Source organism: Nonomuraea sp. K271 (assembly GCF_009908215.1).
Taxonomy (GTDB): Bacteria; Actinomycetota; Actinomycetes; order Streptosporangiales; family Streptosporangiaceae; genus Nonomuraea; species Nonomuraea longispora.
This window is the reverse complement of record NZ_JAAAHR010000074.1, coordinates 1-40,863: the sequence shown is the minus strand read 5'-3', so window position 1 is coordinate 40,863 and position 40,863 is coordinate 1. Positions and strand designations below refer to the sequence as shown.

Sequence of the window (40,863 nt, the reverse complement as noted above, 5' to 3'; positions counted from 1 at the left end):
GGGCGGAGGCGGGAAGGCGGGTGGGCGTTCATGGCGCGAGTTTTGGTGATGGCGCCTTGGCGGTGGGGTGGTGAACGTCGTTCTGTGGACGCCGTCGGGTTGTCCACAGGGACGCGGTTGGCCTCGAATGATGTCGCCGGGACGTGGGAGTGTGGCCGCAGAGAGGACGGCGTCAGAACTGAGGCTTGGAGTCACGCAGGTCGTTCAGTGACGGGGTGAGGGTTGGGTCGGCGCCTGGCTCGCCTGCGGCCCTGAACTTGGTACGGCGGGGGCGCAGCGGAGACGTCCAGATCCAGAGGGTGCTCAGGGCGATCCCTGCGGCGCAGATGAGGATGACAGACCGCAACCCGATCACCTCCGCGAGGAGACCGCCGACGAGACCCCCGAGTGCGAGCACACCCTGCACCGCGAACGTCATGGTGGCGTTGACCCGGCCGCGCAGCTCGGCGGTGGTGTCGCGCAGGGTGATCGCGCCCATGCAGGTGGCGAAGGCCACCACGATGGCCCCCGTGAGCGTGCCGGTCACGGCCAGGACCGACAGTTTCCACCACAGCGGGCCGGTCAGCAGGCCCACCGCGAGGATTTCCGAGGGGAAGAAGAGGGCGGCGGCGAACAGGATGCGGTTCTCGCCGTAACGCTTGGACAGGCGTGCCGTAAGCCAGGCGCCGAGGAGGCCGCCCGCGCCGCTCAACGCGATGAGGACACCGATCAGGCCTTTGGGGATGCCGAGGGTGTTCACCATGTACAACATGTAGACGGCCGTGAACGCCATGGCGAAGAAGTTGATCGTGACGCCCGCCCCGAGCAGCGCGCGCAGTACGGGATGGGTGATGCTGACCTTCAGCCCTTCCATGACGTCGCGCCACATCCCCCGGGAGGCGGCCGGTTCGTTCCGCTCCGGGGTGCGGATCGAGCGCAGCAGCAGGACCGAGGCCAGGAACGACAGCGCCTCAGCCAGTACGGCCAGCGGCGCCGTGAGCATCTGCACCAGGAGCCCGGCCAGACCTGGCCCGCTCACGGAGGCCACCGAGTACGACGCCTGCAGCCCGGCCATCGCCTCGGTGCGCTGCTCGGGCGGTACGACGGCCGCAAGGTGAGGGAAGTTCGCGGCTCTGAAGAACACGCCGGCCGTGCCGATCACGAGCGCCACAAAGATCAGCCAAGGGACGTTCAGCAGGCCGAGCAGCCAGGCCACGGGTACGGTGACCGCCGCCGCGCAGGAGACGAGCTCGCAAACGATCATCAAAGGGCGGTGCCGCGGGAGCCGGTCGGCGATCGCCCCTGACTGCAGCCCGAAGAGCAGGGCGGGTACGAAGGCGGCCGAGGTCAGCAGTCCCATCTGTGCAGGCGATGCGGCCAGCAGGGTCACCGCGGTCAGGGGAATGGCCAGCTTGGACACCTCCGACCCGGTGATCGATATCGTTCGGGCCGTCCAGAGCAGCCGGTAGTCGCGTTGTCTGCGAAGCGGGACGTCCTCGCGACGGGGAGCGGGAGGGGGCGACTCGCCGGAAGGAGGCTCGGGCTCGGTGGCCGGGTCGCTCGTGGCGGGTGACTCGCCGGAGCCGCCCGTGGCAGGGGATCTGTCGGCTGCACTCATGACGAGGGCGGTGTCATGCGTGGCGGGTGGTTCGGTGGCCGGTCGGCCGTCGGTGCGACGACTCCGCCAAGTCTGAAAGCTTCCCTTCATAGATGTGAAGGTAATCCTTCAGAGTTGTGAAGGCAACCTTTCAGACGTTCGGCCAGGCAGGGGTATCGTGAACGCATGACGCGGGAAACTGGCTGGGTCAGCGATCCGAAGGCGATGCGGGCGCTGGCCCACTCGGCGCGGCTGACGATCCTCGCGCACCTGGGAGACCAGGGCAGCGCCACCGCCACCGAGGTGGCCGAGAGCGCGGGCATCACGCCCAGCGCCGCCAGCTATCACCTGCGCATGCTCGCCAAGTACGGCTTCGTCGAGGACGCGCCTCCCCGGGGCGACGGCAGGGAGCGGTTGTGGAAGGTCGTGGACGCCCCGATCGGCGTGGGCATCAATCCCGGCGACCCGCCGGAGGTGCGTGAGGCGAAGAAGTCCCTGATCGCGGCGTTCAACAGCAAAGCCCAGGAAGAGGCGGAGCGGGCTTGGGCCCACCTCGACGGGGACACGGACGAGTGGCGCTTCGCCAGCGGTTTCAGCCGCACCAGGATCAGGGTCGGCGCCGAGGAACTCGCCCAGCTCAACCGGGACATCATGAAGCTGATCGAGCCGTACGTCGCCCGCTTCCGCAGCCAGGACGAAGCCCCGGACGGGGCCAGGATCGCCGAGGCGCAGATCAGCCTGTTCCCGGTCGCGAAGCGCGTGGTCCCCGGCCTGCCGACCGAGGACCACGACGCTCGTCCGCCGTCCGAGGACCACGACGCCGGCCCGCCGGCCGGGGGCCAGGTCGGGGAACAGGCCGGGGATCAGGCCGGGGACCACGACGCGTCCTGACCGCTCAGGCGACACCCGGCGAGGGCGCGACACCGGCGAAGGGCGACATCCGCATGCCTACGGCCGTTCAGGAGGCAAGCAGGTGGTGCCGGCAGGAGGCGGCGCAAGATACGTGAAGTACCGGTTGGCGTGGGCGATGGTGCACAGGTTGCCCGACAGGTGGAGCGCGTGCCCGTCCCCCCTCGTACCGGACCCGTGACCGAGCCGGGCACCCGCCTGGCGACCGTTTCGACGTCCCTGCGGTCCGCCCTGGCGCCCGCGCCGAGGGCCGGCGGCAGCCGATCGGCGGGCATCGGGGCCCCGGACGTTGCCGGTTGGGAAGTCGGGAGCCGCGGCGGAGATCCGCCGCCACCCGTGATGGTGGTGCCAGGTCTACCGCGCCGGCCGTGCGGAGCAGGCAGACTGCTCGGGTGAGCTTGATGCGCCGCATGGCCGCGCCCGTGGCAGGGCTGCTGCTGAACGCCTCTGCCGGCGTGGCGGCGTGGGTGCTGCTCGTGCTGCTGGCCGGGTGCGCGGCGCTGGTCCCGGTCCGCGGGCTCGGCGTGCGCCCGCTGGCCAGGGTGCGCTCCTGGGCGCACAGGCTGGCGGCGTTCCAGCTGGCCAGGGCGGACCGCGCGCTCGGCCACGAACCGGTGGCTCCCGAGGGCGCTCATGCCCGAGAGCCGCGGGAGAACGCCCACGCCCGCGAGACGGCCTGGCTCGCCCTGCAGGCCGTTACCGGCCCCGGCGGCGTGGTGCTCATCGTCGGGGTGCTGTCGGCCGAGGCCGTCATCTGGCACCTGCAGACGGCGCGGCCGAGCATCCAGCTCACGGTCGCCCTGTCGCTGGCGGTCGTCGCCATCGGCGCCGTCGCGGTGGCCGCCGTCCCGCTCCTGCACGGGACCCAGGCGCGGCTGACGGAGCTGCTCCTGCGCCCCGGTGACACGGATCGGGTCAGGCAACTGACCGAGTCGAGGGCGGCGGCGGTGAGCGCGCAGGCGGCCGAGCTGCGCAGGATCGAACGCGACCTGCACGACGGCGCGCAGGCCAGGCTGGTCTCCGTGCGCATGACCCTCGGCCTGGCCAGGCGTGCGAGCGACCCCGCCCAGGTACGCGAGCTGGTGGGGGAGGCGTGGGAGTCGGCCGGGCAGGCCCTGATCGACCTGCGCGACCTGGTCAACGGCATCCACCCTCCCGTGCTGGCGGACCGAGGGCTGGCCGGCGCCGTCGAGGCCGCCGCGCTGCACGTCCCCCTTACGGTGGACGTCGACGTCGATCTGCCCACCCGGCTGGAGGCGCCCGTCGAGTCCGCGGTCTACTTCGCCGCCGCCGAGGCCCTGACGAACGCGGCCAAGCACAGCCGCGCCCAGCGCGCCTGGGTGCGGTTGCGCCACTCGGAGGGCGTACTGCGGCTGGTGGTGGGCGACGACGGGCGGGGTGGCGCCGATCCCCGAGGCGCCGGCATCGACGGCATCAGGCGCCGGTTGTCGGTGTTCGACGGGACGCTCGACGTCCGCAGCCCGGCCGGCGGGCCGACCGAATTCATCGTGGAGATACCGTGCGCGTTGTCATCGCAGAAGATCTCGCCCTCCTGAGGGACGGGCTCGTCCGCCTGCTGTCGGCCTCCGGGTTCGAGGTGGTCGAGGCGGTCGACAACGGGCCGATGCTGCTCGGCGCGCTGACCCGGCACCGGCCGGACGTCGCGGTGATCGACGTACGCCTGCCGCCGACCCTGACCGACGAGGGGCTGCGCGTCGCGCTGGAGGCCCGCAGGCAGCGGCCGGGGCTGCCGGTGCTGATCCTGTCGCAGTACGTCGAGCAGCTCTACGCCCGCGAGCTGCTGTCCGACCAGGCGGGTGCGGTCGGCTACCTGCTGAAGGACCGGATCGGCGACGTGGACCAGTTCGTCGACGCGGTGCGCAGGGTGGCGGCCGGCGGCACCGCGATGGACTCCGAGGTGATCGGCCAGCTGCTCACCCGCAGGAGAAGCGACGAGCCGCTGGGCCGCCTGACGCCCAGGGAGCGCGAAGTGCTCGCGCTCATGGCCGAGGGCCTGTCGAACGCCGCGATCGCCGCTCGCCTGCTCGTCACGGACAAGGCGATCGCCAAGCACATCAACAACATCTTGACCAAGCTCGGCCTGCCGCCGAGCGACGACCACAACCGCCGGGTCATGGCGGTGCTGGCCTATCTGGAGGCGGAACCGGGCTGACCCGTGCCGTTTGACCACATGCGGTCAGCCAGAGGCGGCGTGGGAGGTAGACTTTCCGGTGGCCTGTGACACAGGCCGACTTCGCATGCCCCATCGCGGACCGCGCCATCGGTCCGGGCCAGGCGCCCGGCTGGAGCGGTTTCGGGGCATCAGGGCGGCAGACACGCGCTGCCGCGGCACAACCGAGAACCGCGTCCATCCACTGGACGCCCAGACCTGGAGGACCAGCACATGGCCCCCGTCGTCACCATGCGACAGCTGCTCGAGAGCGGCGTTCACTTCGGTCACCAGACCCGGCGCTGGAACCCGAAGATGAAGCGCTTCATCTTCACCGAGCGCAACGGCATTTACATCATCGACCTGCAGAAGTCGCTGTCCTACATCGACCGCGCCTACGACTTCGTGAAGGAGACCGTCGCCCACGGCGGCACGATCCTGTTCATCGGCACGAAGAAGCAGGCTCAGGAGGCCATCTCCGAGCAGGCGGCCAGGGTCGGCATGCCCTACGTCAACCAGCGCTGGCTGGGCGGCATGCTCACCAACTTCTCGACCGTGCACAAGAGGCTGCAGCGCCTGAAGGAGCTCGAGGAGCTCGACTTCGACAACGTCGCCGCCTCGGGGCTCACCAAGAAGGAGCTCCTCATGCGCCGGCGCGAGAAGGACAAGCTGGAGCGCACGCTCGGCGGCATCCGTGACATGGGCCGCGTGCCCAGCGCGGTGTGGGTCGTCGACACCAAGAAGGAGCACATCGCGATCAGCGAGGCCAAGAAGCTCGGCATCCCTGTGGTCGCGATCCTCGACACCAACTGCGACCCCGACGAGGTCGACTACCCGATCCCGGGCAACGACGACGCCATCCGCGCCGTCGGCCTGCTGACCCGGGTCGTCGCCGACGGTGTCGCCGCCGGTCTCATGGCCCGCTCGGGCGCCGCCCGCGGTGACGAGAAGCCGGCCGCCGCCGAGCCGCTGGCCGAGTGGGAGCGCGAGCTCATCGAGCAGGGCACCGGCGAGCGTCCGGCCGGCGAGACCGACGCCGCCGCCGCTCCCGAGGCCGCCCCCGAGGCTGCTCCCGCCGAGTCGGCTCCGGCCGAGGCCGCCGTGGAGTCGGCTCCGGCCGAGGCCGCCGCCGAGTCCGCTCCGGCCGAGGCTGCTCCGGTGGCCGAGCCCACCGCTGAGGACAAGCCCGAGCAGCAGTCCTGACGGCTGGTCGAAGGACGCGTCCCCGCTAAGGGGACGCGTCCAGGGCCCGCACAGGTGACCCGCACAGGTGATAGGCCGCGGCGAGGCTGGGCAGCATACCGGGCGAGGCAGCAGTAGGGCCGGGCCGGTGCGCCCCCCGAGCGAGGCAGAGCTCCTGTACGGCACGGGCCCGCCGTGCCGACCCCGGGGTGGGCCGCCGATCTCGGCGCCCACCCGATCCACGACGACGAACTTTCACAAGGAATAAGAGCAATGGCTTCCGTGAACATGGCCGACGTCAAGCGGCTTCGCGAGATCACCGCTGCCGGCATGATGGACTGCAAGAAGGCGCTGGAGGAGTCCGACGGCGACTTCGACCGCGCCATCGAGCTGCTGCGCCTCAAGGGCGCCAAGGACGTGGGCAAGCGCGAGGCCCGCACCGCCTCCAACGGCCTCGTCGCGCTCAAGCAGGACGGCGACTCCTCCGCCGCGCTCCTCGAGCTCAACTGCGAGACCGACTTCGTGGCGAAGGGCGAGCGTTTCCAGGAGCTGGCCGGCCAGGTCGTGGAGCACATCCTCGCGACCAGGCCCGCCGACGTGCCGGCGCTGCTCGAGTCCTCCTTCGACGGCAAGACCGTCAAGGAGCACCTCGACACCGCCAACGCCGCGCTCGGCGAGAAGATCGAGATCCGCAGGTTCGCGGTGCTGGAGGGCGGCTACGTAGGCGCCTACATGCACCGCACCGACCCGGCGCTGCCGCCCGCGGTCGGCGTGCTGGTCCAGCTCGACAAGCCCAATGCCGAGGTCGCCCGGGACATCGCGCAGCACGCGGCGGCGATGGCCCCGCAATACCTCAAGGCGGCCTCCGTGCCCGCCGAGGTCGTCGAGAAGGAGCGCAAGCTCTTCGAGGAGATGACCCGCGAGGAAGGCAAGCCCGAGGCCGCGATCGGCAAGATCGTGGAGGGTCGCGTCAACGGCTGGTACAAAGACTTCACCCTTCTCCAGCAGACCTTCGTCAAGGACGGCAAGAAGAGCGTGGGCAAGTACGCCGAGGAGAATGGCGTCGAGGTCCTCGGCTTTGTCCGTTTCAAGGTGGGTCAGGCTTAGGCTTAGGCAAGCCGCCAGCTCAACGAACCGCCGAACGAAGGAGGCCGCCGCCGTGCAGGACCACCGGGAGCCAGCCCACGAATCCACACGGACGGCGGCTTCCTCGTCTCCACACCCGTCAAGCCCACTGCGGTGGAAACGGGTGATGCTGAAGTTGTCAGGCGAGGCGTTCGCCGGCAGCGAGCCGCTGGGCATCGACCCGGTCATCGTCGACCACCTGGCCGACTCGATCACCGAGGCGGTCCAGGAAGGCGTGCAGGTCGCGGTGGTGGTCGGCGGCGGCAACATGTTCCGCGGCGCCGCCCTCTCGCAAGGAGGCATCGACCGGGCCAGGGCCGACTACATGGGCATGCTCGGCACGGTCATCAACTGCCTGGCGCTGCAGGACTTCCTCGAACGGCGGGGCGTGGAGACGCGCGTGCAGACGGCCATCACCATGCAGCAGGTGGCCGAGCCGTTCCTGCCGCGCCGCGCCATCAGACACCTCGAGAAGGGGCGCGTGGTCATCTTCGGCGCCGGGCTCGGGTCGCCCTTCTTCTCCACCGACACCGCGGCGTCCCAGCGGGCCCTCGAGATCGGCGCCGAGGCGCTGCTCAAGGGCACACAAGTGGACGGGATCTACGATTCCGACCCCCGCAAGAATCCGGACGCGGTCAGGTTCGACCACCTTGACTACGGAGAGGTGCTGCTCCGCGACCTCGCGGTCATGGACGCCACCGCGATCAGCCTGTGCAAGGACAACGATCTGCCCATCGTGGTCTTCGACCTCATGGGCGAGGGCAACATCCTGCGCGCCGTCCGCGGTGAGAAAATCGGCACGCTGGTCAGTCCCGCAGGCAAATGAGCGAGCGAGCCCGACACCGCCAGCTAGAAGACAGGGAGCCGCTGTGATCGACGAAACCCTCCTCGAAGCCGAGGACAAAATGGACAAGGCCGTGTCCGTCGCGAAGGAGGACTTCGCGAGCATCCGTACGGGCCGGGTCACCCCCTCGATGTTCAACAAGATCAACGCCGAATATTACGGCACGCCGACGCCCATCCAGCAGTTGGCTTCGTTCCACGTGCCCGAGGCTCGCATGGTGCTCATCCAGCCTTACGACAAGAGCTCCATGCCGGCGATCGAGCGGGCCATTCGCGACTCCGACCTCGGCGTCAACCCGACCGACGACGGTCAGGTGATCCGTGTGTCGTTCCCGGAGCTGTCCGAGGAGCGCCGCAAGGAGTACATCAAGGTCGCCAGGAACAAGGGCGAGCAGGCCAAGGTGTCGGTGCGCAACATCCGCCGGTCCGCCAAGGAGATCCTCGACAAGATGATGAAGGACGGCGACGCCGGCGAGGACGAGGTCAGGCGGGCCGAGAAGGAGCTCGACGACCTCACCCAGAAGCACGTCGCGAAGATCGACGAGCTGCTCAAGGTCAAGGAAGCCGAACTGCTCGAAGTGTGAGCGGCGCGCCCGGCGGTGGGCCGCCTCCGGCGGGCTCCTGCCACCCTGGGCGAAGGCAGCGGGCATGCACTCTGCGGCCCTCGCCCAGGCGGCGGGGGCCGCGGCTATGGAGAACTCTGTGGAAAGAAGTACGGCTGGCACCAGCTCGAGCGGCGGCAGCCGTACCGGCAGGAACCTGCCTGCCGCGATCGCGGTGGGCGTCGTGCTGGGCGCGCTGGTGCTCGGCACCCTCTACACGGTCAAGGAGCTGTTCCTGGTCGTGGTCGTCGGCGCCGTGGGCGTCGGCACGGTGGAGCTGACCAGGGCGTTCGCGACCCGTGACATCAAGGTGCCGGTGGCGCCCGTGCTCGCCGGGCTGGTGGCGATGCAGGTGGCCGCCTACTGGGGCGGTCCGGTCTGGTTACTGGCCGCGTTCGCCGGGTTCGCGCTCGTCCTGCTGATCTGGCGGATGTTCGGCGACGGAACCGACGGCTACGTACGCGACGCGTCCGCGTCGGTCCTCACGCTCTTCTACCCCTGCATGCTGGCCGCGTTCGTGCCGCTGCTGCTCAAGCCGGACGACGGCGACCACCGGGTGCTGATCTTCATCGCGGTGACCATAGCCAGCGACATCGGCGGCTACTTCGCCGGGGTGTTGTTCGGCCGCCACCAGATGACGGTGATCAGTCCGAAGAAGACCTGGGAGGGCTTCGCCGGGTCGATCGTGGCGTGCGTGGCGGTCGGCGGCTGGCTGGTGACGTGGCTGCTCGGCGGCGAGCTGTGGCAGGGCGCGCTGATCGGCGGGCTCGCGGCGGTGCTGGCGACCGCGGGCGACCTGATCGAGTCGATGATCAAGCGGGATCTCGGCATCAAGGACCTGGGCACGATCCTGCCCGGCCACGGCGGCCTGATGGACCGGCTCGACTCGCTGGTGACGGTGCTCGTTCCGGCCTGGCTGCTGATGACGGTGTTTTTCTAGCTCCAGGTTCCGCTAACGGTGCGCTTCCAGCGCCTCCGCTGTGACGGGGGTCAGCCAGAGCCACCGTACGGCCTCGCCCCCGAACGCGAACCCCGACATGTTCGGCATGTGAGGTGGGCTGTTCACCAGCAGCACCCCCGAATACTCCGGCCCGAGCGGGAACGTCGCGGGCTCGTGATACCACTTCGCGGTGTGCCCGTGGCCGAGCCACGTGACCGAGTGCCACGGATACTGCGACAACCACACCAGCAGCAGCGCCGCGTCCTTCGGGTCCTCGCGGGTGGCCACGGCCAGCTCGATCCTGGCGTACGCGCCGGGCTTGTCGATCCACTGCTCCACCGTGGGCATGCGCTGGCAGCTCATCCCGACCGTCGACAACACGGTGAAGTCGCGATCCTGGTGCGGCGGGCGTTCGGTGATGCCGACGGTCGGCAGCCGCTCGCCGCCGGCGTCCCAGTAACGGCCCGCCGGGCCGAGCGCGCGGTTCAGATGGCCCATCACGAACTGCTGGAACGACGGCCAGGCGCCCTCGCCGTGCCGCCAGCGCCAGTAGGACTCGGCGTTGGAGATGCGCGGACGCAGCCCTTCGAGCGCCTCCGACAGCGCCCAGGCGAACGGCGACTCGCCCACCGCGTCGCGCGCGTAGCCGGGCATGCTCCTGTTCATGTCGGCCCAGCCGGGAATGACCGCCAGCAGGTCGTCGTCCTCGTAGAGCGCCACGCCGTCGCCCTCCTCGAACCACAGCGTGCTGAGCTGCCCGAGCGGCCGGCGGCCCTGGGGGTGCAGCGTGCCGGCCCTCGGCATCAGGGGCGGCAGGCCGGCGTTGACCCTGGCCAGGTCGACCACGGGTGGGGCGGGGCGGTGGTTGGCCAGCCACACGGCGCCGTGCACCGTGCCGTCGGGCGAGCACAGGTAAGCTACCGAGGAGTCCTCATCACGCTCGACCACGAGCGTCCGGCTGCCGTACGGGTTGCCCACGGCGAGGACGACCTCGGTGCCACCCTCGCCAGATGCCGACCGGAAAATCGCCATACGAGATGACTGTAGATCGGGCGGCAACCGCGACGCGAGCCCAACCGGCACCAGGAATGCCACCTCCGATCCGAACGTTCACTACCCAGGCCGACAACCCCTCAAGCAAAGGCGTCACCGTGTCCCAGCCTCCAGGCCAGCTCACCTTCGTCGCGCCCCGGCGAGCCAAGCCCGCACGGCACCTGGCCGACCTGTCGATGGCCGATCGGAGGGCCGCGGTCACCGAGCTGGGCGAGAAGGCGTTCCGTGCCGACCAGCTCTCGCGCCACTACTTCGAGCGCCTTATCACCGACGTCGGCTCGATGACCGACCTGCCCGCCGCGTCCCGCGAGAGGTTGTCCGCGCTGCTGCCCGAGCTGCTCACGCCGGTCAGGGAGATGACCACCGACGGCGGCACGACCCGTAAGACGTTGTGGCGGCTGTTCGACGGCGCGCTCGTCGAGTCGGTGCTGATGCGCTATCCCGACCGGGTGACGATGTGCGTGTCGTCTCAGGCCGGTTGCGGGATGAACTGCCCCTTCTGCGCCACCGGCCAGGCGGGCCTGACCCGCAACATGTCCACCGCCGAGATCGTCGAGCAGGTGGTCTCAGGGGCTCGCGCGCTGGCCGCCGGCGAGGTGCCGGGCGGCCCCGGCCGGGTGAGCAACGTCGTGTTCATGGGCATGGGCGAGCCGCTGGCCAACTACAAGCAGGTGATCGGCGCGGTGCGGCGGCTGGTGGAGCCGGCGCCGCACGGGCTCGGCATCTCCGCTCGCGGCGTCACCGTCTCCACGGTGGGGCTGGTGCCCGCCATCGGCAAGCTCGCCGACGAGGGGCTGCCGGTCACGCTGGCGCTGTCGCTGCACGCGCCCGACGACGAGCTGCGCGACACGCTGGTGCCGATCAACACGCGGTGGAAGGTGGCGGAGGTCCTCGACGCCGCGTGGGCGTACGCGGCCAGGACCAAGCGGCGGGTCTCCATCGAATACGCCCTGATCAAGGACATCAACGACCACGAGTGGCGGGCCGACCTGCTCGGCAAGCTGGTGAAGAACAAACTGGTGCACGTCAACCTCATCCCGCTCAACCCCACGCCGGGCTCCAAGTGGACGGCGTCACGGCCTGAGGACGAGCGGGCGTTCGTACGACGGCTGCAGTTCCACGGCGTGCCCGTGACGGTCCGCGACACCCGCGGGCGCGAGATCGACGGCGCGTGCGGGCAACTGGCCGCCGCCGAGTGAGCGAAGCCGTCCGATGCCGCCGGGGCGGCGCTAGCTCGTCCTGAGGCGGCGCAGGACATAACCGGCCAGGCCGATCAGGCACCAGAGCAGGGAGAGGGCGGCCAGCCCGGGAAAACGGCCGAGCAGGTCGCCGGCGTTCGCGGCCCGCATCCAGGGGACCAGCGGCACGGTCAGCCAGTAGAGGGGTGAGGTGCTGAGCAGCAGCGTCGCCAGGAAGCCGAGCAGCAGGGCCATGATGGAGGCGGCGGGGGAGCGTACGATCGCGCGGCTGGTGAGGGCGCCCAGCACGGTTCCCGCCAGCGCGGTCAGGACATACAGGGCGATCACGGCGAGCAGCACGCCGGGTGGCGGGGTGGCGCTCACGCCGAGCAGCAGGGCCCAGCCCAGGGCGATCGCGGCGACCCCGGCACACGCCGTGAACGCCGCGACCAGTCCCGCGGCCACCTCCCTGCCCCGGCCGCCCGCCTGGATCGCCGACATCTCGCGCTGCCGGTCCGGCTCGGTGTCGAGCAGGCTTCGCGCGGCCCAGGCCAGCACCGGGACGATCAGCACGGCGCCGTCCGTGAGCACGGAGGCCTCCTCGCCCTTCGGGGCGCGGCTGCCGTAGAGGATCGCGAGCAGGGCCAGGGCGAGTAGGAGCGCCTGGTAGACGCGGTGGGATTGGACGTAGGCGGCCATACGGAAGCCGGCCAGGGGGATCAACTGGTCTCCTCGATCTCGCGGGCCCGGTAGCCTTCGCCGCGCATCCTGGTCAGGAATCGCTGGACGTCGGCGGCGGGCAGCGTCACGGCCACGGTCGCGTGGCGGCGCTCGGACGGCCCGCCCGCAACGTTCTCCAAGGAGCGCCGCACGGCCACGGCGGGAGGCCCGCCCGCGGTCGCGGCGTGATCGTGCGCGGCGTGAGTGTCCCGGGTGTGCTCCTTCAGGTGGCCGCTGATCAGCGTCCAGTGGCGGACGCCGGGAAGGGAGCGCAGGCCGCCCTGGTGGTCGCCGGCGATGACGATGCCGCCCCTGGCCGCCACCTCGGTCGCGATCGCGGGCAGCGCCTCGCGCGTGTCGGCGTCGAGCCCGGCGAACGGCTCGTCGAGGACCAGGAGCCCCGGCTCGGCCATCAGCGCCTGCACCAGCCCCACCTTGTGCGCGCTGCCCTTCGACAGCTCACCCAGCGGGAGGCCGAGCAGGTGGCCCATGTCGAGGCGCTCCGCCCACGGCTCCCAGCGGGTGCCGCCGCGCACCCGGGACATGTGCCGCAGATAGTGCGTCACCGTGAACGGCTGCGCGGTGGGAAACCGGTCGGGGGCGAAGCCGACGACCGACGGGCGGCCGGTGATCGTGCCCGCGGTCGGCCGGGCGAGGCCCGCGAGGAGGCGGAGCAGGGTCGACTTGCCGGCTCCGTTGACCCCGGTGAGCTCGATCACGTCGCCGGGTGCTAGCTCGGCGTCGGCGTCTTCGATGACCAGAGGATCGCGCCGCCGGTAGCGGAAGGACACATGGGAGAGACGCATGGTGCTGTAACGGTACAAGCGGCGCCGCATCGTCGTGATAAGGAACCGCATCAGCGAGCACGGTGGGAATGTCAAAATAGGGAGGTCGGCGTACATCTCAAGAGGAGTGAAGCTTGAACCGCTTTCCGCGGGTCATGGGCATGCGTTCAGGCTATGACCCCGCCGAGGTCGACGCGCTGATCGAGCGGATCGAGTCGACTCTCGGCAGGGGCTCGCACACCATGCAGCCCGTCACCGCCGACGAGGTGCGCGGCGCGACGTTCCGCGCCAGACGCGGCGGCTACCAGGAGACCGCCGTCGACTTCGCGCTCGAGGCGTTCGTGGTGGCGCTCGAGACACAGGCCAAGCGCCCCATACGCCTGGCCCTGGCCGAGCCCACCGGCGAGATGTTGCGGGAGGAGTGGTTCGAGACCCAGGCCGCCCGCGTCGAGCGGGTGGCCTTCCGCACCGGGCGCATGGGCACCGGCTACAACGAGGACGAGGTCGACGCCTTCCTCGACCGGATCGTGGCCACGCTGCGGGGCACGACCGACTACCCGCTCACGGCGAAGGAGGTGCGGGAGGCCGCGTTCTCCACTGTGCTGTTGCGGTCCGGCTACCTGATCGCGGACGTCGACGCCTTCCTGGCCGACATCGCCGAGGTCCTCGACCAGCGTCATTAGGCGATCTCCAGCGGGCCATAATGAGGATCATGTCGATATCGGTACGTCCCATCGGACCTGACGACACCCCGACGGTGACCCGCGTGCTCAGCGAGAGCTGGGGCGGCACCACCGTGATCGCGCTGAACCGCGGCGAGCTGGTGAACGCGGCCGAGCTGCCCGGCTTCGTCGCGGAGAGCGGCGGCGAGGTGGTCGGCGTGCTCACCTACCTCGACCAGGACGGGTCCGTCGAGATCGTCACGGTCGACGCGGTGCTGCCCGGACAGGGCGCCGGACGTGCCCTGCTCGACGCCGTACGCGCCCTCGCGTCCGAACGCGGGATGACCCGGCTCACGCTCACCACCACGAACGACAACACCCATGCCCTGCGCTTCTACCAGCGGTACGGCTTCGACCTCGTCGCCCTGCACCGCGACGCGGCGGACGAGGCGCGCAAGCTCAAGCCCGCCATCCCGGCCGAGTCCGACGGCATTCCGATCAGGCACTACCTGGAGCTGGAGCTGGCTCTGTGAATCCTCGGTCGTGGCACGTCAGCCCGTGGCGGGCGCGGCCGGGGGCGGTGCGGGAGGCGGCGTCCCGGGAGCCGGCCGTCCGTCGCGCCTTCTCCCGTTCTGCAGCAGCGCCACGATCACCGAGGTCACCGGAGCGGCCAGGAACGCGCCGGTGATGCCGGCGATCACGCTGCCCACCGTGATGGCGACCAGGATGACCGCGCCGGGCAGGTCGAGGGCCTTGCCGTAGATCTGCGGCGCGAGCACGTGCCCCTCCAACTGCTGCACGGCCACGGTCACCGCGACCACGATCAGCGCCACCAGCCAGCCCTTGGCCACGAGCGCCACCACCGCGGCCAGCAATCCCGCCGCGAACGCCCCCACCACCGGCAGGAACGCTCCCACGAACGTCAGCACCGCCAGCGGCAGGGCGAGCGGTACGCCGAGGATCCACAACGCGAGCCCGATGAAGAACCCGTCGACCGCGCCCACGATCGCCACCCCGCGGATGTAGCGGCCGACCACGGAGAAGATCAGCTCGCCGGTCCCGGTCAGGCGGGCCCTGGCCGGAGCCGGGGCGAGGTCCACGAGCCAGCGGAAGAGCCGGTCGCCGCCGTGCACGAAATAGACCGACAGGATGACGGCCAGCACGGCTCCGACAACGATCTCGCCGACCGTCCGCACCCCTGCCAGTGCCCCTGTGGTGATCTGCCTGCCCTGCCCCGACAGGTAGTCCCTGGCCTGGCCGAGGAGCTGCCGGTCGTCGAGCCCGACGGCGGCGACCAGGCGGTGCAGGTCACGCAGCACCTGGTCGACGCTGGAGCGCAGCTCCGTCACGCTGGCGACGGTGGGCGGCACCAGCAGCGCGATCAGCGCGCCCGCCAGGACCAGCCCCCCGACGAACGTTACGGCGGTGGCCCCCGCCCTGTTGAGCCCGCGTGACCTGAGCCAGCGGGCCGGGGGCAGCAGCAGCGCCGTCAGGAACACGCCGATGACGATCGAGATGGCCACCGTACGCACGTGGTGCAGGCAGAACAAGGCCACCGCGATGACCGCGAACCATCCCAGCAACCGCCACGGCCCCATGACCAACCCCCCGATCGCGCCTGGTCAGAGACGTTCCCTCAGAAGATCGCGGGCAACCACCCAGGTCAGGCGGGCGGGGCGAGGTGGGGGCGCTGGGAGCGTTTGTTGGACTCGTACTCCTCCCGCGCGGCGTAGGTGGCGCTCGTCGTCCCGACCTGCGCGACGGGCACGTCCCACCAGGCCTCCGACGAGGGCGCGTCGTCGGCCAGCCGGTCGGTGCGTACGTGGATCACCGTGGTCTCCGTCGCCGACCGGGCCGCGTCGAGCGCCTTGCGCAGGTCGGCCACCGACTCGGGGCGCAGCACCGAGGCGCCGAGGCTGGCCGCGTTGGCGGCCAGGTCGACCGGGAGCGGGCTGCCGTCGCGGGCGGTGTAGGAGGTGCCGAGCCGTTCGGCGCCGACACTCTCCGACAGGCGGCCGATGGAGGCGAAACCGGAGTTGTCGACCAGGACGACGATCAGCTTGATGCCCTCGGAGACGGCGGTGACCAGCTCCTGCGCCATCATCAGGTAGGAGCCGTCGCCCACGAGCACGAACACCTCGCGCTCGGGCGCCGCCATCTTGACGCCGAGACCGCCCGCGATCTCGTAGCCCATGCAGGAGTAGCCGTACTCGACGTGGTAGCTGCCGGGGCCGCTGGGCCGCCAGAGTTTGTGCAGGTCGCCGGGCATCGACCCGGCCGCGCACACCACCACGCCGTCGTCGCCGGCCGCCGCGTTGACCGCGCCGATCACCGCCGACTGCGGCAGCGGCGAGCCCTCCAGGCCGTACGCCGCGTCGACGGTCGCGTCCCACGCCCGGGTGAGCTCGGCGGCCTGAGCGCGATAGGCGGGCGGCGTGCTCCAGCCCGCGCACGCCTGACCGAGCTCGGCCAGCGCCTCGCGGGCGTCGGCGACCAGTTGCAGGCCGGACAGCTTGGCGGCGTCGAAGCCGGTGATGTTGACGTTCACGAACCGCGCGCCGGGGGCGAAGATCGTGCGCGAGGCGGTGGTGAAGTCGCTGTAGCGGGTGCCCACGCCGATGATCACGTCGGCCTCGCGGGCCAGCGCGTTGGCGGCGGTGGTGCCCGTGGCGCCGATGGCGCCCATTGCGAGGGGATGGCCGTGGGGCAGCGCGCCCTTGCCCGCCTGGGTCTCGGCCACCGGGATGCCGTGCGCCTCGGCGAAGGCACGGATTTCGTCCGTGGCCTCGCTGTAGATCGCTCCTCCGCCCGCGACGATCAGCGGGCGCTCGGCCGAGGTGATCAGCTCGGCGGCCCGGGCCAGGGCGGCGCGCTCGGGGCGGGTTCTGGGGATGTGCCACACGCGGCGGGCGAACAGCTCGTCCGGCCAGTCGAACGCCTCCGCCTGCACGTCCTGCGGCAGCGCCAGCGTCACCGCGCCGGTCTCGGCGGGGTCGGTGAGCACCCGCATGGCGGCCAGCAGCGCGGACGGGAGCTGCTCGGGGCGGTTGATCCGGTCCCAGAAGCGGGAGACCGGCTTGAAGCAGTCGTTGACCGAGATGTCGTAGGAGCGGGTGTCCTCCAACTCCTGCAACACCGGGCTGGCCACGCGTGTGGAGAAGATGTCGCCGGGCAGCAGCAGCACGGGCAGCCGGTTGATCGTCGCCCCTGCCGCGCCGGTGACCATGTTGGTCGCTCCGGGGCCGATCGAGGTGGTGCAGGCCAGGGTCACCAGCCGGTTGGCGGCGCGGGCGTAGGCGGCGGCGGTGTGCACCATCGCCTGCTCGTTGCGGGTCAGGTGGTAGGGCAGGTCGGTGGAGGTGGCCAGCGCCTGGCCGAGGCCGGCGACGTTGCCGTGGCCGAAGATGCCGGCGCAGCCGCCGAAGAAGCGCCGCTCCACGCCGTCGCGCTCGCTGCGCTGCTGGGCCAGGAACCGCACCACGGCCTGCGCGACGGTCAGGCGGGTCGTCATGAGACCTCCTCCATCAGCCGGCGGGCCGGCCTCGGGGACATGTCGGCGAGCTCGCTCATGATCTCCTCCCGAACGGGAGTCTCGGGTCGATGGGCTGGGACTCCCACGACGAGCGGATCCAGGCGTGGCCGGGGTCGTCGCAGAACGCCATCGAACGTTGCTCCGCCGGGCCCGCCAGGACGTTCAGATAGTAGAGGTCGTAGCCGGGCGCGGCCATGGACGGCCCGTGGTAGCCGTACGGCACCAGGACGACGTCGCCGGAGGAGACCTCGGCCAGGGTGTCGATGCGGCCGCGTTCTGAGGAGTAGACGCGCTGGTAGCCGAGGCCCCGGCCGGCGACCTCGAAGTAGTAGATCTCCTCCAGCACGGCCTCGCCCGGGTTGGGGGTGTCGTGCTTGTGCGGCGGGTAGGACGACCAGTTGCCGCCGGGGGTGAGCACCTCGACCGCCATGAGCCTGTCGCAGTCGAAGGCGTCGGGGGAGCAGAAGTTGTTCACCTGGCGGCTGGCCTGGCCCGCGCCCCTGATCTCGACGGCGACGTCGGCGGCGGGCACGTGGCGGGGCTCCATCGCGCGGGTGGCGCGGGCCGAGGGCAGCGCGATGCGCCCGTCGCCCCTGAGCGTCACGTGGGTGCCGATCGGGAGGTAGACGAAGTCGGACGGGCCGTCGAACACCGAGGAGCGCCCGGCCAGCTCGTACGTCACCGCCTCCGGCCCGCGCGTGCCGGGAGGCGGGGAGGCGGATGGGGTGAGGGCGGCCGTGCACGAGCCGGACAGGGGGAGCACGAGCATCTCCTCCTCGCCGGTGTCGAAGGAGACCGTGGCGTCGGCCAGGTTCGCCACGCGCAGGCCCGAATAGGTCCATCCGGCCAGTGACGGGGTGATCTCCACGGCCCAGGGGCCGTTGGCGGACTTGCCGTACGGAAGGTATGTCATGCGCGAACCTCTCGAACCAGGGCGGCGGCGCCGTCCACGGCGGTTGCCACGTCGTCGTCCGGAGGGTAGAGCAGAGCGCGCCCGACGACGAGCCCCCGCACACCCGGCAGGCCGAGCGCGCGGTCCCAGTCGGCGTAGGCGGCGTCGATGTCCGGGGGGTCGCCGCCGAGCAGCAAGGCGGGCAGCGTGGTGGCCGCCATCACCCGCTCCATCTCCGCCACGGCCGGGATCTTGAGCCACGTGTAGGCCGAGGTCACGCCGAGCGCCTGGGCGACGCTGATCGCGCGGATCACCGCGTCGGGCGACAGGTCGTTGCGGACGGAGCCCGTCTCCGAGCGCAGCGACCAGAACGGCTCCACCATGGCGACCAGGCGCCTGCGGGCCAGGTCGGTGACGGCGCGGGCGCAGGACTCCAGCGTCGTCACGGTCGCGTGGTCGCCGGGGTCGATGCGGCAGAGCATCTTGCCGCCGTCGAGGCGCATGGTGTCGATGGCCGCCGCGTCGAAGCCGGTGAAACGGTCGTCCAGCTCGAACACCGAGCCCTGCAGGCCGCCCCTGTTCATGGAGCCGAAGGCCAGCTTGCCCTCCAGCGCCCCCAGCAGGAGCAGGTCCTCCAGCACGTCGGGGGCGGCCAGGATGCCGTCCACTCCTGGCCTGGCGAGTGCCGTCTGGAGCCGGCCGAGCAGGTCCGCGCGGCTGGCCATGGCCAGCGGGCGGTCGCGTACGGCCAGCGATCCCCTGGCGGGGTGGTCGGCGGCGATGACGAGCAGCCGCTCCCCCTCGCCGGGCATGCCGCGTCGCTGCCGCCGGGCCGCCGCCTCGGCGATCTCCTCGGGCTTGGTGGCGCGGATGTGGGTGAGCCGCGCGTATCCGGCGGCCCTGGGCAGCGTGATGTCGCTCAAGAGCGATCCCCGTTCTCGGTGCCGTTCAGCAGGTCCTCCACGTCGGCCGTCGCCGGCATGGCGTCGGCGCAGGCCAGGCGGGCGGCGACGAAGGCGCCTGCGGCGTTGGCGAAGCGGATCGTGCGCTCCAGCGGCCAACCGCGCAGCAGCCCCAGGCACACGCCGCCGCCGAACGCGTCGCCGGCTCCGATGCCGTTGACCACCTTGACCTCCACGGGCTCCACCAGGGTGCTCTCCTCGGCGGTGCGGGCGAAGACCCCTTCAGGGCCCATCTTCACGATGGCGACCTTCACTCCGGCGTCCAGCAGCGCCTGCGCCGCGGCCTCCGGATCGCGTACGCCGACCGCGGTCTCCACCTCGTCGAGGTTGCCGACCGCGACGTTGGCGTGCGGCAGCGCCCGGCTCGCCGCCTTGTGGGCGGCCTCCCGTGACTCCCACAGGCTGGGCCGGTAGTCGAGGTCGAACACCGTCCATCCCGCGGTGCGCGCCGACAGGGCGGCGGCGTGGGCGGCGGCGCTCGGCTCCTTGCTCAGGCCGGTCAGCGAGAACCAGAACAGGCTCGTGGCCGCGATGGCGTCGAGGTCGAGGAGGTCGGGGGTGATGCGCAGGTCGGGTGGATGCTCGCCGCGGTAGAAGTAGATGGGGAAGTGGTCGGGAGGGAAGATCTCGCAGAACGTGACGGGCGTGGGCGGGCCCTCGATGGTGCTCACGTAGGCGTCGTCGACGCCGAAGCCGCGGATCGCCCGCCGGACGAAGTCCCCGAAGGGGTCGGCTCCCACGGCGGTGATCACGGCGGGGCGCAGCCCGTGGCGCGCGGCGGCGACGGCGACGTTCGTGGGGCTGCCGCCGAGGAACTTGCCGAAGGTCTCGACGTCGGCCAGGCCGACGCCGGTCTGCAGCGGGTAGACGTCGACGCCGCATCGGCCGATCGTGATCAGGTCGTGCACGGCGGGCCCGGGCGGGCGGCCTGCCGCGGGGAGCGGGGTCTGCACCTGACGCACCTCCAGAGTTCAGCTTCTCGACACTATGGCATATTGTCATGACATTCGGATGTCCGCTATGTTGCCTTATGTGCCCACACAGAAACGTGCGCGCCACACCTCGCAGTGTCGGACGGCTGACCCCTCTTCCCCGGGCAAAGACACAGCGTACGGGCGATTTGGGCGGGCCTTTACGTCATATGCATGTCATGACATATTGGCCCATGGCTTCCTCCCCTAAGGACATGTCGGAGGGTTTGCATGGCAGTGCGGAAACGGTCGCTGGGAGTGGTCGCGGTCCTCGCCGCGGCCGGGCTGGGGCTCGCCGCGTGCGGCAGTTCGTCCGGCGGTGGAGAGGGTGAGGCCATCGAGCTGACCATCACCCAGAACGCCATCAAGGGCGGCAAGAACGCGGCCGGGGCGACCTTCATCGAGGACTGGGTGATCCCCAAGTTCGAGGCCGCCCAGAAGGCGAAGGGAAAGGACGTCACGGTCAAGTTCGTCCCCAGCGGAGTCGACGACGAACAGTACAAGACCAAGCTCTCCCTCGACCTCAAGTCAGGCAAGGGCGCGGACGTCATGGACATCGACGGGATCTGGGCCGGCGAGTTCGCCGAGGCGGGCTACATCAAGCCGCTGTCGGAGCTGGTCGGGCCGGAGGCCGACAACTGGGACGGCTGGTCGCAGATCCCCGAGGCCGTCCAGGGCATGGCCGAGTTCGACGGCAAGAAGTACGCCCTGCCGGTCGGCACCGACGGCCGGGTGCTCTACTTCAACAAGGCGCTCTTCCAGCAGGCCGGCCTTCCCGCCGACTGGCAGCCGAAGGGCTGGCAGGAGATCATCGACGCGGGCACGAAGCTGAAGTCCGCGGGCGTGCCCGTGCCGATCCAGATCAACGCCGGCACCGCCATGGGCGAGGCCACCTCGATGCAGGGCGTGCTGCCGCTGCTCGCCGGCGCGGGCGGCGAGGTGCAGCAGGACGGCAAGTGGACCGGCGCCTCCCAGGCGCTGAAGGACGCGCTCGGCCTCTACCAGAAAATCTACGGCGGCGGCCTCGGCGACCCCAAGCTCCAGCAGGAGGCCAAGGGCCGCGACAAGTCGTTCCAGCAGTTCGCCGAGGGCAAGGTCGGCATCCTCATGGAGGGCGACTACTTCTGGCGCGGCGTCGTCAACCCCAAGGACGGCGTGGCGAAGATGGACGACCGCGACCAGGTCGTCGGCTACGCCATGATCCCCGCGATGGAGCCCGGCAAGGGCCTGCGCGGCCAGGACTTCGTCAGCATGTCGGGCGGCGCGCTGCGCACGGTCAACCCCAACAGCGAGCACCCGAAGGAAGCCTTCGAACTGCTCGCCTTCACGCTCTCGCCCGAGGCGCTGAAGGAGGAGACCAAGGACGGCAACGTACGCGTCACCCCGCGCACCGACGTCAACAAGGAGATCCTCGCCGGTGAGCCGCTGCTCACCTACATTTCCGAGAAGGTGCTGCCGGTGACCGCCTACCGGCCGCCCGTCGCCGTCTACCCGCAGGTGTCGGCGGCACTGCAGGAGGCCACCGCGGCCGTGGTCGGTGGCACCCCGCCCGACCAGGCGGCGGCCGCCTACCAGAAGAAACTCGAAGGAATCGTCGGTGGCGCAGGCAACATCGCCTCCTGAGGTCGTCAAGGAAGACGAGCGGACCCGCCGCGGCTACAGCTCTGACGCGGCGGGCCTGGGCAACCTGCGGGCAGGGGCGTTCGTCGCCCCCGCCCTGCTGCTCATCGCCGCCTTCCTCGTGTTCCCCGCGCTCTGGGTGCTCTACCTGGGGCTCACCAACTACCGCCTGACCGGCGCCGCCGCGGCCGAGCCGCAGTTCGTCGGGCTCGCCAACCTCCTCGACGCGGTCTCCAACCCCACGTTCTGGAACTCGACCTGGCTGACCCTGCAGTTCGTGCTCGGCTCGGCCGTCATCGGCCAGGTCGTGCTCGGCTTCTCGATCGCCTGGATGTTGCGCGACCGCGCGGGACCGCTCAAACGGCTGGTCGAGGGCCTGGTCATCCTGGCCTGGATCCTGCCGAGCGCCGTCGTGTCGTTCCTGTGGGTGGCGCTGCTCGACCGCGACGGCGGCACGCTCAACGCGCTGCTCGGCATTCCCGGCTTCCCGTGGCTGCTCGACCACCCGATGTTGTCGATCATCGTCTTCAACACCTGGCGCGGCACCGCGTTCTCGATGATGTTGTACGGCGCCGCGCTCGGCAACGTGCCCCCCTCCCACCTGGAGAGCGCCCGCCTGGCCGGAGCCTCCGGCTGGCAGCAGCTCAGGGACGTCGTCTTCCCGCACATCCGGGGCCACATCCTGACCAACCTGCTGCTCATCAGCCTGTGGACGTTCAACGACTTCTCCCCGTTCCTCATCACCGCCGGTGGCCCCGACGGCCGGTCCGAGGTGCTGGCCGTGCACGTGTACAAGGTCGCGCTGCAGAGCGGCGAACTGGGGTACGGCGCCGCCGTGTCCACGATCATCCTGCTGATCAACCTGGTCGTCGCGGTCTTCTACCTGCGGCTGCTCCGGAGCAAGAAATGACGCGCTTCGTCCTCGGCCGGATCGGCTTCTCCACGCTGATCGCGGTGCTGCTGGCCTTCTTCACCATCCCGCTGCTGTGGCTGGTGACCGCGCCGTTCACCTCCGACCCGTCGTACGAGGTCAAGGTGCCCGACTTCACGTGGGACAACTTCCAGGCGGTCGTCGAGCACCCGTACGCGCTGCCGTCGCTCTACAACTCCCTCATCCTGTCCGTCGGCACCGCCGTGCTGGTCGTGCTGCTCGCCGCGCTGGCCGCGTACGCGCTGAGCCGGGTGCGCCTGCCCGGCAGGGACGCCCTGCTCTACGCGCTGCTGCTGCTGTCGTCGATCATCACCGGCACGGCGGCCATGGTGCCGCTGTTCCAGCTCGCGGTCGAGCTGAACCTGATCGACTCGCAGCTCGGGCTGATCCTCATCCTGACCGGCGGCCTGCTGCCCGCGGCGATCTTCATGCTGAAGGACTTCATGGACTCCACGCCGAAGTCCTACGAGGAGTCGGCGCGGGTCTTCGGGGCCTCGCCGCTGCAGATCGTCCGGCACGTGGTCGTCCCCGTGGTGCGTCCCGGGCTGGCGACGATCGCGGTGTGGTCGCTGGCCAACGTGTGGGGGAACTTCCTGATGCCGTACCTGCTGCTGAGCGACGTCGAGAAGCAGCCGGCCGCGGTGATCACGTACACGCTCTACACCGAGGGCGGCCAGGCCAACCTCAGCATGTTGTCCACGTTCGGCCTGCTCTACTCGATTCCCGTGGTGCTCATGTACCTGTTCGTCAGCAAAAAGTACGGCTTCCGCTTCCACGGAGGGATCAAGCGTTAATGGCCGCCATCGAACTACGCGGGCTGACCAAGGTCTATCCCGGCGGGGTGAAAGCGCTCGACTCGCTCGACCTCGACATCCCCGACGGTGAGTTCTTCGCCCTGCTCGGCCCCTCCGGCTGCGGCAAGACCACCCTGCTGCGCACGATCGCCGGCCTCGAGACCGCCACCGGCGGCGCCGTGGTCATCGGCGACCGCGACGTGACCGGGGTGCAGCCGGGCGGCCGCGACGTCGCCATGGTGTTCCAGGACTACGCGCTGTTCCCGCACATGGACGTCACGGACAACATCGCCTACCCGCTGCGGATCAAGAAGGTCGCCAAGGGTGCGCGCCGCGAGAAGGCGGAGGAGGTCGGCGCGCGGCTGGGCCTCGAACGCCTCATGGACCGCCGGCCCGGCCAGCTGTCCGGCGGCCAGCAGCAGCGGGTCGCGCTGGCCAGGGTGATGGCCACGCAGGCGCAGGCGTTCCTGTTCGACGAGCCGCTGTCCAACCTGGACGCCCGCCTGCGGCTCGAAGCCCGTACGTTCCTCAAGAAGCTCCAGCGCGAACTGGGCGTCACCACCGTCTTCGTCACCCACGACCAGGCCGAGGCGCTGGCCATGGCCGACCGGATGGCCGTCATGGAAGCCGGGCACATCCGGCAGATCGGCACCCCGGCCGAGGTGTTCCAGCGGCCCGCCAACACGTTCGTGGCCGGGTTCATCGGCTCGACCCCGATGAACCTGCTGGACGGCGCCGTACGAGGTGACACGCTGGAGGTCGCCGGCCGCAAGGTGTCGGTCCCCGCCTCCGCCGAGGGACGGCTGACCGGCGGGGAGAAGATCGTTTACGGCGTGCGGCCCGAGTACATGGCCTACTCGGCCGGGCCCGCGGAGGGCGCGCTGAGCGGGAAGGTGGCCATCGTGGAGAACCTGGGCGCGTCCCACCTGGTGACGCTCGACGTCAACGACGTGCTGGTGCAGGCCGTCGTGCCCGAGGGCAGCGAACCCACCGTCGGCGACGACGGCCACGCGCTGCCGCGCCGCGACCGGGCCCTCGTCTACCGGGACGGTGAGCTGGTGTGATCATCGAAGGCCGCTGGAGCCTGGACGACAGGCTGGAGGAGATCCTGCGCGAGGTGCCCTTCGAGGTGCGCGCGGGGACGGCCGCCGTGACCGTGCGGCTGGCCTACGACACCTCGCAGGGCGTCATCGACCTCGGGTGCGCCTCGCCCACCGGTTTCCGCGGCTGGTCGGGCGGCGCGCGGGACACGTACACGATCAGCGGGGACTGGGCCACCCCCGGCTACCTGCGGGGAGAGCCCGAGGCGGGCACGTGGCACGTGTGGCTGCGGCTGCATCGGATCCCGCCGCAGGGCCTCGACTACACGCTGGAGATCACCACCGCGACCGTGGTGCCGCCGGAGCCGGAGGTGGCGGAGCCGCCGCACGGCGCGCGACCGGCGCGGCGCGGCATCCCCGACGCCGGCGGCCTGCGCTGGTTCGCGGGCGACTTCCACGCCCACACCCTGCACAGCGACGGCAGCCTGAGCATTCCCGAGCTGGCCGAGCTCGCCCACGGCAGGGGCCTCGACTTCCTGGCCGTCACCGACCACAACACCGTCAGCCACCACCCCTGGCTGGCCAAGATCGACAGGGGGATCACGCTCATCCCCGGTCAGGAGGTCACCACCGACCGGGGCCACGCGAACGTGTTCGGCGACGTCGGCTGGGTGGACTTCCGGCTGCCCGCCGACTCCTGGGCCGAGCACGCCGAGCGCGCGGGCGGGCTGATGTCCGTCAACCACCCGCTCGGCGGCGACTGCGCCTGGCTGCTGCCGATCGAACGCCGGCCGGTGATCGCCGAGGTGTGGCACTCCGGCTGGTGGGACCGCCGCTGGGGCGCGCCCCTCGCCTGGGCCGACGCCTGGCGGGCCGACCTGACCGTGATCGGCGGCAGCGACTTCCACCGCCACGGCACCGACGGTCTGCCCGGAGCGCCGACGACGTGGGTGCTGGCCGAGGACACGAGCACGGTGCTCGACGGCGTACGCGCCGGGCGCACCGCCGTCTCCGCCGGTCCCGACGCGCCGCTGTTGCTCAGGCTGGGCGACGAGCTGCTCGCGCTGGACGCCGACGGCCTCGTGCTCGTGGCCCCCGACGGCCGGCGCCGGGTCGTGCGGGGCGACCGTACGCTCCTGCCCGCGATCGAGGGGCGCCACCGGCTGGAAACGTACGAGAACGAGGTGATCGCGCTATGCGAGTGAACGTGACGACGAACGGAGTGAGGTCATGAGCACGCGAGTGCGGAAGGTCGCCAACGCGCCGGTGAGCTTCGGTGTGTTCGAGCTGAGCGACGCGCCGCCGCCGCTGAGCGCCGACCGGATGGTCGGCGCGCTGTCCGACGCCGGCTACGAGGGCATCGACCTCGGCCCGGTCGGCTACCTGGGCACCGGCGCCGGCCTGGCCGAACGGCTCGACGGCATGCTCCTCGCCGGCGGCTGGGCCGACCTGCGCTACAACGACGCCGAGGCGTTCCGCGAGGGGCTGGGCGCGCTGGAGACGGCGCTCGACGTGTTCGCCGCCGCGCCGCCCGCGCCCGAGCATCTGGCACCGCGGCCCACGCTGGGCTGCTCCGGCTCGCCCGAGAGGTTCGCCCGCCCGGGTGGGAGCGTTCCAGGGCTGCCGTCCTCCGAGTGGCCCGCATACGCCGCCCGCGTGCAGGAGGCGGTCGGCCGCTGCCGCGAGCGCGGGTTCGAGCCCGCCTTCCACCCTCACCTCGGCACGTACGTCGAGACCCCCGACGACGTCGAGCGGCTGCTGGAACTGACCGACGTGGAGCTCTGCCTCGACACCGGCCACCTCCTGCTCGGCGGGGGAGACCCGGTGACGAAGCTGCGTGAGTGGGCCGGCCGGGTCGGCCACGTGCACATCAAGGACGGCGACACCAAGATCCTGGCCCAGGCCCTGGACGACGGCGTCGACCTGCGCGAGCTCATGGGCCGCGGCGGGTTCGCCTCCCTCGGCGAGGGCGAGCTGGACCTGGCCGGTGTGATCGCGGCGCTCGACGAGATCGACTACGAGGGCTGGGTCATCGTCGAGCAGGACACGCTGCCGGGCCGCCGCACGGTCGCCCAGAACATCGCCGACCAGGCCGCCAACCGCGAGCGACTGAGGGAACTGGGACTTTGACACAGGTGAGAATCGCCCTGGTGGGCTGCGGAGCCGTCACCCAGGCGGTCTACGTGCCGTTGTTGTCGAGGCGGCGTGACCTGTTCGAGGTGAGCGCCGTCTGCGACCTGTCGCGGACGCTGGCCGACGCGGTGGGCGACCGGCTGGGAGCCGCCAGGCGGTACACCGCGCTGGAGGAGATGCTGGCCGACGGCGGCTTCGACGCCGTCGTCATGCTGGCGTCCGGCTCGCACGGCGAGGCCGTGCGGCAGGCGATGACCGCCGGGTACGCCGTCCTGTGCGAGAAGCCGCTCGCCCTGACCAGGGCCGAGGTGGCGGCGCTGCCCGAGGGGCGGCTGATGGTCGGCTACATGAAGCAGTACGACCCGGCGGTGCGCAGGGCCGAGAAGCTGCTGGCCGAGCTGGGCGGGCCCGAGGCGATCAGGTCGGTCGAGGTGGTCGTGCTGCATCCCAGCGGGGAGTCGCAGCTCGCCTTCGCCAACCTGACGCAGGCGCGCGACGTGGACCCCGGGTTGCTGGCCTCGCTGCGGGCCGCCGAGAGGGAGCTGGTCTCGCGGGCGCTGGGGGAGCCGGCGCCGGAGCCGGTACGGAACCTGTACGGGGTGTCGCTCGGCTCCATCTGCCACGACCTGTCGCTCCTGAGGCGCTTTACCGGGTCGCCGACCGAAATTTCGTATGTCGACATCTGGGGTCCCGCGCCCGGGTCCATCGAGATCTCCGGGCCGCTGCCCGTCCGCGGCCGGTTCGGCATCCGCTGGCACTACCTGGAGGACTACCCCGCCTACCGCGAGACCGTGGCCGTCCACCACGACCACGGCTCGCTCGAACTCGTGTTCCCCGCGCCCTATCTGATGAACGCCCCCACCACGCTCACCGTCGTCTCCGGTGGCGAGGGCGGCGAGAGCCGTACCCATTGGCGTGACGTGACCGAGGCGTTCGAAGTACAACTGGCCGCCTTCCATGCTTTCGTGAACGATGGCGAGCCGCCGTTCACCGACGCGGGCGGCGCGCTCGAGGACATCGTGACGGCTCAGCGGATCGCCGCCCGCTACGCCGTACAGCAGGGACTGCCCGTGGGAGGGGAAGCAGCGTGAGCACGGAGATCGTGGTCGTACCGCACACACACTGGGACCGGGAGTGGTACGAACCGTTCCAGCGTTTCCGGCTGCGCCTGGTGGCGCTGCTCGACGAGGTGCTCGACACGATGGAGCGCGAGCCCGCCTACCACTTCACCCTCGACGGGCAACTCGCCTGCGTGGACGACTACCTGGAGGTGCGCCCGGAGAACCGCGACCGGGTGGCCGCGCTGGTCGAGTCGGGACGCCTGGCCGTGGGGCCGTGGCAGATCCTGCTCGACGAGTTCCTGTGCTCGGGCGAGAACATCGTCCGCAACCTCGAACTGGGCATGGCCAGGGCCGACAAGCTCGGCGGGGCCATGCCGGTCGGCTACCTCCCCGACATGTTCGGGCACGCGGCGCAGATGCCGCAGATCCTGCGCCGGGCGGGGCTGCTGCACGCCTGCGTCTACCGAGGGGTGCCGTCCTCGGTGACCACCGACGCCTTCGCCTGGGTCGCGCCCGACGGCACGGCGGTGCGTGCCCAGTATCTCCCCGCCGGCGGCTACGGCAACGGGGCCCACCTGTTCCACGATCCGGCTGGGCTGAAGGAGCGGGCGGAGGCGTTCACCAGGACGATGCGCGAGTGGCACGGGTCCGAGGGCTCGCTGCTGGCGATGTACGGCACGGACCACTCCGCGCCCGTACGAGGATTGCCGGAGATGGTGGCGGCGATCGGCGCCCGCATGGACACCTTGTCCGGATATATCGGGGCTTATTCGGGTGAGGTGGACGGCCTGCCCGAGGTCCGCGGAGAGCTGCGCTCGCACGCCCGCGCCAACATCCTCCCCGGCGTGATCTCCGTCCGCGCCCACGTCAAGCAGGCCATGGGCCGCGCCGAGCGGATGGTCGAGCGCTACGCCGAGCCGCTGGCCACGCTCTGGGGCGAGGAGTGGCCAGGACGTTTCCTCGACATGGCCTGGTGGCGGCTGGTCGACGCCAGCGGCCACGACTCGGTGACCGGATGCGGCGTCGACGACACCGCCCAGCAGGTCGCCGCGCGCATCGCCGAGGCCGAGCACCTCGGCCAGGCCGTACGTGACATGGTGACCGCCAGGCTGGCCGCCGCGGTGCCGTCCGGCGGCGTACTCGTCGTCAACCCGACGCCCGCCCCCAGGCGCGGCGTGGTCGTCGTGGACGTGCCCGGCCACGACCCCCTGGTGGACGCCTCCGGCACGCCCGTGCCCATCCAGCCGCTGGAATACGCGGCCACGCTGCTGCTGGACGACGAGATGGACCCGGCCACCGCACTGAGCTTCGTCCACGGCACCGAGCTGTACGGCCAGCAGATCACGTCCTGGTCGGTCGAGGGCGACACCCTGACGTTCACCGTGGCCCACGAGACGCAGACGACCTTCGACGTCGACGACCTGCACGGCGAACTGGACGGCGTGACCCGCGTACGCATTTTCGCCGAACCCCGGCGCACGGTCGCCGCCCTCGTCGAGGTCCCGCCGCTGGGCCACACGAGCGTCCGGCCCGTGCCGCACGAACAGGCCTTCGGCACGCCCACCCGCGAGACCCACATGCCCTCGGAGCACGACCCGTCCTGCTGGCTCAGGTCCGACTCGGCCGCCCTGCCCGTCCGCGGCGGCGAAGAGGTGCTGGACAACGGCCTGCTGCGCGTCACGATCGCGGGCGACGGCACGCTCACACTGGTCGGCAAGGACGGCACCACCGTCAGCGGCGCCGGCCGCATCGTCGACGGAGGCGATGTCGGGGACACCTACAACTACGCGCCCCCGCCCGCCGACCTGATCGTGGACGAGCCCGTGTCGGTCGAGACCGAGCTCATGACCTCAGGGCCCCTGGTGGCCAGGGTGGACGTGCGCCGCACGTACCGGTGGCCGGCCGCCGGCGGCGGCATCGACGGGGCACCGGAACTCCCCGCCATCAGCCGGACGCCCGAGGCCGAGGAGATCGTCGTCACCACCCGGGTCGAGCTGCGCGCCGGTGAGCCCTTCGTCCGGCTCGACGTCGAGTTCGACAACCGCTGCTCCGACCACCGGGTGCGCCTGCACGTGCCGTTGCCGGAACGGGCCACGGAGTCGTACGCGGAGGGGCAGTTCGCGGTGACCACCCGCGGGCTGACCCCCGAGGGAGGCTGCGGCGAGACCCCGCTGCCCACCTTCCCCGCCTCGTCCTGGGTGGCCGCGGGCGGCGTGGCGGCGCTGCTGGAACACGTGACGGAATATGAGGTCGTGGACGGCTCCGAGCTGGCCCTCACCCTGCTGCGCTCCGTCGGCTACCTGTCCCGCAACCGCAACCCCCTCCGTCCCGAACCGGCCGGCCCCCAGCTCCCGACCCCTGCGGCGCAGTCGCGCGGGGTGCGCAAGGTGAGCCTGGCGCTGATGCCGTACCAGGGGTCGTGGGAGGAGGTCGTGCCCCAGGCGGAGGTCTTCCGCCACGACCTGCTGGCGGTGCCCGGCCAGGGCCCGCGGGACCTCCCCCTGCCCGCACCGGCGGCGGGCCTGACGGTGACGGGCAAGGGCGTGACGATGACCTCCCTGCGCGACCGGGACGGCCGGCACGAACTGCGGGTGGTCGCCCTCACGCCCGGCGACACGGAGGCCGTGATCACCGGCGACTTCACCGAGGCCACGCACGCCGACCTGCGCGGCCGCCCCGGCGACCCCCTCCCGGTCACGGACGGCACCCTCCGCCTGCCACTGAAGCCCTGGGAGATCGCCACGGTCCATCTCGTCAACTCTGGGTAATCTTTAGAACACATATAGTAATGCCGCCCCCGTGATCACTCCCCAACACGAAGGGCTGACCAAGCTCGTCACCCTCGATCTCGGGCACACCGCGCAGGGGCTGCGCGCGCTGTTCGATCTACGAATACCCGAGACGGGCGAGGCCAGGCTGGCCTCGCCCGACCTGTCCGAAGCCGTTCCTGCGGTCTGCCGGGCCGACGGCGCCCTCCTCTACGGCGAGGACGGAGACAAGCTCGGCGTCATCATCGAGACGCAGCGTGGCCAGGACGACGACAAGCACTATTCGTGGCTGGAATACATCGCCAACTTCCGGGCGCGCGAGCATTGCCAGGTCGTCCTGACCGTCATCTGCCCCGATCGCCAGATAGCACGCTGGGCGGCCAAGCCCATAGAGACCGGCCACCCGGGACTCGTGCTCAATCCACTGGTGATCGGGCCCGACAACACCCCACTCATCACCGACGTGGCCGAGGCGCTGGGCAACATCGGTCTGGCCGTCATCTCCGCCGTCACCAAGTCCCAGGACCCGTTGATCAAAGAAGTCCTGAGCACGTTGGATGCGGCCCTCAGCAAAATCGATCAGAAGCTGGCCGGGCGATACGGTCAGTACATCTACGTCTCTCTGACTGGCGTCGCCCAGAAGGAATGGGGGAACCTTATGGCTATGCTGACACATCCGTACCAGGGGGAGTTCGCCGAGAGCCTCCTCGCCGAGGGCGAGGCCAAAGGCCAGGCCAAAGGCCAGGCCATAGGTGAGGCGAAGCTGCTGCAGATGCTGCTCAAGGCGCGGGGCATCGAGGTGTCCGAGGAGGTGCGGGCGCGGATCACGTCGTGCATGGACACGGCGGTGCTGGAGGAGTGGTTCCAGCGGGCGCTCACGGCCGACTGTGCGGAGCAGGTCTTCGGTTGAGCCCCGCGGGAGCCCGCCGCCAGGTCGGTCAGCGGGTGCCCCAGGAGTAGGTCTGCTTGCGGAGTTTCAGGTAGACGAACGACTCGGTGGCGCGTACGGCGGGGATGGCGCGGATCTTGCTGAGGATCTCCAGCAGGTGCCCGTCCCCCTCGCACACCACCTCCACGATCACGTCGAACGAACCGGCCGTGAGCACCACGTAGTCGATCTCCTCGATCGCCGCCAGTTCGTCGGCCACCGACTCGAGATCGCCCTCGCAGGTGACGCCGATCATGGCCTGGCGCGGGAAGCCCAGGGTGAGAGGGTCGGTGACAGCGACGATCTGCATGACGCCGGCGTCCTGCAGCCGCTGGACGCGCTGGCGCACCGCGGCCTCCGAGAGTCCGACCGCCTTCCCGATCGCCGCGTACGGCATGCGCCCGTCGGCCTGCAACTGCTCGATGATCTGCTTGGACAGGTCGTCGAGCACCACGGGCCCTGGGCGGGAGGCGGAGCGGCGTACGCGCGGCGGCGTGGTCATCGGCTGTGGTTCCTCCTAGCGGTCCGGCATGGCGGTGGTGTTCCCGCTGGGATGCCGTCCTGGTGCGACATGTTGTCAGTTCCCGGTCGACTGTCAAGCGAATTCGTAGCAATTTGATATATTCACCACGAAATCCCTTGTTTCGCTGCGACCGCTCTGTAAGAGTCGCGGGCATCTCAGCCACCTCACGAGGAGGTCATTCATGACCGAGCTTGCCGAGGTCATCCATAGCCACAGCACCTGGGTCAGGCGACCGACGAAGGAGGGCGCATGACGACCCGTCTGCAGAACTATGTCAACGGCGAGTTCGTGGACGCCAAGAGCGGCCGGTTCTCCGACATCATCGACCCGTGCACGGGCGAGGCCTACGTTCAGGCCCCGGTGTCCGCGCAGGACGACGTCGACGCGGCCTTCGCCGCCGCTGCCGCGGCGTTCGAGTCGTGGGGGAAGACCACCCCGGGTGACCGGGCCAACCTGCTGCTGAAGGTCGCCGACGCGATCGAGGCGCGGGCCGACGAGATCAACGAGGCTGAATGCCGCGACACCGGCAAGCCGCGCGCCCGCATGGCCGAGGACGAGACGCCGGTCGCGGCCGACCACTTCCGCTTCTTCGCGGGCGCGGCCCGCACGCTGGAGGGCCCGACGGCGGGTGAGTTCCTCGCCGAGCACACCAGTGTCATCAGGCACGAGCCGATCGGCGTGGTCGGCCAGGTCACGCCGTGGAACTATCCGGTGATGATGGCGGTCTGGAAGATCGCCCCCGCGCTCGCGGCCGGCAACACGATCGTGCTCAAGCCGTCCGACACCACCCCGGTCGCCACGCTCAAGCTCGCCGAGATCCTCGGCTCGGTGCTGCCCGCCGGCGTCTTCAACGTCGTCACCGGCGACCGCGAGACGGGCGCCCTCGTGGTGGGCCATCCGACCGCCTCCATGGTCGCCATCACCGGCTCGGTCGGCGCGGGCATGTCGGTGGCGAGGAGCGCCGCCGACGACCTCAAGCGGGTGCACCTGGAGCTCGGCGGCAAGGCGCCGGTCGTGGTCTTCGAGGACGTGAAGGACCTGAGCAAGGCCGCCGCCGGCATCGCCGAGGCCGGTCTGTACAACGCCGGCCAGGACTGCACCGCCGCCTGCCGGGTGCTGGTGCAGGAGAGCGTGCACGACGAGTTCGTGGCCGCGCTGACCGAGGCCGCCGCCGCCACGGTGACCGGCGGCCTCGACACCGAGGACGCGCTGTACGGGCCGCTCAACAACGAGAACCAGCTGGCCAGGGTGCAGGGCTTCATCGACAGGCTGCCCGAGCACGCCACGGTCCTCACCGGCGGCGAGCGTGTCGGCGACAAGGGCTACTTCTTCGCCCCCACGGTCGTCGACGGGCTCAGGCAGGACGACGAGATCGTCCAGAACGAGGTCTTCGGCCCCGTGATCACCGTGCAGACGTTCACCGACGAGGCCGACGCACTGGCCAAGGCCAACGACGTGAGATATGGCCTGAGCGGCTCGGTCTGGACCTCCGACCACGGCCGCGCCATGCGGATGTCCAACGGGCTGGACTTCGGCACGGTCTGGGTGAACACGCACATCCCGTTCATCTCGGAGATGCCGCACGGCGGCTTCAAGCATTCCGGATACGGCAAGGATCTGTCGGTGTTCGGGCTGCACGACTACACCAGGGTGAAGCACGTCATGCACTACATCGGCGAATAGCGGCAAGGGCGAAACCTGGACATGACCGGGCTATCGGCAATCGAGCTAGAGGACGTCGTCAAGGAGTACCTCTCGCATGGTGAGGTCGTCCAGGCGGTCAAAGGCGTGACACTGGACATCGCCGAGGGGGAGTTCTTCTCCCTCCTCGGCCCGTCCGGCTGCGGCAAGACCACGACCATGAGGATGGTCGCCGGCTTCGAGGCGCCCACGAAGGGCCTGGTGAAGCTGCACGGCCACGACGTCACGGACGTCCCGCCGAACAAGCGTGACGTCAACATGGTCTTCCAGTCCTACGCCCTCTTCCCGCACATGAGCGTCTGGGACAACGTGGCGTTCGGCCTGAAACAGCGCAGGACGCCGCAGGAGGAGATCAGGCGGCGGGTCGGCGAGATGCTGGAGATCGTCGACCTGGCCGGCAGGGAGAAACGCCGGCCGCGCGAGATGTCCGGCGGCCAGCAGCAGCGCGTGGCGCTGGCCAGGGCCCTGGTCAACCGCCCGCGGGCGCTGCTGCTCGACGAGCCGCTCGGCGCGCTCGACCTGAAGTTGCGCCAGGCCATGCAGATCGAGCTGAAGCGCATCCAGCGCGAGGTCGGCATCACCTTCGTGTACGTGACCCACGACCAGAACGAGGCGCTCACCATGAGCGACCGGATCGCCGTCATGAACGACGGCCTGGTCGAGCAGCTGTCCAGGCCGCGCGACATCTACGAACGGCCCGCGACCGCGTTCGTCGCGGGTTTCATCGGCACCTCCAACCTGCTCGCGGGCACCGCGACCGGCGGCGAGATGAAGGTCCGCGGCGGCCGGGTGCTGGTGCCAGGGCACGACGGTGAGGTGTCGGTGACCGTACGCCCTGAGAAGATCGCCATCGGGCAGGACGAGCCGGGGCCGGAGCTGAGCGGCGTACGCGGGACCGTCGCCGAGGTCGTCTACCTCGGCACCTACACCAGCTATTCCGTGAGCCTCGCGGACGGGGCGGACATCACCGTTTTCCGGCAGAACGCGCATGACTCGCTGGCCGCGGCGGAGCGGGGAGACTCCGTCTGGCTGTCGTGGCAGGCGCAGCACTCGTACGTGATTGGAAGTTGACAGCGCCTCATGAACCCCCCACATCGCCTCATGGGCCGATCCCGCACCCGACGTGACGTCTTCCGGCTCGCCGGTTACTCGGCCGCCGGGCTTGCCCTGGCCGCCTGCGGCGTGCAGGGGCAGAAGGCCGCTCCGCCCAAGGCGGACGCCGTCAAGGACTTCTGGGCGAAGCAGACCAAGAACGGCAAGGTCGTCTTCGCCAACTGGCCCGAGTACATGCCGGGGGACAAGGGCCCGCTCGAGCGGTTCAAGAAGGACACCGGCATCGCGTACGAGTACAAGGAGGTCATCCAGGAGAACGCGGACTTCTTCGGCAAGGCCGACCCCGTGCTGCGCGCCGGGCAGTCGCTGGGCTACGACATCGTCGTCATGACCAACGGCGTGCAGCTCCAGCACATGCTCGAGCTCGGCTACGCGGTGCCGCTCGACCACACGCGGCTGCCGAACTTCCAGGCCAACGCGGGCCAGAAGTTCAAGGAGCGCTCCTATGACCCGGGCAACAAGTACACGGTCCCGTACGCGTCGGGTGTGACCGGGATCGCGTACAACACCGACCACGTCAAAGAGGAGATCACGAGCATCGAGGCGTTGTTCGATCCCCGGTACAAGGGGCGGGTCGGGATGATGAACGACGCCCAGGAGATCGGCAACTTCGGCATGTTCGCGGTGGGCGTCGACCCGGAGAAGTCGACGGAGGCTGACTGGAAGAAGGCCGGGGAGAAGCTCAAGGCGCAGCGCGATGCCGGACTTGTGCGGAAATATTATGATCAAGGGTATATCGATGCCGTGTCGAAGGGCGATGTCTGGGTGACCATGGCCTGGTCGGGCGACGTCTTCCAGCGCCAGCTCGCCGGCGAGCCCGTCGCGTTCGTGGTGCCCGAGGAGGGCGGCACGATCTGGACCGACAACATGCTCATTCCCAAGGGAGCGGCCAATCCTCTCGACGCGCTCATGCTGATGGACTACCTCTACCAGCCCGCCGTGGCCGCCGAGCTGGATGAGTTCATCCAGTTCGTCACGCCCGTCCCCGCCGTCCAGGACCTGTTCAGGGAACAGGCCAAGACGGCCGGGGCCAAGGAGAAGAAGGCGCTCGACGCCATGATCGACAGCCCGCTCATGTTCCCGAGCGAGGCCGACTACGCCAAGCTGCGCACGTACACCACCCTGACCAACGAGCAGGAGCAGGTGTTCAACCCGATCTTCCAGTCGATCACCCAGGCGTAGGCGCGGACCATGCGGCGGCTCACCCCCTACCTCCTCGCGCTGCCCGGCTGGATGTGGCTCGCGATCTTCCTGGTCGTGCCCATGGTCGCGATGGCCTCGGTCTCCCTGCAGACCGGCAACGCCTACGACGGCTACGCCATGACGTTCAGCTTCTCCAACTACGGGGACGCGCTCGGCAGGTACAGCACCCAACTGCTCCGCTCGCTCGTGTACGGCGCGCTCGCGACCGCGGCCATGTTGCTCATCGGCTATCCCGTGGCCTACTGGATCGCTTTCAAGGGCGGCGACCGCAAGTCGATGTACCTGTTCCTGCTGCTGCTGCCGTTCTTCGTGTCGTTTGTACTGCGGACGATCTCGTGGAACTTCCTGCTGGCCGACAACGGCATCCTCTTCGGCACGCTGAAGGACTGGGGGCTCCTGCCCGACGACTTCCACGTGCTCGCCACGACGCTCGCCGTGGTGGGCGGGCTGACGTACAACTTCCTGCCGTTCATGATCCTGCCCATCTACGTGGCGCTGGAGCGGGTGGACCCGCGGGTGGTGGAGGCCGCCCAGGACCTGTACGCCACGCGCGCGGGAGCCTTCCGCCGGGTGGTGCTGCCGCTGTCGTTGCCCGGAGTCTTCGCCGGGGTGCTCATGACGTTCGTGCCCGCCACGGCCGACCCCATCAACGCGCAGATCCTGGGCGGTACGGGCAACACCATGATCGGCAACAACATCCAGACCGAATACCTGGTCAACCTGGACTACCCGACCGCATCCGCGCTGTCGTTCACGCTGATGGCGGTCCTGCTGGTGGGGATCTTCGCCTACGCCAGGGCGCTCGGGACGGAGAACGTGCTAGAGGCGGCGGCCCGATGAGGCGCGGCGCGCTCGGCGACCGGCTGCTGCACGCCTACACGTGGCTGGTCATCGTGTGGTTGTCGGCGCCGATCGCCGTGATGATCCTGTTCGGGTTCAACGACAAGCAGAGCAAGTCCAACACCACCTGGCAGGGCTTCACCCTCCGGTGGTACGCCGAGCTGTTCGAGATCTCCGACCTGACCGTGGCGCTGCTCAACTCCCTGGTCATCGCCCTGGTCAGCACCGTCATCACCGTCGTGCTCGGCACCATGCTCGGGCTCGCGCTCGGCCGCCACCGCTTCCGCGCCAAGGGCGTCACGAACTTCCTGGTCTTCGCCGCCATCTCCACGCCCGAACTGGTCATGGGAGCGTCGCTGTTGTCGTTGTTCGTCTCGGGCAACGTGCCGCGCGACGCGAACACGATCATCATCGCGCACGTGTTGTTCTCGCTGTCCTTCGTGGTGGTGACCGTGCGGGCGCGGATCGTCACGCTCGACCTGTCGCTGGAGGAGGCGGCCAGGGACCTGGGAGCCACGGCCTGGGGCACGTTCCGGCAGGTGACGCTGCCGTCGATCATGCCCGCGGTGATGGCGGGCGCGATGTTGTCGTTCGCGCTGTCGATCGACGACTACGTGGTGACCAGCTTCGTCAACGGCTCGACCGTGACCTTCCCGCTGTGGATCGTCGGTGCGGTGAAGACCGGCATCCCGCCGCAGGTCAACGTCATGGGTACGCTCATCTTCGGCGTCGGGGTGCTGATCGCCGTCGCCAACGCGGTCGTGGCCAGGCGGCGGGCCTGACCACTGGGCCGGGGTCCGCGAGAGGATCGTAGGGATGTGGAAGTGTGGATCCGCTGCAGGCGCTGGCTGACGCTGAGCGCAGGCCGTACTGGCTGGACAGCCCGTTCAGGCCCGAGCCGGCCCCGCGGCTGGCCGGCGACACCACCGCCGACCTGGTCGTCGTCGGCGGCGGCTTCTCCGGCCTGTGGACGGCCCTGATGGCCAAGGAACGCGACCCGTCGATCGACGTCGTCCTGCTCGAAGGGCGCAGGATCGGCTGGGCGGCCAGCGGCCGCAACGGCGGTTTCTGCATGGCGACGCTCACCCACGGCCTGGCCAACGGTCTGGAACGGTGGCCGGAGGAGATCGACCGGCTGGAGCGCATGGGCGTGACCAACCTCGACGAGATCGAGCGCACGCTGTGGCGCTACCGCATCGACTGCTCGTTCGAGCGTACGGGCGAGCTGCACGTGGCCACCGAGCCATGGCAGCTCGACGGCCTGAACGAGCACCAGGAGCTGATCGACGAGCTGGGCCTCGACTACGTGCCGCTCGACCGGGATCAGGTGCGGGCCCAGGTCGACTCGCCGACCTACCTGGGCGGGTTGTGGGAGCGCAGCGGCTGCGCCATGGTCGACCCCGCCCGGCTGGCGTGGGGGCTGCGGGACGCGTGCCTGCGGCTCGGCGTACGCGTGCACGAGCGCAGCCCGGTGCGCTCGTTGCACGACGACGGCACGACGATCACCCTGCGCACGCCGTACGGCACGGCCGCCGCGCGCCAGGTGGCCTTGGGCACGGGCGTGTTCCCGCCGCTGCTGCGGCGGCTGCGCCACTTCGTGGTCCCGGTCTACGACTACGTGCTGATGACCGAGCCGCTGACCCCGGCCCAGCTCGCCGAGGTGAATTGGAGCAACCGGCAGGGCGTCGGCGACTCGGGCAACCGGTTCCACTACTACCGGCTGACCGACGACAACCGCATCCTGTGGGGCGGCTACGACGCCGTCTACTACAACGGCGGCCTGGTCAGGCAGGAGTACGACCAGCGCGACGCGACGTTCGTCAAGCTCGCCGAGCACTTCTACGCCACGTTCCCGCAGCTCGCGAACGTGCGCTTCAGCCACCGGTGGGGTGGCGTAATCGACACCTGCAGCCGGTTCAGCGCCTTCTACGGGCGTGCGCACGGCGGCCGGCTGGTCTACGCGGCCGGCTTCACCGGCATGGGGGTCGGGGCCACCAGGTTCGGCGCGAACGTCATGCTGGACCTACTGGCGGGCGAGCGCACCGAGCGCACCGAGCTGCGGATGGTGAAGGAGAAGCCGATCCCGTTCCCGCCCGAGCCGGTGCGGTCGGGGGTGATCCAGTTCACCCGGTGGTCGATCGCCCGCGCCGACCGGCACCAGGGCAGGCGCAACCTGTGGTTGCGCGCTCTCGACCGGATGGGGCTGGGGTTCGACTCATAGCGCAGACTTGGGCGTATGAAAGCAGAATTCGCCGTCGACGGCCTCACCCTGATCGGTGACCTGCGGGTTCCGGACGGCGCGGGCCCGCGTCCAGGGCTGGTGTTCACGGGTCCGTTCACCGGGGTGCGCGATCAGGTCACCGGTCTGTACGCGGCCCGGCTGGCGGAACGGGGCTACGTCACGCTGTCCTTCGACCACCGCAACTGGGGCGAGTCGGGCGGGCAGCCGCGCCGGCATGAGGATCCGCAGGGCAAGCTGCACGATCTGCGGGCGGCGGTGTCGTGGTTGCGGTCGCGGCCGGAGGTGAACGCCGAGCCGGTCGGGGTGGTGGGGATCTGCCTGGGAGGCGGATATGCTCTGAAATTTGCTGCTTTTGACCCCCGTGTGCGGGTTTTTGTGGGCATCGCCGGGGCGTACGCCAACCCCTACGCCATGCGGACGGGCATGGACTACCAGGCCGCGCTGGGCTCGTACACGGAGGTGCTGGAACTGCAGGACCAGGGCGGGCCCGTCACGTACATGCCGGCCGTCGCCGAGGGCGGCGAGTCCGCGATGCCGGGCGACGAGCCGTACGCCTACTACGGCACCGCGCGCGGCGCCTCGCCCCATTGGGTGAACGAGGTGACCAGGGCGAGCGTGCGCGAGCTGATCACGATGGACCACATGATGGGGGCCGATTTCCTGTCCCCGAAGCCGGCGCTGATCGTGCACGGGATCGTCGACCGGTTCTGCTCGCCGGAGGGGGCCGAGGAGGTGTACAAGCGGCTCGACGAGCCGAAGGAGCTCGTCTGGGTGGACGCCAAGCGGCACATCGACCTCTATGACCAGGAGCCGTACGTCACCCGGGCCGTGGACGCGACGGCCGCCTTCCTGGAGGCGCGTCTGTGACCGCTCGGCAAGGATGAGCTGAAGGTCTGTCCAGGAAAGTACCGGTTGTGATGGGTCAGGTCGCCAAGCCGGGCATGACCCCCGTAACCCCCGCAAAGTCGACGGGGGGTTGCGCATGCGTACAAAGTGGGCGGCCTGGGTGGCGCTGGCGCTCGTGGCCGGGTGCGGCGCCGAACGCACGCCGACCGTGCCCGTCGCAGTGCGGGCACCGGTCAAGGTGGCGCGATGCGTCATGAAATTTCCGGACAAACGGGCCGCACGCGCGGCCCGCCAGCGCCTCGAACACCACCTCGCCCGCTACCTGAGCACCCGCCCGGGCCGCATCGTCTACGGCGCGCACGACCTCGTCACCGGCGTCACCCTCGGCCAGGGGGAACACCGGCACGACCTCATCACCGCCAGCGGCGCCAAGGTGGACATCCTCGCCGCGCTGCTCCAGCGCCGCCACGCCGGCGGCCTCAGCCCGTCGGAGAGCGACCTCGCCGAACGCATGATCACCGAGAGCGACAACAAGGCCGCCGACGCCCTCTGGTCGCGGGTCGGCGGCGGGGGCGCCATGAGCGAGTTCTACCGGCGACTGGGCATGCGGGAGACCGCGTCGGGGCCGGGCATCTACTGGGGCGGCACCACCACCAGCCCCGCCGACCGCCTGCGTCTGCTGGGCGTCCTGGTCAACGGCGGCAAGGGCCTGCGCGCCTCCGACCGCCACCTGCTGCTGGGCCTGATGAGCCGGGTGCACAAGGAGCAGGCGTGGGGCGTCAGCGCCGCCGCCCGCCCCGGCGACCGGGTGGCGCTGAAGAACGGCTGGACCCCGCGCCCCTTCATCCACAACACGTGGGCCGTCACCAGCTACGGCCGCATCCAGGGCCAAGGCCGCGACCTGCTCCTGTCGGTCCAGACCGACCAGCAGCCCGGCCACGGCGCCGGCGTCCAGACCATCGAACGGGTGGCCCGCACGATCGGCGCCCGCCTCGACAGCCTGTCCCCCACCTACACT

Annotated in this window: 38 protein-coding genes; 28 read left to right on the top strand and 10 right to left on the bottom strand. The window is 70.3% G+C overall.

Annotation, left to right across the window (positions count from 1 at the left end; all coding sequences use genetic code 11):
* Positions 1–172 precede the first annotated feature (172 nt).
* A complete protein-coding gene (locus GUY59_RS24665; RefSeq protein ID WP_138202020.1) occupies positions 173–1,597 on the bottom strand; it encodes an MFS transporter in 1,425 nt (474 codons plus the stop codon).
* A 165-nt stretch (positions 1,598–1,762) separates the two neighbouring features.
* Here GUY59_RS24665 and GUY59_RS24660 point away from each other — a divergent pair, with 165 nt between their 5' ends.
* The 8 genes from GUY59_RS24660 to GUY59_RS24625 all read left to right on the top strand — a co-directional run bounded on the left by GUY59_RS24660 (position 1,763) and on the right by GUY59_RS24625 (position 9,347).
* Positions 1,763–2,467 (top strand): ArsR/SmtB family transcription factor, encoded by a 705-nt coding sequence (locus tag GUY59_RS24660; protein ID WP_138202021.1) that lies wholly within the window; start codon positions 1,763–1,765, stop codon positions 2,465–2,467.
* A 419-nt stretch (positions 2,468–2,886) separates the two neighbouring features.
* Positions 2,887–4,041, top strand: coding sequence for a sensor histidine kinase (locus GUY59_RS24655; protein ID WP_138202043.1), 1,155 nt, complete (start codon positions 2,887–2,889; stop codon positions 4,039–4,041).
* Positions 4,005–4,658, top strand: coding sequence for a response regulator (locus GUY59_RS24650; RefSeq protein WP_132335400.1), 654 nt, complete (start codon positions 4,005–4,007; stop codon positions 4,656–4,658). Before GUY59_RS24655 ends, GUY59_RS24650 begins: the two co-directional genes overlap by 37 nt.
* Positions 4,659–4,889: 231 nt before the next feature.
* Positions 4,890–5,858, top strand: a complete 969-nt coding sequence (gene rpsB, locus GUY59_RS24645) for a 30S ribosomal protein S2 (protein ID WP_138202022.1) — start codon at positions 4,890–4,892, stop codon at positions 5,856–5,858.
* Positions 5,859–6,110: 252 nt separating this feature from the next.
* Positions 6,111–6,944 carry a translation elongation factor Ts gene (tsf, locus tag GUY59_RS24640; RefSeq protein WP_132335403.1) on the top strand — a complete coding sequence of 278 codons (834 nt, stop codon included), beginning with the start codon at positions 6,111–6,113 and terminating at the stop codon, positions 6,942–6,944.
* A 145-nt stretch (positions 6,945–7,089) separates the two neighbouring features.
* Positions 7,090–7,788, top strand: a complete 699-nt coding sequence (pyrH, locus tag GUY59_RS24635) for a UMP kinase (protein WP_212746218.1) — start codon at positions 7,090–7,092, stop codon at positions 7,786–7,788.
* Between the two features lie 43 nt (positions 7,789–7,831).
* Positions 7,832–8,389 (top strand): ribosome recycling factor, encoded by a 558-nt coding sequence (frr, locus tag GUY59_RS24630; protein WP_132335407.1) that lies wholly within the window; start codon positions 7,832–7,834, stop codon positions 8,387–8,389.
* 118 nt (positions 8,390–8,507) lie between these two features.
* Positions 8,508–9,347: a phosphatidate cytidylyltransferase gene (locus tag GUY59_RS24625; protein WP_252375013.1), complete on the top strand. Its 840-nt coding sequence runs from the start codon at positions 8,508–8,510 to the stop codon at positions 9,345–9,347.
* A gap of 12 nt (positions 9,348–9,359) precedes the next feature.
* Here the strand turns inward: GUY59_RS24625 and GUY59_RS24620 are convergent, their stop codons facing one another.
* Positions 9,360–10,379: a suppressor of fused domain protein gene (locus tag GUY59_RS24620; RefSeq protein ID WP_138202024.1), complete on the bottom strand. Its 1,020-nt coding sequence runs from the start codon at positions 10,377–10,379 to the stop codon at positions 9,360–9,362.
* 119 nt (positions 10,380–10,498) lie between these two features.
* Here GUY59_RS24620 and rlmN point away from each other — a divergent pair, with 119 nt between their 5' ends.
* The gene (gene rlmN / locus GUY59_RS24615) at positions 10,499–11,599 is read left to right on the top strand and encodes a 23S rRNA (adenine(2503)-C(2))-methyltransferase RlmN (protein WP_138202025.1); all 1,101 of its coding nucleotides are present in this window, start codon (positions 10,499–10,501) and stop codon (positions 11,597–11,599) included.
* A gap of 30 nt (positions 11,600–11,629) precedes the next feature.
* On the opposite strand, the gene GUY59_RS24610 is transcribed toward rlmN, so the two are convergent.
* Positions 11,630–12,301, bottom strand: a complete 672-nt coding sequence (locus tag GUY59_RS24610) for a hypothetical protein (RefSeq protein ID WP_138202026.1) — start codon at positions 12,299–12,301, stop codon at positions 11,630–11,632.
* The gene (locus GUY59_RS24605) at positions 12,298–13,104 is read right to left on the bottom strand and encodes an ABC transporter ATP-binding protein (protein ID WP_138202027.1); all 807 of its coding nucleotides are present in this window, start codon (positions 13,102–13,104) and stop codon (positions 12,298–12,300) included. Before GUY59_RS24605 ends, GUY59_RS24610 begins: the two co-directional genes overlap by 4 nt.
* 113 nt (positions 13,105–13,217) lie before the next feature.
* Here GUY59_RS24605 and GUY59_RS24600 point away from each other — a divergent pair, with 113 nt between their 5' ends.
* Both GUY59_RS24600 and GUY59_RS24595 read left to right on the top strand, forming a co-directional pair.
* Positions 13,218–13,766 (top strand): DivIVA domain-containing protein, encoded by a 549-nt coding sequence (locus GUY59_RS24600; RefSeq protein WP_132335417.1) that lies wholly within the window; start codon positions 13,218–13,220, stop codon positions 13,764–13,766.
* A gap of 29 nt (positions 13,767–13,795) precedes the next feature.
* Positions 13,796–14,278 carry a GNAT family N-acetyltransferase gene (locus tag GUY59_RS24595; protein ID WP_138202028.1) on the top strand — a complete coding sequence of 161 codons (483 nt, stop codon included), beginning with the start codon at positions 13,796–13,798 and terminating at the stop codon, positions 14,276–14,278.
* A gap of 18 nt (positions 14,279–14,296) precedes the next feature.
* Here the strand turns inward: GUY59_RS24595 and GUY59_RS24590 are convergent, their stop codons facing one another.
* The 5 genes from GUY59_RS24590 to iolC all read right to left on the bottom strand — a co-directional run bounded on the left by GUY59_RS24590 (position 14,297) and on the right by iolC (position 20,084).
* Positions 14,297–15,343 carry an AI-2E family transporter gene (locus GUY59_RS24590; protein ID WP_236667457.1) on the bottom strand — a complete coding sequence of 349 codons (1,047 nt, stop codon included), beginning with the start codon at positions 15,341–15,343 and terminating at the stop codon, positions 14,297–14,299.
* 65 nt (positions 15,344–15,408) lie between these two features.
* Entirely contained in the window at positions 15,409–17,256 is a 1,848-nt protein-coding gene (iolD, locus tag GUY59_RS24585) for a 3D-(3,5/4)-trihydroxycyclohexane-1,2-dione acylhydrolase (decyclizing) (protein WP_138202029.1), read from the bottom strand.
* Positions 17,257–17,311: 55 nt separating this feature from the next.
* Positions 17,312–18,190 carry a 5-deoxy-glucuronate isomerase gene (gene iolB / locus GUY59_RS24580; RefSeq protein WP_138202030.1) on the bottom strand — a complete coding sequence of 293 codons (879 nt, stop codon included), beginning with the start codon at positions 18,188–18,190 and terminating at the stop codon, positions 17,312–17,314.
* A complete protein-coding gene (locus GUY59_RS24575) occupies positions 18,187–19,092 on the bottom strand; it encodes a Cgl0159 family (beta/alpha)8-fold protein (RefSeq protein ID WP_236667456.1) in 906 nt (301 codons plus the stop codon). Before GUY59_RS24575 ends, iolB begins: the two co-directional genes overlap by 4 nt.
* The gene (iolC, locus tag GUY59_RS24570) at positions 19,089–20,084 is read right to left on the bottom strand and encodes a 5-dehydro-2-deoxygluconokinase (RefSeq protein WP_252375014.1); all 996 of its coding nucleotides are present in this window, start codon (positions 20,082–20,084) and stop codon (positions 19,089–19,091) included. The genes GUY59_RS24575 and iolC overlap by 4 nt, the downstream gene beginning before the upstream one ends.
* A gap of 249 nt (positions 20,085–20,333) precedes the next feature.
* Here iolC and GUY59_RS24565 point away from each other — a divergent pair, with 249 nt between their 5' ends.
* Genes GUY59_RS24565 through GUY59_RS24525 form a run of 9 tightly spaced genes read left to right on the top strand, consistent with a single transcriptional unit; the run spans position 20,334 to position 31,359 of the window.
* On the top strand, positions 20,334–21,725 hold the full coding sequence (locus tag GUY59_RS24565) for an extracellular solute-binding protein (RefSeq protein ID WP_171055433.1): 1,392 nt from the start codon (positions 20,334–20,336) through the stop codon (positions 21,723–21,725).
* Positions 21,700–22,632, top strand: coding sequence for a carbohydrate ABC transporter permease (locus tag GUY59_RS24560; RefSeq protein ID WP_132335425.1), 933 nt, complete (start codon positions 21,700–21,702; stop codon positions 22,630–22,632). The genes GUY59_RS24565 and GUY59_RS24560 overlap by 26 nt, the downstream gene beginning before the upstream one ends.
* Entirely contained in the window at positions 22,629–23,447 is an 819-nt protein-coding gene (locus GUY59_RS24555; RefSeq protein ID WP_132335427.1) for a carbohydrate ABC transporter permease, read from the top strand. Before GUY59_RS24560 ends, GUY59_RS24555 begins: the two co-directional genes overlap by 4 nt.
* Positions 23,447–24,511 carry an ABC transporter ATP-binding protein gene (locus GUY59_RS24550; RefSeq protein WP_138202031.1) on the top strand — a complete coding sequence of 355 codons (1,065 nt, stop codon included), beginning with the start codon at positions 23,447–23,449 and terminating at the stop codon, positions 24,509–24,511. Before GUY59_RS24555 ends, GUY59_RS24550 begins: the two co-directional genes overlap by 1 nt.
* Positions 24,508–25,692, top strand: coding sequence for a CehA/McbA family metallohydrolase (locus tag GUY59_RS24545; RefSeq protein ID WP_252375015.1), 1,185 nt, complete (start codon positions 24,508–24,510; stop codon positions 25,690–25,692). The genes GUY59_RS24550 and GUY59_RS24545 overlap by 4 nt, the downstream gene beginning before the upstream one ends.
* A gap of 25 nt (positions 25,693–25,717) precedes the next feature.
* Positions 25,718–26,617, top strand: coding sequence for a TIM barrel protein (locus tag GUY59_RS24540; protein WP_138202032.1), 900 nt, complete (start codon positions 25,718–25,720; stop codon positions 26,615–26,617).
* 5 nt (positions 26,618–26,622) lie between these two features.
* Positions 26,623–27,711 (top strand): Gfo/Idh/MocA family protein, encoded by a 1,089-nt coding sequence (locus tag GUY59_RS24535; RefSeq protein ID WP_138202033.1) that lies wholly within the window; start codon positions 26,623–26,625, stop codon positions 27,709–27,711.
* A complete protein-coding gene (locus GUY59_RS50820; RefSeq protein WP_138202034.1) occupies positions 27,708–30,449 on the top strand; it encodes a glycoside hydrolase family 38 C-terminal domain-containing protein in 2,742 nt (913 codons plus the stop codon). The genes GUY59_RS24535 and GUY59_RS50820 overlap by 4 nt, the downstream gene beginning before the upstream one ends.
* A 31-nt stretch (positions 30,450–30,480) precedes the next feature.
* Positions 30,481–31,359 carry a hypothetical protein gene (locus tag GUY59_RS24525; protein ID WP_138202035.1) on the top strand — a complete coding sequence of 293 codons (879 nt, stop codon included), beginning with the start codon at positions 30,481–30,483 and terminating at the stop codon, positions 31,357–31,359.
* Between the two features lie 28 nt (positions 31,360–31,387).
* Here GUY59_RS24525 and GUY59_RS24520 read toward each other — a convergent pair whose 3' ends face one another.
* Positions 31,388–31,879, bottom strand: a complete 492-nt coding sequence (locus GUY59_RS24520) for an Lrp/AsnC family transcriptional regulator (RefSeq protein ID WP_132341082.1) — start codon at positions 31,877–31,879, stop codon at positions 31,388–31,390.
* A 270-nt stretch (positions 31,880–32,149) separates the two neighbouring features.
* Here GUY59_RS24520 and GUY59_RS24515 point away from each other — a divergent pair, with 270 nt between their 5' ends.
* The 8 genes from GUY59_RS24515 to GUY59_RS24480 form a co-directional block, all read left to right on the top strand.
* Positions 32,150–33,583, top strand: a complete 1,434-nt coding sequence (locus GUY59_RS24515) for a gamma-aminobutyraldehyde dehydrogenase (RefSeq protein WP_138202036.1) — start codon at positions 32,150–32,152, stop codon at positions 33,581–33,583.
* Positions 33,584–33,604: 21 nt separating this feature from the next.
* Positions 33,605–34,672 carry an ABC transporter ATP-binding protein gene (locus GUY59_RS24510; protein WP_138202037.1) on the top strand — a complete coding sequence of 356 codons (1,068 nt, stop codon included), beginning with the start codon at positions 33,605–33,607 and terminating at the stop codon, positions 34,670–34,672.
* Positions 34,673–34,702: 30 nt separating this feature from the next.
* Complete coding sequence (locus GUY59_RS24505; protein WP_138202038.1) at positions 34,703–35,896, top strand: polyamine ABC transporter substrate-binding protein; 1,194 nt, start codon at positions 34,703–34,705, stop codon at positions 35,894–35,896.
* A 9-nt stretch (positions 35,897–35,905) separates the two neighbouring features.
* Positions 35,906–36,757: an ABC transporter permease gene (locus GUY59_RS24500; RefSeq protein ID WP_138202039.1), complete on the top strand. Its 852-nt coding sequence runs from the start codon at positions 35,906–35,908 to the stop codon at positions 36,755–36,757.
* Positions 36,754–37,539 carry an ABC transporter permease gene (locus GUY59_RS24495; protein WP_138202040.1) on the top strand — a complete coding sequence of 262 codons (786 nt, stop codon included), beginning with the start codon at positions 36,754–36,756 and terminating at the stop codon, positions 37,537–37,539. The genes GUY59_RS24500 and GUY59_RS24495 overlap by 4 nt, the downstream gene beginning before the upstream one ends.
* A gap of 44 nt (positions 37,540–37,583) precedes the next feature.
* Positions 37,584–38,978 (top strand): NAD(P)/FAD-dependent oxidoreductase, encoded by a 1,395-nt coding sequence (locus tag GUY59_RS24490; RefSeq protein ID WP_132341094.1) that lies wholly within the window; start codon positions 37,584–37,586, stop codon positions 38,976–38,978.
* Positions 38,979–38,993: 15 nt separating this feature from the next.
* Positions 38,994–39,866: an alpha/beta hydrolase gene (locus GUY59_RS24485; protein WP_138202041.1), complete on the top strand. Its 873-nt coding sequence runs from the start codon at positions 38,994–38,996 to the stop codon at positions 39,864–39,866.
* 115 nt (positions 39,867–39,981) lie between these two features.
* Positions 39,982–40,863, top strand: an 882-nt coding sequence (locus GUY59_RS24480; protein WP_138202042.1) for a serine hydrolase, incomplete at its 3' end; no start/stop codon positions are given.

What these genes read in the sequence shown, in the direction of transcription:
- GUY59_RS24665 (WP_138202020.1), bottom strand. Translation starts at nt 1,597, where the DNA reads ATGAGTGCAGCCGACAGATCCCCTGCCACGGGCGGCTCCGGCGAGTCA.
- GUY59_RS24660 (WP_138202021.1), top strand. Translation starts at nt 1,763, where the DNA reads ATGACGCGGGAAACTGGCTGGGTCAGCGATCCGAAGGCGATGCGGGCG.
- GUY59_RS24655 (WP_138202043.1), top strand. Translation starts at nt 2,887, where the DNA reads ATGCGCCGCATGGCCGCGCCCGTGGCAGGGCTGCTGCTGAACGCCTCT.
- rpsB (WP_138202022.1), top strand. Translation starts at nt 4,890, where the DNA reads ATGGCCCCCGTCGTCACCATGCGACAGCTGCTCGAGAGCGGCGTTCAC.
- tsf (WP_132335403.1), top strand. Translation starts at nt 6,111, where the DNA reads ATGGCTTCCGTGAACATGGCCGACGTCAAGCGGCTTCGCGAGATCACC.
- pyrH (WP_212746218.1), top strand. Translation starts at nt 7,090, where the DNA reads ATGCTGAAGTTGTCAGGCGAGGCGTTCGCCGGCAGCGAGCCGCTGGGC.
- GUY59_RS24620 (WP_138202024.1), bottom strand. Translation starts at nt 10,379, where the DNA reads ATGGCGATTTTCCGGTCGGCATCTGGCGAGGGTGGCACCGAGGTCGTC.
- GUY59_RS24605 (WP_138202027.1), bottom strand. Translation starts at nt 13,104, where the DNA reads ATGCGTCTCTCCCATGTGTCCTTCCGCTACCGGCGGCGCGATCCTCTG.
- GUY59_RS24595 (WP_138202028.1), top strand. Translation starts at nt 13,796, where the DNA reads ATGTCGATATCGGTACGTCCCATCGGACCTGACGACACCCCGACGGTG.
- GUY59_RS24590 (WP_236667457.1), bottom strand. Translation starts at nt 15,343, where the DNA reads ATGGGGCCGTGGCGGTTGCTGGGATGGTTCGCGGTCATCGCGGTGGCC.
- iolD (WP_138202029.1), bottom strand. Translation starts at nt 17,256, where the DNA reads ATGACGACCCGCCTGACCGTCGCGCAGGCCGTGGTGCGGTTCCTGGCC.
- iolB (WP_138202030.1), bottom strand. Translation starts at nt 18,190, where the DNA reads ATGACATACCTTCCGTACGGCAAGTCCGCCAACGGCCCCTGGGCCGTG.
- GUY59_RS24565 (WP_171055433.1), top strand. Translation starts at nt 20,334, where the DNA reads ATGGCAGTGCGGAAACGGTCGCTGGGAGTGGTCGCGGTCCTCGCCGCG.
- GUY59_RS24555 (WP_132335427.1), top strand. Translation starts at nt 22,629, where the DNA reads ATGACGCGCTTCGTCCTCGGCCGGATCGGCTTCTCCACGCTGATCGCG.
- GUY59_RS24550 (WP_138202031.1), top strand. Translation starts at nt 23,447, where the DNA reads ATGGCCGCCATCGAACTACGCGGGCTGACCAAGGTCTATCCCGGCGGG.
- GUY59_RS24540 (WP_138202032.1), top strand. Translation starts at nt 25,718, where the DNA reads ATGAGCACGCGAGTGCGGAAGGTCGCCAACGCGCCGGTGAGCTTCGGT.
- GUY59_RS24520 (WP_132341082.1), bottom strand. Translation starts at nt 31,879, where the DNA reads ATGACCACGCCGCCGCGCGTACGCCGCTCCGCCTCCCGCCCAGGGCCC.
- GUY59_RS24515 (WP_138202036.1), top strand. Translation starts at nt 32,150, where the DNA reads ATGACGACCCGTCTGCAGAACTATGTCAACGGCGAGTTCGTGGACGCC.
- GUY59_RS24510 (WP_138202037.1), top strand. Translation starts at nt 33,605, where the DNA reads ATGACCGGGCTATCGGCAATCGAGCTAGAGGACGTCGTCAAGGAGTAC.
- GUY59_RS24505 (WP_138202038.1), top strand. Translation starts at nt 34,703, where the DNA reads ATGGGCCGATCCCGCACCCGACGTGACGTCTTCCGGCTCGCCGGTTAC.
- GUY59_RS24500 (WP_138202039.1), top strand. Translation starts at nt 35,906, where the DNA reads ATGCGGCGGCTCACCCCCTACCTCCTCGCGCTGCCCGGCTGGATGTGG.
- GUY59_RS24495 (WP_138202040.1), top strand. Translation starts at nt 36,754, where the DNA reads ATGAGGCGCGGCGCGCTCGGCGACCGGCTGCTGCACGCCTACACGTGG.
- GUY59_RS24485 (WP_138202041.1), top strand. Translation starts at nt 38,994, where the DNA reads ATGAAAGCAGAATTCGCCGTCGACGGCCTCACCCTGATCGGTGACCTG.